General features: G+C 58.4%; 50 protein-coding genes (2 of these 50 running past the window's edge). 14 read left to right on the top strand and 36 right to left on the bottom strand.

Going from position 1 to position 57,671, the window contains the following annotated elements; all coding sequences use genetic code 11:
• The 3 genes in view from N2597_RS22770 to N2597_RS22760 are tightly spaced (at most 27 nt apart) and all read right to left on the bottom strand, a layout consistent with a single transcriptional unit that may run on beyond the window.
• On the bottom strand, nucleotides 1-23 hold the beginning of the coding sequence (locus N2597_RS22770) for an ABC transporter permease subunit (protein WP_183600174.1). 1,708 nt of this gene lie to the left of the window's left edge; the window shows 23 of its 1,731 coding nt (coding positions 1-23); its start codon is at nucleotides 21-23; its stop codon lies beyond the left edge, outside the window.
• Nucleotides 16-1,098 carry an ABC transporter ATP-binding protein gene (locus N2597_RS22765; protein WP_039621824.1) on the bottom strand — a complete coding sequence of 361 codons (1,083 nt, stop codon included), beginning with the start codon at nucleotides 1,096-1,098 and terminating at the stop codon, nucleotides 16-18. The genes N2597_RS22770 and N2597_RS22765 overlap by 8 nt, the downstream gene beginning before the upstream one ends.
• Nucleotides 1,099-1,125: 27 nt before the next feature.
• Entirely contained in the window at nucleotides 1,126-2,235 is a 1,110-nt protein-coding gene (locus N2597_RS22760) for an extracellular solute-binding protein (protein WP_183600176.1), read from the bottom strand.
• 591 nt (nucleotides 2,236-2,826) lie between these two features.
• On the opposite strand from N2597_RS22760, the gene N2597_RS22755 reads away from it, so the two are divergent.
• A complete protein-coding gene (locus N2597_RS22755; protein ID WP_183600178.1) occupies nucleotides 2,827-3,654 on the top strand; it encodes a putative hydro-lyase in 828 nt (275 codons plus the stop codon).
• Nucleotides 3,655-3,774: 120 nt separating this feature from the next.
• Complete coding sequence (locus N2597_RS22750; protein ID WP_183600180.1) at nucleotides 3,775-4,713, top strand: LysR family transcriptional regulator; 939 nt, start codon at nucleotides 3,775-3,777, stop codon at nucleotides 4,711-4,713.
• 57 nt (nucleotides 4,714-4,770) lie between these two features.
• On the opposite strand, the gene N2597_RS22745 is transcribed toward N2597_RS22750, so the two are convergent.
• The 12 genes from N2597_RS22745 to N2597_RS22690 form a co-directional block, all read right to left on the bottom strand.
• Complete coding sequence (locus tag N2597_RS22745; protein ID WP_183600182.1) at nucleotides 4,771-5,064, bottom strand: putative quinol monooxygenase; 294 nt, start codon at nucleotides 5,062-5,064, stop codon at nucleotides 4,771-4,773.
• Between the two features lie 57 nt (nucleotides 5,065-5,121).
• Nucleotides 5,122-5,682 carry an OsmC family protein gene (locus tag N2597_RS22740; protein WP_341356252.1) on the bottom strand — a complete coding sequence of 187 codons (561 nt, stop codon included), beginning with the start codon at nucleotides 5,680-5,682 and terminating at the stop codon, nucleotides 5,122-5,124.
• Between the two features lie 2 nt (nucleotides 5,683-5,684).
• On the bottom strand, nucleotides 5,685-6,101 hold the full coding sequence (locus N2597_RS22735) for a GlcG/HbpS family heme-binding protein (protein WP_183600184.1): 417 nt from the start codon (nucleotides 6,099-6,101) through the stop codon (nucleotides 5,685-5,687).
• Between the two features lie 37 nt (nucleotides 6,102-6,138).
• Nucleotides 6,139-6,894 carry an SDR family NAD(P)-dependent oxidoreductase gene (locus N2597_RS22730; RefSeq protein ID WP_183600186.1) on the bottom strand — a complete coding sequence of 252 codons (756 nt, stop codon included), beginning with the start codon at nucleotides 6,892-6,894 and terminating at the stop codon, nucleotides 6,139-6,141.
• A 49-nt stretch (nucleotides 6,895-6,943) separates the two neighbouring features.
• Entirely contained in the window at nucleotides 6,944-8,062 is a 1,119-nt protein-coding gene (locus N2597_RS22725) for an acetoin dehydrogenase dihydrolipoyllysine-residue acetyltransferase subunit (protein ID WP_183600188.1), read from the bottom strand.
• 5 nt (nucleotides 8,063-8,067) lie between these two features.
• Nucleotides 8,068-9,075, bottom strand: a complete 1,008-nt coding sequence (locus N2597_RS22720; protein ID WP_341356251.1) for an alpha-ketoacid dehydrogenase subunit beta — start codon at nucleotides 9,073-9,075, stop codon at nucleotides 8,068-8,070.
• A gap of 11 nt (nucleotides 9,076-9,086) precedes the next feature.
• Complete coding sequence (locus tag N2597_RS22715; protein ID WP_341356260.1) at nucleotides 9,087-10,013, bottom strand: thiamine pyrophosphate-dependent dehydrogenase E1 component subunit alpha; 927 nt, start codon at nucleotides 10,011-10,013, stop codon at nucleotides 9,087-9,089.
• A gap of 126 nt (nucleotides 10,014-10,139) precedes the next feature.
• Entirely contained in the window at nucleotides 10,140-11,186 is a 1,047-nt protein-coding gene (locus tag N2597_RS22710; protein WP_341356250.1) for an ABC transporter permease, read from the bottom strand.
• Between the two features lie 81 nt (nucleotides 11,187-11,267).
• The gene (locus N2597_RS22705; RefSeq protein WP_183600218.1) at nucleotides 11,268-12,206 is read right to left on the bottom strand and encodes a substrate-binding domain-containing protein; all 939 of its coding nucleotides are present in this window, start codon (nucleotides 12,204-12,206) and stop codon (nucleotides 11,268-11,270) included.
• 102 nt (nucleotides 12,207-12,308) lie between these two features.
• A complete protein-coding gene (locus N2597_RS22700; protein WP_341356249.1) occupies nucleotides 12,309-13,166 on the bottom strand; it encodes a sugar phosphate isomerase/epimerase family protein in 858 nt (285 codons plus the stop codon).
• A gap of 11 nt (nucleotides 13,167-13,177) precedes the next feature.
• Nucleotides 13,178-14,341: a Gfo/Idh/MocA family protein gene (locus N2597_RS22695; protein WP_341356248.1), complete on the bottom strand. Its 1,164-nt coding sequence runs from the start codon at nucleotides 14,339-14,341 to the stop codon at nucleotides 13,178-13,180.
• Nucleotides 14,342-14,835: 494 nt separating this feature from the next.
• Nucleotides 14,836-15,903: a glutamate cyclase domain-containing protein gene (locus N2597_RS22690; RefSeq protein WP_183596233.1), complete on the bottom strand. Its 1,068-nt coding sequence runs from the start codon at nucleotides 15,901-15,903 to the stop codon at nucleotides 14,836-14,838.
• A 553-nt stretch (nucleotides 15,904-16,456) separates the two neighbouring features.
• Between N2597_RS22690 and N2597_RS22685 the strand changes: the two genes are divergently transcribed.
• A complete protein-coding gene (locus N2597_RS22685; protein ID WP_183596231.1) occupies nucleotides 16,457-17,443 on the top strand; it encodes a LacI family DNA-binding transcriptional regulator in 987 nt (328 codons plus the stop codon).
• A 201-nt stretch (nucleotides 17,444-17,644) separates the two neighbouring features.
• Here N2597_RS22685 and N2597_RS22680 read toward each other — a convergent pair whose 3' ends face one another.
• The 9 genes from N2597_RS22680 to N2597_RS22640 all read right to left on the bottom strand — a co-directional run bounded on the left by N2597_RS22680 (nucleotide 17,645) and on the right by N2597_RS22640 (nucleotide 29,691).
• The gene (locus N2597_RS22680) at nucleotides 17,645-18,259 is read right to left on the bottom strand and encodes an HAD-IA family hydrolase (protein WP_183596256.1); all 615 of its coding nucleotides are present in this window, start codon (nucleotides 18,257-18,259) and stop codon (nucleotides 17,645-17,647) included.
• 110 nt (nucleotides 18,260-18,369) lie between these two features.
• The gene (locus N2597_RS22675) at nucleotides 18,370-20,883 is read right to left on the bottom strand and encodes a methyl-accepting chemotaxis protein (protein WP_183596229.1); all 2,514 of its coding nucleotides are present in this window, start codon (nucleotides 20,881-20,883) and stop codon (nucleotides 18,370-18,372) included.
• Nucleotides 20,884-21,093: 210 nt separating this feature from the next.
• Entirely contained in the window at nucleotides 21,094-22,158 is a 1,065-nt protein-coding gene (gene fba / locus N2597_RS22670) for a class II fructose-bisphosphate aldolase (protein ID WP_183596227.1), read from the bottom strand.
• Nucleotides 22,159-22,234: 76 nt separating this feature from the next.
• The gene (lpdA, locus tag N2597_RS22665; protein ID WP_183596225.1) at nucleotides 22,235-23,674 is read right to left on the bottom strand and encodes a dihydrolipoyl dehydrogenase; all 1,440 of its coding nucleotides are present in this window, start codon (nucleotides 23,672-23,674) and stop codon (nucleotides 22,235-22,237) included.
• Nucleotides 23,675-23,751: 77 nt separating this feature from the next.
• Nucleotides 23,752-25,038 (bottom strand): dihydrolipoamide acetyltransferase family protein, encoded by a 1,287-nt coding sequence (locus tag N2597_RS22660; RefSeq protein WP_183596223.1) that lies wholly within the window; start codon nucleotides 25,036-25,038, stop codon nucleotides 23,752-23,754.
• Nucleotide 25,039: 1 nt separating this feature from the next.
• A complete protein-coding gene (locus tag N2597_RS22655; RefSeq protein WP_183596221.1) occupies nucleotides 25,040-26,038 on the bottom strand; it encodes an alpha-ketoacid dehydrogenase subunit beta in 999 nt (332 codons plus the stop codon).
• On the bottom strand, nucleotides 26,038-27,069 hold the full coding sequence (locus N2597_RS22650) for a thiamine pyrophosphate-dependent dehydrogenase E1 component subunit alpha (RefSeq protein ID WP_183596219.1): 1,032 nt from the start codon (nucleotides 27,067-27,069) through the stop codon (nucleotides 26,038-26,040). Before N2597_RS22650 ends, N2597_RS22655 begins: the two co-directional genes overlap by 1 nt.
• On the bottom strand, nucleotides 27,070-28,395 hold the full coding sequence (locus tag N2597_RS22645; RefSeq protein ID WP_097608680.1) for an NAD(P)H-dependent oxidoreductase: 1,326 nt from the start codon (nucleotides 28,393-28,395) through the stop codon (nucleotides 27,070-27,072). It abuts the gene before it with no gap.
• Nucleotides 28,396-28,725: 330 nt separating this feature from the next.
• Complete coding sequence (locus N2597_RS22640; protein ID WP_020919814.1) at nucleotides 28,726-29,691, bottom strand: sugar-binding transcriptional regulator; 966 nt, start codon at nucleotides 29,689-29,691, stop codon at nucleotides 28,726-28,728.
• Between the two features lie 389 nt (nucleotides 29,692-30,080).
• Here N2597_RS22640 and N2597_RS22635 point away from each other — a divergent pair, with 389 nt between their 5' ends.
• Genes N2597_RS22635 through N2597_RS22605 form a run of 7 tightly spaced genes read left to right on the top strand, consistent with a single transcriptional unit; the run spans nucleotide 30,081 to nucleotide 36,797 of the window.
• A complete protein-coding gene (locus tag N2597_RS22635) occupies nucleotides 30,081-31,637 on the top strand; it encodes an ABC transporter substrate-binding protein (RefSeq protein WP_097608679.1) in 1,557 nt (518 codons plus the stop codon).
• 4 nt (nucleotides 31,638-31,641) lie between these two features.
• Nucleotides 31,642-32,589, top strand: a complete 948-nt coding sequence (locus N2597_RS22630) for a carbohydrate ABC transporter permease (protein WP_183596217.1) — start codon at nucleotides 31,642-31,644, stop codon at nucleotides 32,587-32,589.
• A 1-nt stretch (nucleotide 32,590) separates the two neighbouring features.
• Nucleotides 32,591-33,433, top strand: coding sequence for a carbohydrate ABC transporter permease (locus N2597_RS22625; protein ID WP_039621866.1), 843 nt, complete (start codon nucleotides 32,591-32,593; stop codon nucleotides 33,431-33,433).
• 4 nt (nucleotides 33,434-33,437) lie between these two features.
• Nucleotides 33,438-34,481, top strand: coding sequence for an ABC transporter ATP-binding protein (locus N2597_RS22620; protein ID WP_183596215.1), 1,044 nt, complete (start codon nucleotides 33,438-33,440; stop codon nucleotides 34,479-34,481).
• Nucleotides 34,481-35,455, top strand: coding sequence for a carbohydrate kinase family protein (locus N2597_RS22615; RefSeq protein WP_183596213.1), 975 nt, complete (start codon nucleotides 34,481-34,483; stop codon nucleotides 35,453-35,455). The genes N2597_RS22620 and N2597_RS22615 overlap by 1 nt, the downstream gene beginning before the upstream one ends.
• Nucleotides 35,456-35,488: 33 nt before the next feature.
• Entirely contained in the window at nucleotides 35,489-36,181 is a 693-nt protein-coding gene (locus tag N2597_RS22610) for a hypothetical protein (RefSeq protein ID WP_183596211.1), read from the top strand.
• Nucleotides 36,174-36,797 carry a hypothetical protein gene (locus N2597_RS22605; RefSeq protein WP_183596209.1) on the top strand — a complete coding sequence of 208 codons (624 nt, stop codon included), beginning with the start codon at nucleotides 36,174-36,176 and terminating at the stop codon, nucleotides 36,795-36,797. Before N2597_RS22610 ends, N2597_RS22605 begins: the two co-directional genes overlap by 8 nt.
• A gap of 932 nt (nucleotides 36,798-37,729) precedes the next feature.
• Here the strand turns inward: N2597_RS22605 and N2597_RS22600 are convergent.
• The 3 genes from N2597_RS22600 to N2597_RS22590 form a co-directional block, all read right to left on the bottom strand.
• Entirely contained in the window at nucleotides 37,730-38,926 is a 1,197-nt protein-coding gene (locus N2597_RS22600; protein WP_183596207.1) for a tetratricopeptide repeat protein, read from the bottom strand.
• Complete coding sequence (locus N2597_RS22595) at nucleotides 38,923-40,020, bottom strand: tetratricopeptide repeat protein (RefSeq protein ID WP_183596205.1); 1,098 nt, start codon at nucleotides 40,018-40,020, stop codon at nucleotides 38,923-38,925. Before N2597_RS22595 ends, N2597_RS22600 begins: the two co-directional genes overlap by 4 nt.
• Nucleotides 40,021-40,135: 115 nt before the next feature.
• On the bottom strand, nucleotides 40,136-40,441 hold the full coding sequence (locus N2597_RS22590) for a hypothetical protein (RefSeq protein WP_183596203.1): 306 nt from the start codon (nucleotides 40,439-40,441) through the stop codon (nucleotides 40,136-40,138).
• A 387-nt stretch (nucleotides 40,442-40,828) separates the two neighbouring features.
• On the opposite strand from N2597_RS22590, the gene N2597_RS22585 reads away from it, so the two are divergent.
• The 3 genes from N2597_RS22585 (at nucleotide 40,829) to N2597_RS22575 (ending at nucleotide 45,689) form a co-directional block, all read left to right on the top strand.
• Nucleotides 40,829-42,385 (top strand): peroxidase family protein, encoded by a 1,557-nt coding sequence (locus tag N2597_RS22585; RefSeq protein ID WP_183596201.1) that lies wholly within the window; start codon nucleotides 40,829-40,831, stop codon nucleotides 42,383-42,385.
• Nucleotides 42,386-42,598: 213 nt separating this feature from the next.
• Nucleotides 42,599-44,149, top strand: coding sequence for a DUF8225 domain-containing protein (locus N2597_RS22580; protein WP_183596199.1), 1,551 nt, complete (start codon nucleotides 42,599-42,601; stop codon nucleotides 44,147-44,149).
• Between the two features lies 1 nt (nucleotide 44,150).
• On the top strand, nucleotides 44,151-45,689 hold the full coding sequence (locus tag N2597_RS22575; RefSeq protein WP_183596197.1) for a Dyp-type peroxidase: 1,539 nt from the start codon (nucleotides 44,151-44,153) through the stop codon (nucleotides 45,687-45,689).
• A 35-nt stretch (nucleotides 45,690-45,724) separates the two neighbouring features.
• On the opposite strand, the gene N2597_RS22570 is transcribed toward N2597_RS22575, so the two are convergent.
• The 7 genes from N2597_RS22570 to N2597_RS22540 form a co-directional block, all read right to left on the bottom strand.
• On the bottom strand, nucleotides 45,725-45,970 hold the full coding sequence (locus tag N2597_RS22570) for a hypothetical protein (RefSeq protein WP_183596195.1): 246 nt from the start codon (nucleotides 45,968-45,970) through the stop codon (nucleotides 45,725-45,727).
• A 4-nt stretch (nucleotides 45,971-45,974) separates the two neighbouring features.
• Nucleotides 45,975-47,519 carry a C25 family cysteine peptidase gene (locus N2597_RS22565; protein ID WP_183596193.1) on the bottom strand — a complete coding sequence of 515 codons (1,545 nt, stop codon included), beginning with the start codon at nucleotides 47,517-47,519 and terminating at the stop codon, nucleotides 45,975-45,977.
• Between the two features lie 61 nt (nucleotides 47,520-47,580).
• Nucleotides 47,581-48,639 (bottom strand): FAD-dependent monooxygenase family protein, encoded by a 1,059-nt coding sequence (locus N2597_RS22560; protein ID WP_183596191.1) that lies wholly within the window; start codon nucleotides 48,637-48,639, stop codon nucleotides 47,581-47,583.
• A gap of 11 nt (nucleotides 48,640-48,650) precedes the next feature.
• A complete protein-coding gene (locus N2597_RS22555; RefSeq protein WP_183596189.1) occupies nucleotides 48,651-50,405 on the bottom strand; it encodes a ferritin-like domain-containing protein in 1,755 nt (584 codons plus the stop codon).
• A gap of 12 nt (nucleotides 50,406-50,417) precedes the next feature.
• Nucleotides 50,418-51,725: a radical SAM/SPASM domain-containing protein gene (locus tag N2597_RS22550; protein WP_183596187.1), complete on the bottom strand. Its 1,308-nt coding sequence runs from the start codon at nucleotides 51,723-51,725 to the stop codon at nucleotides 50,418-50,420.
• An 18-nt stretch (nucleotides 51,726-51,743) separates the two neighbouring features.
• A complete protein-coding gene (locus N2597_RS22545) occupies nucleotides 51,744-53,354 on the bottom strand; it encodes a hypothetical protein (protein ID WP_183596185.1) in 1,611 nt (536 codons plus the stop codon).
• Nucleotides 53,355-53,441: 87 nt separating this feature from the next.
• The gene (locus N2597_RS22540) at nucleotides 53,442-54,416 is read right to left on the bottom strand and encodes a trypsin-like serine peptidase (protein ID WP_183596183.1); all 975 of its coding nucleotides are present in this window, start codon (nucleotides 54,414-54,416) and stop codon (nucleotides 53,442-53,444) included.
• Nucleotides 54,417-55,061: 645 nt separating this feature from the next.
• On the opposite strand from N2597_RS22540, the gene N2597_RS22535 reads away from it, so the two are divergent.
• Complete coding sequence (locus tag N2597_RS22535; protein ID WP_183596181.1) at nucleotides 55,062-55,616, top strand: CHAD domain-containing protein; 555 nt, start codon at nucleotides 55,062-55,064, stop codon at nucleotides 55,614-55,616.
• Between the two features lie 791 nt (nucleotides 55,617-56,407).
• Here the strand turns inward: N2597_RS22535 and N2597_RS22530 are convergent.
• Both N2597_RS22530 and N2597_RS22525 read right to left on the bottom strand, forming a co-directional pair.
• Complete coding sequence (locus N2597_RS22530) at nucleotides 56,408-57,487, bottom strand: hypothetical protein (protein WP_183596179.1); 1,080 nt, start codon at nucleotides 57,485-57,487, stop codon at nucleotides 56,408-56,410.
• A gap of 19 nt (nucleotides 57,488-57,506) precedes the next feature.
• Nucleotides 57,507-57,671 carry the 3' portion of a DNA/RNA non-specific endonuclease gene (locus tag N2597_RS22525; RefSeq protein WP_183596177.1) on the bottom strand. Its footprint extends 1,806 nt past the window's final position, so only the last 165 of its 1,971 coding nucleotides appear in the window; the start codon falls outside the window, past its right edge; its stop codon occupies nucleotides 57,507-57,509.

Below are 57,671 nucleotides of genomic sequence, written 5' to 3'. Positions count from 1 at the left end.
GCTGGTGCAATGATCTCAGTCATGGAAGACCTGCGTGTTTGCTGCATCGAAGGCGACCCTGACCGGCTGGCCCACCGAGAATGTCGAGTGGCGCACCGCCGGCACCGTGCCGATGAGGTTGACGCCGCCGCAGCGGACGTTCACCTCGCAGTTGGTGCCGAGGAAAAGGACATCTTCCACGACGCCGGGAATGGTGTCGGGCGCCCCTTCCGCGTCATCGAGCGGTTTCACCTGTATCGCTTCGTACCTGATCGCCATCCTCGCCGTTCCGCCCTTTTTGGCAGTCAGTCCCGGAACCATGATCCCCTCCACGCGTCCCACGAATCCGGTATCGGACGGTTCGAAATTGACGGCGACGAGATTGGAGCGGCCGACGAAACGCGAAACGAACTCGTTTTGCGGGGCAAAATATATTTCGCGGGGGGTGGCGAGCTGGGCTATCTTGCCGTCCTGCAGGACGACGACGCGGTCAGACATCGACAGGGCTTCGCCCTGGTCGTGCGTCACATACATGAATGCGATGCCGAGCTCTTTCTGCAGCGCCACCAATGTGTGTTGCATTTGCTGGCGCAAGCGGAGATCGAGAGCGGCGAGCGGTTCGTCGAGAAGCAGAAGTCTCGGTCGCGATACGATGGACCGAGCCAGCGCAGCACGCTGACGCTGGCCGCCGGAAAGCTGGTGCGGGAACCGGTCGGCAAAGGTCGCCATTTCGGTAAGCGCCAGCGCTTCCTCGGCTTTTGCCCGCCGGGTCGGCTTCGCCTCGCCTTTCATCCGGAGCGGATATTCGACGTTTTCCCGCACCGTGAGGTGCGGGAAAAGGGCATAGCTCTGGAACACGGTTCGGACATCCCGCTTGTTCGGAGCGACCGAGTTGACCACCTCACCTGCCATGACGATTTGGCCGGTATCGGGCTTTTCGAAGCCGGCCACCGTCCTTAGGATTGTCGTCTTTCCAGAGCCGCTCGGCCCGAGGATCGAAAAGAATTCCCCGGGCTTGACCGAGAAAGACACCTGGTCCAGCGCCGGTTTTTGGGCGCCGTCATAGGTTTTCGAAACGCCGACGAGCGAAAGCACGGAGCCGGTTTCATGTGTTCCCATTGTCGTTCTCCAGCTGGACTGCGAGCGTCAGAGCGTGCCGGCCAGGAAGTCATTCCAGAGCTGAATACGACGTTCGACATCCTCGGGTTCTTTGAAGAAGACGAGATTGTCCTTGAAGCTCGGATCATCGGAGTCGAGAATATTGGTGTTCTTCAGCTCGTCTTCGGTCAGGCCCGCTTCGCGCGCCGCCACCGGCGTCAAAACGCCGTTGCTTCCTGAAAACTTCATGAACCGCGCCTGCCACTTCGCAGACATGGTGTCATTGAGGAATTTGTAGACGACGTCACGCTGTCCTTTCGGGGTGACAAAGGTCCCTTCGATCCAGGCGGGCGTGCCTTCCTTCGGCAGCGAATATTTCGCGTTGAGCCCCTTCTTCTTCAGGATGTTGACGACGGTCACATTGTGGCAGTAGCCGAGAATCGCTTCGCCCGAGGCATAGACGTTTGCGGCATCGTCGAAGCCTCGGGTGACCACGCGCACCTGGGCTCGCAGCTCGCGCAACGCATTGGTGACAAGGGTGAACTCGTCCTCGGTCAAATTGAACGGATTTTTCGCACCGACATATAGCGCGACCATGGGGATCGTGACGGTTGCGTCATCGAATATCGTGACTTTCCCCTGGTAGGTCTTGTCCCAAAGGGCGGCCCAACTCGTCGGCGCAGACTTGATCGCATCGGCGTTATACTGCAGGGGCTGCGTTCCCCAATGCAGGGGGATGCCCATTAGTGCGCCGTCGACGGTTAGCGGCTCGCGCCAGTTCAGCCCGGGCAGGATGTTGGAAATATTGGGGACCTTCGAGATATCGAACGGAGTGATCTGGCCCGCCTTCTTCAGCCGGCCCGCCGTCGAGGCCTCCGAATAGATGACATCGGGCTTCACGGCGCCGGACTGAAGCTGGGCGAATACCTCATCGAGCGAGGAGATGATCACCGGCTTGATTTCGGTCCCGTTGGCCGCCTGCCATTCCGCGATCCACTCCGGTTCGTCATAGGTCTCCCACGTCAGCAAAGTGATTGGCTCTTCCGCTGCCCATGCGCTCCTGATGACGGCTGGGGCAAAGAGAGACGCGGATAGAGCCGCGCCCCCGAACTTCAAAGTCTGGCGGCGGGTGATGGATAGAGACGTTTTGTTGGTCATCGCTGACTCCCTTCTGACAATGTTGAAACAGCTGCAGAAGGGGCGTTGCGCGCCACCACTGCTCCCCTGGGTTTATTGGTCAACCTAACGTTCGTTAGGTTGACCAGGTGAGTATTGCTCCCTATTTGACGCCTGTCAACCAAGTAAAAATAGGTATATATAATTGTTTTTACTTGGAAATTGGCCGCGTTAAAGAACAGCCCTCAGATCGTTTGAAATGAGAATTGCAGTGGAGTTGGATCGCGGTTTCGAGCACTCGGGGCTACGGACGAATTCGAAGATGACAATCCGTCTTAGCTTGCGGCAACCGCCGCCATTCCCAGGAGTGATGACACGAATGACCTCCCAATCATGGTGTTTCAGAGCGGATTTTCCTGCCAGGGCGGCCTGAGGTCAAATCGTCGTTGGCGATGGGGTCTGATAACGCAGTTCTATCAGCGGCCCGTCAAAATGGTTGGTCGAGTCCGAAGTTTGTTCTCGCGCATGTTGGTGATCAGCAGAATCTATCTGAGGTCATCGAATATGGAGATTTGACGAAAGAGCGTGGAACGGTGAGTTCTTGCACATGTGTGCGCTAACAGGGACTTGGTGATGGACAGGCTTGAAACGGTGTTGGATCGTCAGCCGGAGCAGATTCGCCTCGATGTCAGGAGTGGCGCGATCGCCGGACAGACTTCCGGGATGGCCCCAGGTTTTGCGCAAGGAAACCTGGTGATCCTGCCCAAGCAGTGGGCGAGAGATTTTCTGAGGTTCTGCCTGGAAAATCCCAAGCCATGCCCATTGCTCGCCGTCGGAAATCCCGGCGACCCGTCCCTCGCCAATGCCGGTCGGAACATCGACATCCGGTCCGATGTGCCGAGTTACCGGGTCTTCCGGGACGGGCGGCTGACGGAGGAGATCTCCGATATCCGCCACATCTGGCGGGATGATTTCGTTTCCTTCTTGATCGGCTGCTCGTTTTCCTTCGAGTGGGCTCTCTTGAACGCAGGCATTGGCGTTCGTCATATCGAACTCGGTTCGAACGTACCGATGTACAGGACGAATATCGACTGCGTCTCGGCAGGCCCGTTCTGCGGGCAGTTCGTGGTCTCGATGCGACCGATGAAGCCGGCCGAGGCCATAAGGGCGATCGAAATTACAGCGGCAATGCCGCAGGTCCATGGAGCACCGGTGCATTTCGGTGATCCCCGGGCGATTGGAATCACGGATCTGTCCCGTCCCGACTTCGGCGACAGCGTTCCGGTCAAGGAAGGTGAAGTGCCTGTCTTCTGGGCGTGTGGCGTCACGCCGCAGATGGCTTTGGCGCAAGCCAAACCGCCGATCGCAGTGACCCATAGTCCTGGATGCATGCTGATCACGGATATACGCGACGAGAATCTTCTGAACGGGACGTTCCGGTTCGAGGCGCCAGCCCTATAGTGCGAAGACTCGGTCTCGTGACACAGGCGAGGAGATTGCCTATCCTCTCGCCGAGGCAGCTTGCATCCGGTCTCATAGTCGTCAATGGTTACCCGTTGTTGTTGAGAACAGGTGGGCCTGATGATTGACCTGCGCACCTTGGAGACCTTCTGTATTGTGGCTCAGACGGGCGGCTTCCACCGTGCCGCCGAAAAGCTCCACACCACGCAGCCGGCGGTTTCCGCGCGCATTGCGCAGCTTGAACAGGAGCTCAAGGTGCGGCTGTTCGAGCGGGACAAGCGTGGCAGCCGTCTCACGGTCAAAGGGCGTGAAATTCTGAAATATGCAGAGCGCATGCTGGCGCTGCGGACCGAAATGGTGCTCGCCGTGGCCGGCGCGAATGCCTTGGAGGGGACCGTGCAGCTCGGTGTATCGGACACCATCGTCCACACATGGCTGCCGGAATTGCTAAAGCGACTGAACCATGAATACCCGTCCATCACACTAGAAATCAACGTCGACGGGTCCGCCAACCTCGCAGCCGCCCTTCAGGAAAACAGCATCGATGTCGCATTCCTCATGGGACCGGTGATTTCAGGAAACGTCGCCAATCTGCCGCTTTGCGAATATCCCCTGAACTGGGTGGTTCCGGCGGGCTTCCCCTTGGGGCCGGAGGCTGTGACGCTGGAGGAGCTCACGGCATTTCCGATCATCACCTTTGCACGACAGACCCAACCTTTTCGGGAACTCACGGAGCTTTTCAATAGGGCCCATCAGCAGCGCGTCCGGCTGTTTCCGAACTCCTCGCTGTCTTCGATCGTTCGCATGACCCTTGATGGTATTGGAATTGCTGCCATACCCGTCGAGGTCGTCTCGGATCACCTCGCAAGCGGCAAGCTGCGCGTGCTCGCGACTGTCGGCCAAACAATGCCGACTATGGCGTTCACGGCAAGCTTTATCAAACGTCCCGAAACGCACTTGAACGGCGTCGTGGCCGAGCTAGCGCAGAAGGTTGCGGGACAATACGGACTGCCTTCGGGTGGTCTTACAGCTGAAGACCACCCTATCGGTATAGATTGATCGGGTGTGGCTTTCCATGTGCAGCCCGCGGCAGTCCGCCGGGAGCCCGTGGGCTGGTCAGGAAACGCGCCTGTACTTGTCCAACTTGACCGACTGTATCCACTGACCGGCGCGCGCGCCGAACGCCTTCATTGACTCGGTATTGTTGTGTACTTCCAGCGATTGCTCGTCCTCCCAGATCTCATAGAAGACGAACTCGCCCGGGCGCTCCAGCGATTCATGGAGATCATACTGGACGAAGCCGGGCTCCTTTTGCGCGATGGGGATCAGCGTCAGAAGCGCCTCTCGAAGCTGTTCATGCTTTCCTTCGTTCGCCGTTACCGTGGCGACAACAACAAGCTTATCTTTCATTCCGCACCTTCCTTTCGACAGTGAGAAAACGTGTACGACCACCGCTGCCGTTGGATGTCAGCCCAATTCGATCGACACGTGGGTTTTGATAGAATTTGCGATGAAGCATCCTTTATGAGCTCGATGATGCAGTCGAGACAGCGTTTCGCGATCTGGCTGTTTCTGCGAACTAAAGGATGCTTTGGGATGGAGGACGATATCCGACACCCAGAAGGTCCCGTCCGGGTTCTTCGATACCTTGCCGACGGCATCATCCTCGTAGCTGCTGACGACATAGCCGTTGCCCTCGCAGATCGCGAGAAAGTAGAGCATGTGGCAGCTTGCCAGGGCATTGACGAGAAGCTGCTCGGGATCGGCAAGATCGCTGTTTCCGAGATAGGCAGACGCGGCAGACACCGCCACGGAGACCTGCGCGCTGTATGTCGCCTTATGATCCCGGCTGTAGGTCGCCGGCTGTTGCGCGTGCGGCGCTGCCTTCCATTCAAGGCGGATAGAGTGCTCAGACATGATTTCATCCTGATTGTTCGGCTTGGGACGTATCCCCGTTGTCAGCCATGGAAAGTTTGGGCGATGCCGCCTCAATGGTGGCAGCGCCTCTCCTTCGAGCGTGTCAAGCACGCTTAACCGCCTTGCAGCACCGCCGCCATCACCTCAGCAATGGCGATGTCGGCAGCCACCGGGCCCCCCGAGGCGCCGACTCCTCCGATCACGGTCTTTCCGTCGTGCACCGGCAGGCCACCACCGAAAACAACGAACGGCCGGCGTCCGCCGAGGGCATCCAGCCCGTAGAGCGCGCCGCCCGGCTGGACCAGGTCCAACCAGTTGCCGGAGGGCGAGCGCAGGGCAAGAGCGGTGTACGCCTTGCCTTGCGCGATTTCGACGGTAGACAGCGCAGCGTCGTCAGCGCGCAGGAAGGCAAGCAGATTGCCGCCGGCATCAACGATCGCCAGGGACGAAGGCTCGCCGAGCTCTCTTGCTTTGGCTGCGCCGGCTTCAAGGGCTTTGAGAGCCGCCTCATGTGTAATCAACTTGATCATGTTCTTGCCTTTCTGTGCTTTCGATCGTTGCCCGCAATCAGTTGTAGATGCCGCCGTCGACGTTGATCGCCTGGGCCGTCACGTAGGAAGCCTCGTCGGAGGCGAGATAGACGAAGAGCGGTGCGACCTCCTGAGGCGTGGCTTGCCGACCAAGCGGAATGACGATCGGGACCAGCGATTCCTGCTTTTCCCGCCCCCCGATGAAGTCGATGACCGGCTGGTTGAACGGGGTGTCGATCCATCCCGGGCACACGGCATTGACCCGGATACCGTCGCGCGCCAGTTCGATTGCGAGCGTGGTCGTGAGGCCGATGATCGCGGCTTTGGACGAGGAGTAACCGACCAGGCCCGGGGCGCCGCGCTTGCCGGCAAGCGAAGACATCATCACGATGGAAGACTTGCCGGCGGCCCGCAGATGTTTCACCGACTCCCTGGCGAAGATGAAATTGGCGCGGACATTGATGGTGAACACCCTATCCCAGTCACGCGTGGAAAAGTCTTCGACCTTGCCGGAAAGCTGGATACCCGCATTAAGGCAGAGCGTGTCCATTCCCTTCATCCAGGCGACCGACTGGTTGATTGCCGCCTTGATTTCGTCTTCCTGCGAAATATCCGCCTTGAAAAATCGGACCCGGTCGCCGAACCGCTTTTCGACTTCACTGCCCTTGGCAGCGTCGATATCGACCACAGAAACGGTTGCACCCTCGGCAACAAAAGCCTCCAGAATGGCAAGGCCGATATTTGCCACGCCTCCGGTAAGGAGGACGCGCTTTCCTGACAAACGTTGAGACATGGATGTACTCCCGATTGGATGGTTAAGTTCGTTTCACGGGGTTGCCCGATTAATTTGATGCTTTCCTGATATTTTCGAGGATTGCCTGGTTGACGCTGGCGGATGCCTCCATTTGCGGCATATGGCCGGTGTCGGGCAGGATGCGCAGGGTGACGTTTGCTGGGAGGGTGCCGGCGTCTGGGACGGGCACGATCTGGTCCTGTTCGCCCCAGATCAGCATGACGGGGCAGTTGAGACCGGCAAGCGTCTCACGGATCGACAGCAACTGGCCGTCTTCTCCGGCGATGGTGTCGGCGATTGCCGTCAATGCCTCCGGCACGCCTTCGAGACGTTTGAAGCGCAGGGTTCCCTCGACCATGTCGTTGGTGATCTTGGAGGGATCGGCAAACAGCCGCTCGAGCACGTTCAGAAGCGGCCGGCGCCGTTCGGCGGCGACGAAGTCGACCAGGAAGTCGCGGCTCATCTGCCGGCTCAAGCCGACCGGCGCGATCAATGTCAGCGAAGCCACGCGCGACGGCTGCGCGGCGGCGATCCGTGCGGCGACGGCGCCGCCGAAGGAATGGCCGACGAGATGGAGCCTGCCGGGCGCAAGATCCTGGACCGCGGCGCTGACGGCCGAGGTTATTTTGGCAAGCACATCACCGTCGACGGGCGACGAGGCGCCGTGACCCGGCAGATCGACCGCGACCGTGCGGATCGTCTCGGCCAGCGGCGGCTGGTTGAACAGCCAGGTCGACAGATCGCCGCCGAAGCCGTGCAGGAACAGGACGACATCATCGCCCTCACCGGCTTCGAGCAGGTTGACCGTGCCGCCCTCGACCTCGACGATGCGCGGTGCTGCGCTGCCGGCGTCACCGCCCGCGCCCGCCCCCAGCCGGTCGGCATAGGTTTCGATGAAGGCGTCGATCTCCTCGGCGGTCGCGGCATCGTCGGTGATGACGCCGGCCAGGGCGCCGACCGGCGCCGTCGTGCCCTGCTGCAGCACGATGCGCCGCAAGGTGCCGCTTGCCGCCGCCTCCAGGACATTGGTGACCTTGGTCGTCTCGATCTCGAGGATTTCCTGACCGCGGGCGATGGCGTCGCCCTCATTGACCATCCATTGGGTGATCGTGCCTTCGGTCATCGTCATTCCCCATTTGGGAACAGTGACAGCTTCGATAAGCGACATGGGCTTTACCTCTTTACGATGGATCTGGCGGCCTTGGCCACGGCGGCGGGCGTCGGCACATAGACGTCTTCGAGATTGGGGGCGTAGGGAACCGGCGTGTGCGGCGCCGTCACCAGCTTGATCGGCGCCTTCAGCGCGTCGAAGCATTTGTCGGCAAACAGCGCGGAGATGTCGGTGGCGACGCTGCAGCGCGGATTGGCCTCGTCGACGATGACGATGCGGCCGATCCCTTCGGCGACATCGAGCAGCGTCTCCTCGTCGAGCGGCGAGGTGGTGCGGGGATCGACGATGCAGGCGGAGATGCCGTCCGCCGCAAGCTGGCGGGCCGCTTCCTCGGCGACGCCGACCATCCGTCCGATCGCCACGATCAGCACATCCTTGCCGTCGCGCACCACCCGGGCTTCGCCGAACGGGATGGTATAGGAGGCGTCGGGCACCTCGCCGACGGTGTCGTAAAGCATCTTGTGTTCGAGGAAGATGACCGGGTCGTCGTCACGGATGGCCTGCAGCAGCAGCCCCTTGGCGTCATAGGGATTGGAGGGGATGACGACCTTGAGGCCGGGAATATGGGTGAAGATCGGATAGAGCGCCTGGGTGTGCTGGGAGCCGGAACGGCTGCCGGCGCCATAGGTGGCGCGGATGACGAGCGGCGTCTTGGCGCGGCCGCCGAACATATAGCGGAACTTGGCGGCCTGGTTCATGATCTGGTCGAGGCAGACGCCGGCAAAGTCGACGAACATGATCTCGGCGATCGGGCGCAGGCCGGTCAGGGCAGCGCCGGCGGCGGCGCCGATGAAGGCGGCTTCGCTGATCGGCGTATCGCGGATGCGCTCGGGCCCGAACGCATCGAGCAGTCCGCGGGTGACCCCGAACGGGCCGCCCCAGGCATCCTTGACGCCGTTGGCGCCGGCGCCGCCTGTCAGATCCTCACCCATCATGATCACGCGCGGATCACGGGCCATTTCCGAATGGAGCGCCTCGTTGAGGGCCTGGCGGAAGGATTTCTTGGGCATGATCGTCGTCCTTACAGATACTTGACGTAGACGTCGGTGGTCAGAGCCGACAAGGGCGGGAAGGGTGCGGCCCGCGCGGCAGCGACGGCGCGGTCGATTTCGGCGTCAACCGCCCGATCGACGGCGTCGAGTTCGGCCGCCTCGAGCAGCGACACCTCGGCGACCCGCTTGCGGAAGTTGGTCAGGCAGTCGCGCTCCCGGCGCATTGCCGCCTTTTCCTCCGGTGTGCGGTAGTTGTCGGGATCGCCGCTATAGTGGCCGTAATAGCGCGGCACATGGACATGCAGCATCGTCGGCCCGCCACCGTTGCGGGCGCGCCCAACGGCCTCGCCGGCCGCCTCATAGACGCTGAACACATCCGTCCCGTCCACCTCGATGGCGGGGATGTCGAAGCTTTCGGCGCGGCGGGTGAAGCTGCCGGCGGAGACGTGCTCGTTGGCGGTGGCTTCGCCGAAACCATTGTCCTCGATGACGAAGACGATCGGCAGCATCCAGATCTTGGCGAGGTTGAAGCTCTCGGACATGACGCCCTCGTTCATCGCGCCGTCGCCGGCAAAGGCGACGGCCACGTGCCTGGTGCCGAGAAGCTTGGCGCTCAGGGCCGCGCCGCAGGTGATCGGCGCACCTGCCGCGACGATGCCGTTGGCGCCGAGCATGCCCTTGCGCAGGTCGGCGATGTGCTGCGACCCGCCCTTGCCGCCGCAGGTGCCGCTCGCCTTGCCGAACAGTTCCGCCATCATGCTGTCGATGTCGACGCCCTTGGCGATCGAATGACCATGGCCGCGATGGGTCGAGGAGATGTAGTCGCCATCGTCCAGATGCAGGCAGACCCCGACGGCGCTTGCCTCCTCACCGGCATAAAGATGGGTGTTGCCGGGAATGTCGCCGGTCGCCATCTCGTCCATCACCCGCTCCTCGAAGCGGCGGATCATCCGCATGCTGCGATAGACCTCGATCAGTTTATCCTGTGGTAGCTGCAAACACCAGACATTGCTTCCCTCTTCAATTCGTTGAACGCCATCTTCTCTGGGCGGAATTTTTCTCGCCGAAGCGCAGTCGGCGCTTCACGCTCTTGCTTGTTTTGATCGCCTGTATTGGTCGATGACGACGGCAAGGACGATGATGGTTCCCTTGATGATCTCCTGGTAATAGGAGCCGATCTTGAGGAAGGTGAACCCTGAGGTGATGATGCCGAGGATGATGGTTCCGATCAGCGTTCCGGTGATGCGGCCGGAACCGCCGGCGAGCGATGTTCCGCCGATGACGGCGGCGGCAATGGCGTCGAGTTCGTAAGCGGTGCCCATGGTCGGCTGGGCCGATGCGGCCCGCGCCGCCGTGACCACTCCGGCCAGACCCGACAGCAGTCCGGCGACGGCATAGACCTTGATCAGATGGCCGCCGATATTGATGCCGGAGACGCGGGCGGCCTGGGGGTTGGAGCCGATCGCATAGGTATATTTGCCGTAGCGCGTGTAGCCGAGGGCGATATGGGAGAGCACGGCGACGGCGAGGAAGATGAGCACCGGCAGCGGCACGGGAAAGCCGAAGACAATGAAGCTCTTGCCGAGCCAGGTGAACTCCGGGGTTAGAAGCGCGATCGGCTGTCCCATCGTGTACCACTTGGCCACACCTCTGGCGCAGACCATCATGCCGAGTGTGGCGATGAAGGGGGGAATGCCGGTCTTGGCGATCAGCACCCCGCTGAACCAGCCGGCCAGCAGGCCGACGACGAGGCCGGCGAGGATCGGCCAGATCGGCGAAAGGTCGGTGAGGGCGGGATAAAGGGCGCGCACATCTGTCGAGCTTTGCGCCAGCGAGGCGGCGACCATGGCGGCCAGCCCAACCACCGAGCCGGAGGCCAGGTCGATGCCGCCAGTGATGATGACATGGGTGACGCCGACGGCAAGAATGCCGATCACCGAAACCTGCAGGATGATGATCGACAGGCGCTGCTCGTTGCCGAGGAACGAACTGCCGACGAAGACCCAGCCGAGGATCTCGAAGGCAAGAGCAATGCCGACCAGCACCATCAGCATCGACATCTCACTGTGAAACTTGCGCTTCACCACACGCTTTTCCGCCACAACCGTGGCCCCAGGGGTTATCGTCATTGCTGCAGACCTTCTGCGTTCTTTGCATAGAGGTTCCAGCTTCGGATGTGCCTTTGGGGCACATCCGAAGCCGAGCGGCGATCAGTTCTTGGCGAGGTATTTCTCGACATTGGCCGGATTGACCAGCTCATACGGAATCCACATCGGGGATTCGACTTTCTCGCCCTTGGCAAGTTTGACGGCAGCGTCCACCGAGCCGGCGCCCTGTCCGATCGCGTCCTGGAAGACGGTGACGTCGAGATCACCCTTTTGCATGTAATGCATCGCTTCCTTGGTGGCGTCGACACCGGCAACGACGACATCCTTCATGTCCCAGCCGGCCGCCTTCAGCGAGTTGACGGCGCCGATGGCCATTTCGTCGTTGTTGGCCAGCACCGCCGCCGGCTTGTAGCCGGCGGTGATCCAGTTGGTCATCAGGTCCTGTGCCTTGACCGGATCCCAGTTGGCCGACTGCTCGTCGATAATCTTCATGAAGTTGCATTCCGGCTTGGCCGCAACGTCATGAACCGCCTTGCTGCGCAACACGGCCGTCTCGTTCGCCAGAACACCCTGGATGATCAGAATGCCGGCCTCATCCGTCTTCTTGGCTTCCCTCAGGACGCGGCAGACTTCCTCTGCCTGCAACAAGCCGGCAACATGCTCGTCGGAACCGACGAACGCCGCCTTCGGCCCGAGCGTCTTGACGTCGCTCGGCGTGTTGTTGACGTAGACCAGCGGAATGCCGGCATCCGCCGCCATCTTGGTCATCGTCGGCGTGGCCGAAGTTTCCACCGTGTTGACGATGATCGCATCGACCTTGGCGGCAATGAAGTTTTGAACCTGCGACAGCTGCCGGTTGACGTCGCCTTCGGCAAATTCGATCTGCAGCGGTTGCTTCAGTTTGGCGGCCTCGTCCTTGATGCCCTGCACCAGAACCGCCAGGTTCGAGTCGGAGTGGGAAATGGTCACGCCGATGTCACCGGCATGGGCGGCAGACGCCGCAAGGGCCAGCATCGCAGTTCCAAGAATCATTCGTTTCATGTCGTTATTCCCCTGTTTCTTGATCGAGCGTCCGGAAGCACCCAGAATTATCCGGACCGTCCTCCTCCTGTTTTAAGGACGGCTAATGTTAACGATTACATCCTACTGCCGACTTTTAGCATTGGCGGCATCGACGATCGGTTTGAGATACTCGAGGCAGACGCGCGCGACCCAGTCGGGTTCGATGCCGCGCTGGTGGAAGCCGCACTCCATCGAGAGGTATCCGTCGAAGCCGGTTTCGGCGAGGGCGTCGATGAGGGCCGGAAAGTCTCCCCTTCCCATGCCCGGCGGCAGGCGGTTGTTGTCGGAGGCGTGGATATGGACGAGGTCCTTGCCCATGGCATAGACGTAGTCGCTCATCACTTCCTTTTGAGTGATGACGTGATGGCTGTCGAACATCAGCCGCACGTTCGGCTCGCCGACATCCTTCATCATGTCGATGGTGTTGTCGCAGGTATTGACGATGTTGCTGTCTTCCGGGGTGGGCTCGATGACGATCTCGACGCCGAAGTCCTGGGCGAAGCGGGCGATTTCGCCGATCGCCTGAGCCGCCCAATCCCATGCCTGGCGGTAGGTGGTGCCGAAGATATACCAGCCCGGCAGGCAGATCAGCCGCTTGCCGCCCCAGTCGGCGGTGAGCTGGACCATGTCCTTGTAATGGTCGATCGCCCAGCGGCGCTCTTCCGCGATCGGCGAGGCGACGTTGTTGCCGGGGCCGCCGCCATGGGCCGGCAGCATGGCGGCCAGTTCGAGCTCGTAGTCCTTCAGCATCCGGCCGAGATCCTTGCGCCGCTGCGGGCTCAGCGTCGGCGGAAAGACATGCGGGCTGGCGGCGCCGATCTCGATGGCGTCATAGCCGATCTTCTTGACGCGGCGGATGGTTTCCTCAAGCGTATAGGCCGGCAGCCATGTCGGGTTGCTGGCATAGGGCCAGGTGTGCATTGCGAGCTTGATCGTCATCGAAGGCTCCCTCAGGCGGCGGATTGCTTGATGGTTTCCCAGGCGCCGTTCTGCCCGGAGACGAGAATGGCTTCGGCGATTCGTTCGATCTGCACGCCGTCGCGGAAGTCGGGTGATGCCGGCTTGTTCTCGGCGATGGCCTGCAGGAAGTTGTACCATTCGATCGACTTGATATCGATGTAGCCCTGTCCCATGCCGGCCACCGGCCACAGCTTGTCGCCGAAGGGCTGGTTCGGGCCGGAATAGATGGTGCGGAAGCCGAAGGCGTCGGCCGGATCGTCGGCAAAGGCGACCCGAAGCTCGTTGAGGCGCTGGTAATCGAAGGCGATCGAGCCGCGGGTACCGTGGATCTCGAAGCCGAGCTGGTTATGATGACCCCAGGAATTGCGGGTCACTTCGATCGTGCCGTGCGCCCCGCCTGCAAACTTGATCATCGTCAGCGCGGTATCGTCGACGTCGACCTTGCCCCTTTCCGAGGAAGCCGCCCCGCTCGGACCGAAGAAGCGTCCGGCCGGCAGCGGGCGCTCCGGGATGAAGGTCTTGACGATGGCGTTCACTTGCTCGAATTCACCGACGAGCAGGCGTGCGGCATCGATCACATGGGTGCCTATATCGCCAAGCGTGCCGGAACCGGCCAGCGCCTTGTTGAAGCGCCAGGAGAGCGGCTTTTCCGGGTCGGCGCCCCAGTCCTGAAGATAGTAGCCGCGGAAGGTCAGGATGTCGCCGATGCGGCCCTCGTCGATCAGGCGCTTGGCCATCTGCAGGGCGGGCGTGTGGCGGTAGTTGTAGGATACCATCGTCACCACGCCGCTCTCGTTGGCGGCCGCCAGCATCGCTTCGGCCTCGGCCACCGTCATCGACATCGGCTTTTCGCACATGATGTGCTTGCCCGCCTTGGCGGCGGCAATGGCAATCTCGGCATGGGTGCTGTTGGGGGTGCAGATGTCGACGATATCGATGTCGGGGCGCGAGACGACCTGGCGCCAGTCGGTTGCGTATTCGGCAAAGCCGTACTGCTTGGCCGCGTTCTGCGCCAGTTCCTCGTCGATATCGACGACCACCTTGCGCTCGATGTCGACGGGGGACCCGAACAGGATCGGCACGACTGCGGTGGCGATCGAATGGGCCTTGCCCATAAAGCCGGTGCCGATGAGCGCAACGTTCAACTTCTTCACTGATAAGCCTCCAATGGCGGGCCGCGCATGCGCCGGTGCCCTGTTCCAGATCCCTGCGAGCCGCGAGGGCTCGATCGCCAATATTGCGATGTTAACGTATACAACATCACAAAAAACCCAATGTCAACGATTACATTTTCGTTGACGGCGGAATTAAGCGGCGTCGTTACCGATCAAAGGAGGGATGATATGGCGGTTGAGAAGTGAGACGCCATGCGTGGCAGACGCATCGACCGCTGCCCGGCCGCCCTTGGCCAAAACGCTCTCAAACCGGCAGTTTCGACAGAGCCTTGCTGCAGGAACGGCTTTGACAAGCAAGGCTCAGATCTTGGCTGGCTGCCAAATGTCGCGGCGTTCAAAAGATTTGTCGCGGTCGGCAATCCGACCGCAACGAGGTCACCGCAAATCAGCAACTCTCAGGCGCCGATGGAGATCTTCGAGACTCTTAGGGCTTCCGCGTCTGCGTGCCATCAGTCGGCGAGCCCTCGCTTCCGTCACTTCAACTGGCGCCAGTCGCCGCTGTCGCCTTTCCATCCGATGACCCGACCGGCCAATCGGTCAAGCGTGTTGCGCAGCGTATCAACAAGCCCTTCCCATTCCCGGGCGGAGATGCCGTCAACAGCCGGCTCCGGCCCCATGAACATCCCGTCAACGCCGCCGAACGAGACGCACTGTTCTATGCATCGGCGTTCCAACGCGCCGTCGTGAAAGACTGACGGTTTCTCCAAAAGTGCGGACAGCGCGGCGATCAACCCGGTTGCTCCCCAGTTTGAGACATTCGATACGATGAGGTGATCCGCCGAGGTTGCCGCAGCAACGCCGCCCCGGCCAGGATGTCCGCTATCCCTGGCCTTGGGCGAAAAAGCCTTGAGATCTTCACCGATCAGCCCCATGCCGAGTTCGTTGCCGCCATCCCCGATGGCAATGAAGGGGATCTTGCGCTTCTTGGCGCTCAGGAAAAACTGGTCGAGATCTGCGACAAGATTGTCGAGCGGACGCCCGCCAAGTCCATGGTAAAGGCCTTTGTCGTTCTGGCCTGGCCGCTCGATCGAGATCACCAGCGAAGGCTTTGTTACCTCGAGAAGCTGATCCGTGATGACCTTGCACCCCGCCGTATCCTTCGGGACGCTGCGAATATAGACTGGCCGGACGAAGTCGACCGATCTGATCCGGCCATCCTCAGGGAACGAAAGCGGCGCAAGGCCGGCACCTCGACATGTCCCCTCCATCATGCCGACCCAATCGTCATCGGTCAGAATAACGGTCTCGACACCAAGCCCGAGGAAGAGTGCGCGCGCGAGGAGCGCTGCGCCGACCGGGCCGTCTGTTTCCGGGACGCCGCCGCCTTCAGGAAATCCCGTCGCAATCACGATCGGGCCGCCATGTTCGCGAACCACATCGACGATCAAATTGGCGGCATCCATGCAGGCGGGGCCAGGCTGATGCGATTGCAGCGCGTTGTAGATCTTGCCTATAAGGCCGACACCCGTCAGATCAAGCGTCATGAAATTTTCGATCGTCTGGGCAATATTCTGGCCCTTGGCGTTTTGCAGATCAAGCATAAGTGGCTCCGGGTTCTAGCGTAAGTGGTCATAGGCGGTGAATTTTTCTGTATGGGTGTTGACGCCGCTCGGTTGCAAATTTTCCCAACGTCGACATTGCAGGTGAAGAAGAGGCTGGCGACGACATCGGCCGTCTGCGGTTCGGTATTCATCGGTAAAAGCCCAGCCTCCTCGGCTCTTTCAGGAATAGTCGATCTCCATCCGCCGGCGACCGCCAGAAGCTTGCCTTGCGGATTTGCCCATCCTGCCACGTGCTCCAATGTTAACGTATACAATGACGGATTTCCGCCAATGTCAACGATTACATTACTGGTTGTTTGTTTTAATGGCCGACGTAGTTTCGACCGCTGGAACTTGGCCAACTGCAATTCTCACGCAGCCGACGTCCCGGCGCTTTGATCAGCCGCCGCTGTTAGGTGAATAAGCGTTAAAATTGCTTGACGACGTGTTGTTGACCATGAAGGGTGCCTTTCGTCGCCGGTCTGGCGACGCCATCTGAGGCCTTCCGCTTCGACGAAGCTGATGCTAGAAATAGACATATGAGTTTTCCGCGATGACCAAGCCGCCTACAGTTAGAGATGTCGCGCGCCTGTCGGGTGTGTCGACGGCAACCGTGTCCCGATACTTTGGCGGAAAAGCCGACGCGGTCGCGCCTCACACGATCGAAAGCGTAAAGAAGGCAGCGGAGATTCTCGGCTATACTCCTTCGGAGATCGGGAGGTCGCTCCGTCTTGCTCGCAGCAGCGTAGTGGTGATGCTCGTGCCGGATGCATCGAACCACTTTACCGCCGACGTTGCCGCATCTTTGGAAAATGCTTTGAAGTCGTCGGGTCTTTCCATGGTCCTGGCGAATGCGGCCGAAAATGCAGAGCAGCAGGATCGTCTGCTCGCTGATGCGCAGGGACTGCGCGCGCAAGCCATCGTTTTACAAGGCGCGATTGATACACCGCGGTTGCGCGAACTGTGCTCCCGGCAAAAGAACATAATCTTCGTAAATCGGCGGCCGGCCGAGGGAATCGTCGCGCCATATGTGGGCGTCGACAATTTTGCTGCAGGTATGGCAGTCGGCCAATATTTTGCGGAGCGCGGTTATATGAACTGCGTAGCGATCCACGGTCCGAAAAGCTACTCGGGAAGCAGCGAGCGGCTTGATGGTTTCATAGCCGGTCTGGGCGATCACGGTCCGGTCAAGAAGGTCGAGGCTGCCTATACCATGGAGGCCGGCTACGAGCAGGGGCTTAAATTGCTTTCGAAAAGCAAAAGGCGCCTCTCCATCTTTTGCGGCAACGACATGATCGCCTATGGTGTCCATCGCGCAGCGATTGAACTGGGGCTTAAAATTCCCGAAGATGTCATCATGATGGGTTTCGATGACAACCGCCTAAACGACTGGCTGGCTCCCTGGCTGTCAACGGTGACAGTTCCCGCATTTGATTACGGGCCTGCGATAGCCCGGTTGATTGAGGCTTCTCGGGAGGAGTCCGAGGATGCTGCGAAAATCATATTGCCGTTTAAGATCAAGATCAGGCAGTCCGCATAGGATCCGCGGATCCGAGACGGTCATCTGTCAGCTTCTAGATAACACCCTGCCTTTTGCCTCTGTGGAAAATTCGAGGCGGGCGATCAAGAACACTTTGACGAGCCGCTCCAGAGCCTGACGAGTACACCGCACCCATTGGCGCGCTTTTCGGTAATCCCGCCATGAAGACCGGCGCGCTGCCGCCAGCGCCCCGAAACATGGCTAGACCGCTTTGATTGACAGCAGCCCGTCTGCAGACACCACCGGCACGAGATCTGTATAATCATTTATTGATGGGTAGATAGGACGATCGAATTTGTGCCCGGCCGCTGTGACGACCACTACGTCTGCGCCTGCCGCTTGCCCGGCTTTCACGCCCGCCTCAACATCTTCAAAAACAAGACAATTCGCAGCCGGAACTCCGAGCCGATTTGCCGCGAGAAGGAAACATTGAGGGTCCGGCTTACCCACCGCGACATCTTCCCCGGTCACGATAACGCGTGGTGTGCTTAGCCCTGCGGCTTCAAGTCGCCTCTGAGCGAGCTTCTTTGACGCAGATGTGACGATCGCCCACCGATCAGTGGGAAGAGCAGCTAAGAACTCCGCGGCTCCAGCAATCGCGACAACCCCATAAACGTCGTTGATCTCCGCATTTGTGATCTTTTCCGCTTCGATCTCCGGGTCCACGCCGGGAAGCTCCAGCCGCCGAATTGTGTCGATCGCCCTTTGCCCGTGAATTGTTGGCAGAAACGCGATGGGATCCAGCCCATGGCGTTGCGCCCACGTCCCCCAAACTCGCTCGGCAGCGGCTATGGAAGTCAGAAGAGTCCCGTCCATATCGAAAAGAAAGGCCGAGAACTGCTTGTTTGGATCGAGCTTCAACGGGAATATCCTTATTGGCTGCGCTGAGAGGTGGGCTGAATCGCCATGGGTAGCTGACCCCAAGGCTAGGCTGCCCTCTCGGCGTGGACTAATGGCGGTTCATTAAGTGCAAATGATCCGACCAGTTGAACGAGGTCGTCTACTTGCTCGGCAAGCCGGCGAGTGGCCGCACCAGCCTCCTCGGCCATTGCGGCGTTCAGCTGGGTCACTCTTTCCATGGTGCCTACGGCCTGGTTTACCTCATTGAGGCTCTTTGCTTGGCTTTGGCTCGAGAGTGCTAGCTGCCCAACATCCCGGGAAACCTCGCCAATCTTTAGCGCAATATCATCGAGGGCATGGCCGGCTTGTTCGACAAAGTCCACACCTGCGTCGACTTCGGTCGTCGAATGATGGATAAGGGCTCCGATTTCTTTCGCCGCCGAAGCGGCGCGTTGGGCAAGTTCTCTGACTTCATGCGCGACGACAGCAAATCCTTTCCCTGCTTCTCCAGCTCGGGCGGCCTCAACGCCAGCGTTTAGCGCGAGAAGATTTGTCTGGAATGCTATTCCGTCGATCACCGTGACGATACTTGTTATGCGATCCGATGCTTCCTTGATCCGAGACATCGCAGCGATAGCGCTTTCGACGATGACAAGTGAGCCATCGGCTTCGAGCTTGACGCGCTGTACGATGTCAGCCGCGCTCGTTGCACGTTTAGAGGCCTCCGCTACGGTGATGGTGATCGCTTCGATCGCCGCCGCGGTCTGTTCAATCGAGGCTGCCTGCTGTTCATTTCTGCGAGAAAGCTCTTCCGACGCATCCGCGAGGAGCCGGCCATTGGTGTGAATTTCGGCTGACGTTGCACGGACGTCCAGCATGGTCGAGCTTAGGTCGCTGATGGTGCTGTTAAAGTCTCGCCTGAGGATATCCAGATCCCCAGCAAATGGGACCTCGATGGTGTTCCGCAGATCTCTAGTCGCCAGATTTCTAAGTCCGTCCGCAAGTGACGTTACTGCCAGTTCGATGTTTTTCTGCGTAGAAGCTCGTTCACGATCGTTCATCTCCCGCTCCGATTCCGCCAGTCGATGGAGTTCTTCCGTGCGCGCCTGGATGGCAATCTTCTGAACGGCGTTTTCCTTAAAGACCGCAAGTGCACGCGCCATCTCGCCGATCTCATCCTTTCGTCGGTCGCCATCGATCGCAATGTCCAACGAACCGCCTGCCAAACGTCGCATGATTTCGGTGATTGAGCCGATTGGCCGCTTGAGCGTGACGACCAAGGCAGCGCCCGATGCTATGGCGACGAGAAATCCAATCGCCATCGATGTCAGAGACACCGAGTTCGTCAACGACCGCTCGGTCGAAGCCATCTTCCGCTGAGCGTCCGCAAATGCGTCCATCAGTCCCCAGATCTCGTTGATCTTGTCAGTTGCGCGGCGGTATTGCTCCTCGGCATGCCCCCGATTGGCCTCCAGTCCGGTTGCGCTTTCGCGCAATTTGTCGGCGATTTCCTCTACCGTTGCCGGGACGTCGCCGAAGTAAGAATCGATCGGCGCCAATTCCCTCAGCAAGCGTATCTCGCCCGCATAGACAAAAAGGGTTCGCTCGACTGCCTTGACGTTATCCGCCGTCGGTTCACCCAAAAGGCTGGCGAAGGCGATTTTTACGTCGCTGCCGTTGCTCACAATCGATCGAAGCTTTTTCGTCACCTTGTCGGCGTCGACAGAGCCACCGCTCGAACCATTCAGATCGGCAGCGGCTTGCTCAACGGCCGCCGCGCTCTGCACCCGCAACCTTTCCGACAAACCAGCGAGGTCGTTGGCCAATTCCGCGGGCTGGCCCTCCGGTTCCTGGCTTCCACTTTGGTTCAGAAATGCCAAAATCCTGTTTGCGATGCGGGACCCGTCTCGCACACCCAATGAAGTGAGGAGACGGTCAGATTTCGAAAGTTTGTGTGCGAGGCCTTCCAACGATGCTCGCATCGCTGTTCCTTCGCGTCGCAGGGACTGGCCATCAACCGACCGTAGTTGAGCTCCGAGATTTTCGCAGCCGCTGAGTATGGATTGAAGTGCCAACGTCTCGGAAAGCCTCGATTTCCGCTTGTTATCAAGCTGAGCAGCCTGGGCGACGATCTTGAATGCGTGCTTGCCAAGTTCCATTTGCACGGAGTTCAGCGCGTCGAGCTGCGCGGCAATGTTGTTCGTCAGCTGCGAACGGTCCTGTCGAAGTTTCCATATCTCGTTAATGTGGCTCAGGATCGTGCCGGTTGCGTGCTGCGCTTTGCGTAATTCAGCAGCAGCCTGGGCGTCCGGAATCACTTCGATCATGCGGTCGAGTGCGCTGATCTGTGTTGCAGTTATGTCGGAGGCTTGCTTGAATGTCGCCTCATCGGGCTCGCGAAGGAACGTCGTAATGCCGGCATAAACCGCCTTGAATCCTGAAAGTAGCCGGACCACGCCATTCGATGTGCTGAGGCGCGCTTCTAGGACACCTGTTGCGTAGAGTCCTGTGGCGCCGACAGCGACGATCGTCAGCAATAGCGGCAGAACCAGTACAATAACCTTGGTCTGAATCCTGAACCGCGCAAGAATCCTGTCCATTTTGCCCCTCCCAAAAGCACTCGCTGCTCCGAATTGAGACAGGATGACACGGACTGATTAAGTTTACGTTTCGGTATTACAAACGGCGCTGACGGCGTCAAAATGTTCATCTCATCGAGCGCAGAATGTGAGCCGTGGGATCTCCGGTAGACAGTTGGTACCTGGTCGGAACATAAGTTCCGACGGTTTCGGTGCTCGATGTGCTGATTATCACGAGAAACACGGATCGAGCTCGCCGGACGCATAGCGCTTTGCCATCACAGAAGCAGGAAGGGGCATAATCCGCTCCGCCATGCCGCCAGTGCCGAACTGTTCGAAGCGCTCCTTGCAAAGCTTTGTGAGCGCGGCCATTGCCGGCTTCAAATATTTGCGCGGATCGAATTCGCTCGGATCTTCCTGCAAGACCCGGCGGATCTGCCCTGTCATCGCCATACGGCCGTCTGTGTCGATGTTGATCTTGCGCACGCCGTTCTTGATACCGCGCTGGATCTCTTCGACCGGCACGCCCCAGGTGGGCTTCATCCGGCCGCCGTATTTGTTGATGATCTCCTGCAACTCGACGGGCACCGACGACGACCCGTGCATGACGAGATGCGTGTTCGGCAGCTTGCGGTGGATTTCCTCGATGACATTCATCGCCAGCACCGATCCGTCGGGCTTACGTGTGAACTTGTAGGCGCCGTGCGAGGTTCCCATTGCGATCGCCAGTGCATCGACGCCAGTTTCACGCACGAATCTCACCGCCTCGTCCGGGTTGGTCAGCAGCTGGTCATGCGACAGTTTGCCTTCCGCGCCGTGCCCATCCTCGGCCTCTCCCATGCCGGTTTCGAGCGAACCGAGCACACCGAGCTCACCTTCGACCGAGATGCCGCCGAGATGGGCCATTTCGGTCACTCTCTTGGTCACGCCGACATTATAATCCCAGTCGGCAGGTGTCTTCGCGTCCGCTTTCAGCGAGCCGTCCATCATGACCGAGGTGAAGCCAGCCTGTATGGCCGTCATACAGCTGGCCGGATCGTTGCCGTGGTCCAGATGCACGCAAACGGGAATGTGCGGGTAAATTTCGACGACGGCGTCCATCATATGCTTCAGCATGATGTCGTTGGCGTAAGCGCGCGCGCCGCGTGATGCCTGTATGATGACGGGCGCGCGGGTCGCATCTGCGGCTTCCATGATGGCCAGCGCCTGTTCCATATTGTTGATGTTGAAGGCGGGAACGCCGTAGCCCTCCTCCGCTGCATGATCCAGCAACTGCCTGAGCGTAATGCGTGCCATCTGAAATTCCTCCTCTAGCTGAAAAGCGCCGGCTGCGTGTCTGACGCATCATCATGCGGCGTTTTATGGTCGCGCCTCAAGCGTTCAGCACGCGGCCATAGGCATCCAGCACCGCTTCCTTCATCGTTTCGGAGACGGTCGGATGCGGGAAGATCGTGTGCATCAGCTCTTCCTCTGTCGTCTCGAGGTTCATCGCGACGACGAAGCCCTGGATGAGTTCGGTGACTTCGGCGCCGACCATGTGGGCGCCGAGCAGTTCGCCGGTCTTCTTGTCGAAGATCACCTTCACCATGCCCTGGTCTTCGCCGAGCGCGATCGCCTTGCCGTTGGCGGCAAAGGAGAAGCGGCCGACGCGGATGTCGCGGCCGAGCTCCTTGGCCTTGGCTTCGGTGAGGCCGACAGAGGCGACCTGCGGATTGCAATAGGTGCAGCCGGGGACCTTGCCCTTGTCTGTGGGATGAACGTTCGGCAGGCCGGCGATCTTTTCGACGCAGACGACGCCCTCATGTTCGGCCTTGTGCGCCAGCATCGGCGGGCCGGCGACGTCGCCGATGGCATAGATGCCGGCGATATTGGTCTTGCCGTAACCGTCGGCGACGACGCAGCCGCGATCGGTCTTGATGCCGAGCGTTTCCAGGCCGAGGTTTTCGATGTTGCCCTGAACGCCGACAGCCGAGATCATCCGGTCGGCGGTGATCTGCTGCACCTTACCATCTGAAGTCTCGACATGGGCAGTGATGCTGCCCGCCCCCTTCTCGACCTTGGTGACCTTGGCGCTGGCGAAGATCTTCAGGCCGCGCTTTTCCAGCTGCTTGCGGGCGATGGCGGTGATTTCGGCATCCTCGACCGGCATGATCGTCGGCATGACTTCAACAACCGTCACATCGACGCCCATCGAGCGGTAGAAGCTGGCGAATTCGATGCCGATCGCGCCCGAGCCCATGACGATCAGCGACTTCGGCAGTGCATCCGGCTTCAGCGCCTCGAAATAGGTCCAGATCAGCTTGCCGTCCGGCTCGATGCCGGGCAGTGCCCGCGGGCGGGCGCCGGTGGCGATGATGATGTGCTTGGCGGTATAGGTGCCCTCGCCCTTGACGTTCTTCGGCAGCGGGTGCTGCGGCTCGACCACGGGCTTTGACGACTTGCCGACGACGATCTCGCCGGGCTTCGTCAGCTTTGCCTCACCCCAGATGATGTCGATCTTGTTCTTCTTCATCAGGAATCCGACACCGGCATTGAGGCGGGCGGAAACGGCGCGCGAGCGGCCGACGACGGCCTTGGCGTCCGGCTTGACCGAGCCTTCGAGAATGAGACCGAAATCCTTGAAGTGGTTGGCGTGATCCAGCACCTCGGCCGAACGCAGCAGCGCCTTTGTGGGTATGCAGCCCCAGTTCAGGCAGATGCCGCCCATATGCTCACGCTCGACGATTGCGGTCTTCAGACCGAGCTGGGCCGCGCGGATGGCGGCGACATAGCCTCCGGGACCGGAGCCGATGATGATGACGTCGTAGGACATCTGTTTTCCTTGAAAAGGTGGGGGATCCGTCACGAGGCCTTCGCCTCGTGACAAGATCCCCCGAGGCTGGGAGGAAGCTAGATCAGCATGCTCATCGGATTTTCGATGAACGCCTGGAACTTTCCGAGGAGCTGTGCGCCGAGTGCACCGTCTACCGCACGATGATCGGTCGACAACGTTACAGTCATGACTGTCGCGCTCGACAAATCGCCTTGAGCGTTGACGACAGGCCTTCTCTCCCCAGAACCAACGGCCAGGATTGTTGAATGGGGAGGATTGATGATCGCGGCGAATTCCCTCACCCCGAACATACCGAGGTTCGATATTGCTCCGGTGCCGCCCTGGTACTCGGCCGGCTTCAATTTTCCCGATCGGGCGCGTGTAGCCAAATCCTTCATCTCATTCGAGATCGTGGATAGCGTCTTCGATTCCGCATGCCGGATGATTGGCGTGATCAGACCACCCGCCACGGAAACGGCAACCCCTACATCGACGAAATGATGACGCAAGAGGCTCTCTTCCGTCCAGGACACGTTCGCGTCGGGTGTTGATCCAAGGGCCAGCGCGTAGGCCTTGATGACCATGTCATTGACCGACAACTTGAATTGCGGCGCGCCATCTGCCATCGGCGCCGACGCGTTGAGCTCGGCTCGCAGCTTGAGCAGACCATCAAGGCGGCAATCGACCGACAGGTAGAAATGAGGAATGGTGGTCTTCGCTTCGAGCAGTCGCCGGGCGATCGTTCTCCTCATGGGCGTATGAGGCTGCAAATCGAATGTGCCTTCGGCAAACAGCGCCAAGGACCCATCGGATGAAGCTTTCTGCCCAATATTCTGCGTACTAGTGGGCGAGGGCGGGGCAGGCGGCGCTTCGGCCACCCGAGCCTTCGAAACATCAGCGCTCAGGATCCTTCCGTGCGGACCGGTCCCGGCCACCGATCCCAGATCGATGTCGTTTTCCCGCGCCAAGCGCCTTGCCAAGGGCGTAGCCCGAAGCGAGCTTCCGGCACCCGTCGATGTATTATGATTTGGTGCGCTGACTGAGCCGAGACCGGTCGCATTCGAAGCCCCCGTCTCTGCGGGAAGGGCCGACGCAGACGGCGTAAGCGCGGCCTGATATTCCTCGCCTTCTTCGTAGATCCAAGCTACTGCCGAGCCGACGGCGATATCGACGCCTTCTTCGCCGTTGACGTTGCGAAGAATGCCCGCAGCGGGGGAGTCTATTTCCATTGCCGCTTTATCGGTTTCGATTTCGAACAGCACGTCGCCCTTCCCGACGCGGTCACCTTCCTTGAAGAACCACTTCGAGATCTTGCCGGTCGCCATATCCATGTCGACCTTGGGGAGGATGATTTCCGTCGCCATGCTATCGCACTCCCCTCACAAGATCCCGCGCTGCATTGAAAATGTCGGGGACTTGCGGAACGGCAGCCTTCTCAAGCTCCGGATTGTACGGAATTGGCGTTTCGGAGCCGCCAAGGCGGACAATCGGTGCATCGAGATAATCGAATGCGTCGCTTTCAGCGATCATCGCACTTATTTCTGCACCGACTCCCAGCGTTTTGACGCCCTCATATACGCAGAGCAGCCTTGTCGTCTTTTTCACACTTGCGATCACGGTTGCTCTATCGATCGGACGCACCGAACGGAGATCGACCACTTCGACGTCGATCCCCTCCGCAGCCAGCTGTTCGGCCGCATCGAGCGCCTTATGAACCATGATCGACGTTGCGACGATGCTAAGATCTTTACCCTGTCGGCGGATCTCTGCCTTATCGAGAGGAACCGTGTAGTGGCCTTCCGGAACCGGTCCCTTCATCTTGTAGAGGAGCTTGTGTTCAAAGATCATCACCGGGTCGGGATCGGCGACCGCGGCGAGCAGCATGCCCTTAACATCATGTGGAGTTGCCGGCTGAATAACCTTCAAACCCGGGACATGTCCCAGCCATGCCTCCAGGCTCTGGCTATGCTGAGCGGCCGCCCCGGTCCCGGAGCCGGCTGGAAAGCGCATGACAACCGGCACGGAGACTTCGCCGCCGAGCATGTAGCGCATTTTGGCGGCCTGATTGACGATCTGCTCCATCGCCAAAGCGGCGAAGTCTGAGAACTGAAATTCGAATATCGGTCTCAATCCGGTCATTGCGGCACCGACCGCGACGCCTGCGCCGCCAAGTTCGGAAATCGGTGTGTCCATCACGCGATCCGGTCCGAACCTGTCGATGAGATCGCCGGTGACCTGAAAAGCGCCGCCGTAGACACCGATGTCTTCACCCATCAGGATGACGCGTTCGTCCGCTTCCATCGCGATCGCCATGGCTTCCTGGATTGCTTGGGAGTAGCTGAGCTCTCGAACCGTGGTATCCATTATGCTTGCTCCGTGTAGACGTTATCGGCCAAACCGGAAATCTCGGGCATCGGGCTTTGTTTTGCGAATTCAATCCCGGCGGCGATTTCGTCCTCGACGGACTTGCGGATTGCCGCGATTTCAGTGTCGTTCGCGACACCGAACTCCCGGAGCTCTGCTTCGAACCGAGCAATTGGATCGCGGTTGCTCATCCAGTCCTCGATCTCGTCTTTCGTGCGGTAGCGATTTCGGTCGCTTTTCGAATGACCTCGGTAACGATAGGTTTTGCACTCGATGAGGGATGGTCCCTCCCCGCGCTTCGCACGCTCGACGGCGTTGTGAGTGGCTTCTGCCACTTCGGAGAGCACGTTGCCGTCGACGATGACGCCGGGCATGCTGTAAGCGCTGGCGCGGTCTGCGATATTGGCAACCGCCGTCGATCGCGCGGTCGATGTCGACATGCCGTAGCCATTGTTTTCGCAGACGAAGATAACGGGCAATTTCCAAACGGCAGCCATGTTCAGCGCCTCGTGGAACGCTCCTTCGTTGTTTGCGCCGTCACCAAAGAAGCAGACGACCACTTTTCCGGTCTTCAGGCGCTTCGATGTCAGCGCGGCACCAACGGCGATTGGCAGGCCGCCCCCGACGATACCATTCGCGCCGAGGTTGCCGGTCGTAACGTCCGCAATATGCATGGAACCGCCGCGGCCGGCACAATAGCCGGTCGTCTTGCCAAAGAACTCAGCGAACATGCGTTTGACATCCGCGCCCTTGGCGATGCAGTGACCGTGGCCTCGATGGGTCGAGGTGATCTGATCCTCTTGCGTCAGCGGGAGGCAAACGCCCATAGCGCTGGCTTCCTGACCAATCGACAGATGCATCGTCCCATGGATGAGACCACGTGTGTAACTTTCCTCAGCGCCTTCTTCGAACCGGCGGATGAGGTGCATCTTCCGAAGAGCATCCAGCAGCTGGTCACGTGTATATTGTCGGTAGATGAAGGGCAGATTGCTGGTCTCGGCACTCTTCATCGCTCTTGCTGAGTTCGCCATTTACGCCTCCCTGCCGTAAACGAGAGCGTCTTGCCGGGCACGCAAGACGGCTAGACGAGAGCCTTCCGCGACCGATGCGTTGCTGTAGGTAATCAGTTCACCCTTCTTGATCGGCGCGGTCACCTTGCCTCCCTGCAGCATTCCGCATGGAATGGCAGAGGCGCTGCGCGCTTCCGGCGCGGTCATGATCCAGGCGCGGTAGCAGTACTCGCCGATTGCATCGAGCTTGTCGCCAGGCTGGAGATCCTTCTTGGCCACGGCACATACCTCAGCCACAGGCGTAGACAGAGGGACCATGTCCGGCTTTCCGTATAGAACGACACGGGCACAGGTGAGCGGCACTTCCAATGAGGTCAGATGATACGGCCGATGAAAGGTGAAATACGGCCCCTTCCCCATCTTCAGATCTTCCATGCGCTCCGAGATCCGCGGATGCGACATGTCGGCAACGACGAAGACACCAGGGGCGACACCCTTTCCGATCGAATAGTCGACAACACCTGCCTTCGTCAGTACTCCGCCGTCTTTTTCGGGCACGAGAACCTTTGATAGTTCGTCAAGCGTGGCCGCCGGGCCGTGCATGCCGGGTTTATCCGGCACCAGACCTGTTGCGTTTGCGATGGCGGCCATTTCCACCATCGTTTTCGAGCCGTCGACGAATTCGACAAGCATGCGAACGTTCATGTTCCGGCGCGCCGCTTCTTCAGCGTATTGGTCCGGCACCGCATCAATGTTCAATGGGTTGTTCTTGCCCTTGCCTGCCGCTACGATCGGATGACCCATCGCCGAAACAAACTCGATCAATTCGATGCAAGACGATGGCTCGTCTCCCGCTCCGAGCGAATAGGTAACGCCAAGCCGCTCAGCCTCACTTTTGAGATAGGCGCCGATGGTAACGTCGGCTTCGACGTTCATCATCACGAGGTGCTTGCCGTGCTCCATGGCTGCAAGGCCGATTTCCGCACCGACGGCAGGCACGCCGGTGGCATCGACGACGACGTCGATCAAGCCGCTGTTCAGAATATTGGCGGAGTCGGCTGTGATGGCGATCTTGCCCGACTCGATCGCATTGTTGAGTTGGTCAGTACTGGCGGCTTCGCGATGATGACCGTCTTCCCGGTAAGCAATATCAACGGCTTCGCGGGCACGAGTGACGTTGAGATCGCAGATTGCCCCGATCTCGATACCCTGCATATGGGCGACACGGGTCACGATATCGGTGCCCATCTCCCCGCTTCCAATCAGTCCAATGCGAATAGGCTTTCCCTCGGTCTCTCGACGCATGAGATCGCGTGCAAGCCCGGTTGGCGCAACGTTAATGGGCATTCCATTCCTCCCGAATTCATCCGAGCCAGATTGGTAATGTACATTTGTTATTCAGTCAATCAATATGTTCTCAACTTGGCATCCAAAATGCCGCTGGCGCTCATCCTGTGCGGAAAACGAGAACTTTTGTAACTCAATGGAACGCAGTGATTACCCTCGCGGGCAAGCGAAAGCCAGCACCCGAAGAGCGTGCCGCGGCCGTGATTGATTTTGTTGCTGGTATGGATTGCGCGATTTGCCGCGCGGGATAGTGCGCAGGCTACACTGCGCACACTATCGCAAAAATGGGAGAGAGCCACTTCCGGTCCGTTGGCGCTCCGGGCGATCGATTTACACTGACGCCAGCAGGGCGCCCGCAGTCTGCTCGTCGGTCACCAAGGTTGTTGGCTTTATTGTAACAAGGCAGGCACGAAGCGCTGCCAGCTTTTCGGGTCCACCCGAGATTAGGATGCGTTCCGGTGTGCGCCGTAACCGCTCGAGGTTCACTGATATCACCCGAGCATTGACCTCGTGGTCGATAACGTTGCCGTCCTTGTCGATGAAATTATAAAGCACGTCTCCGACGGCTCCGGCGTCAATCAAAGAGCGACGGTCAGCCTCGCTCAAATACCCGGTGCGATAGCTCGTCGTCAGTGCAGAGATCCCGCCGACCGAGAGAAGTGCGACGTCGAGCTTATCCGCCATTTCGAAAATCGCGGCAAGTCCACATCTTTCCAGCAGCGCATGCTTCGTCTCGGGGCTATCCACCACTGCCGGTGCGGTCACCAGAAAACCCTCGCCTTTGAAAAGCTCTGCGAACTGCCAGGCAAACTCGGCAGGATTGAAGCGACGCGCGGCCGAAATGCCTCCGAGCAGTGAGACGACGCGAAAGTCGTCGAGGGCGGCCCCGGCAATAAATGGCAAGGTATTATAAAGGGTGCGCCCCCAACCCACGCCAACAATCATACCGGAATGCATCAAACCGGTAATCAGCGTTCCGGCTGCTGCTGCAATGACCTTCGTTGGGTCGCCTTCAGTATCGGCGAAGGGCGCAACAATGACCTGTTTGATCCCAAACGTCGTCTCCAGCTCTCTTTCAAGGGCGATCATATCGGAAAGCGGCGAGGAGATGGTCACGCGCACCTCGTTGCGCCGACGCGCTTCCGCCAAGAGTCGGACGACCATTACCCGATTGATGCCCAATTGGGCGGCGATGTCCTGCTGCGTGTAATTCTCGATGTGGTAGAGCCATGCGACTCGCGCTCGCAGCCTCTCAGAATCGCTCTGAACCATGGCAACTGGAGGCGTGATCTGCATCTAGCTTCCTTTCGGGTGCATTAAGGTCGGCAGGTGACATTGGCACGAAATCAGCGCTTTTCCCGTGATCTCGGCGCCCGTCCCAACTTCCTGAGTTTCGTTACAGGATTTATCTCGCAGTGCATAGATCGGCAAGAAATAGGCGCACTCCGCGCCGCCGCAGTGCACAAAGTTATCCAAATAAATCGTGATGTTCAATCTTGACCCTGCAATCTCGGTGGAAAAACCGGTTGACAGCCGAGCGTTATGAACACATTGTATTCTCTGTTAGCAAATGTTCTCGCCTTTAGAGGATGATGCTAGGGATGGAAGCGGAGTGGAGGCCGCACCGAAACAGTCTTGCCTCCATTGGCATTCAACTGATTTATTCAGATTGGGAGGAGTACAACATGACAGTCTTAAGTTCGGGCGTATCGCGCCGCGGATTCCTGAGGCATTCCGCAGCTTTCGGGCTTGCTGCCGGCGCGGCCTCGGCCCTCAGGCTGCCCGCGTTCGCGCAATCGGGTCTGCCGGATATCCAATCGGTTTTGGACAAGATTTCGGTCAAGGATTATGTCCGCGAGGACTACCGCAAGCTTTACAAGATGTCGGACGATCCACTGTGGGACCCAGCGAAGGACTGGATCCGTACGGTGGATTGGGAAAAAATTCGCTCTGAACAGAGCGGGAAAACCGTCAGGTTTGCCGTAGGCGCTGCTGACCAAGAGTCGGCAGCTGAGGGGCTGAAGCCCTTTGAACAATTGTCAGGCATCAAGGTCGAGCTGGTTCCGATCCCCGATGACAGCTTCTATGACAAGGCGGTTTCCGAATTCATTTCCGGCAACGCATCCTTCGACGCCCTGCAGTTCTTCTCGCCGTGGCTCGGTGATTTCGCCGGCCCAGGCTTCCTCGCCGACCTCAGCGAATATGCGGACAAGTGGAAACTGCCGCTGGACGACTTCTATGATACCTATCGTCTGAACTACGGCTACGTCGGCGGCAAGCTGGTCGGCATCCCGTTCGACTGCGACGTTCAGATGGTGCATCTGCGCAAGTCGATCATGGAGAAGATTCTCGGCGGCCCCATTGATCGAGCCCAATCCGTGCCAAGCTACGACGAGCTCATTCGCGTCACGGCCGAAGCAAACAAGCTCGGCGGCGGCGTAGCGGGTGTTGGCTTGATGGCGGCCCGTGGTTTCTGGGCCACCTACACCTGGGAGCATATCGCGGCGCAAGCTGGCCTTACCTTGTTCGACAGTCAATGGAATCCGCAGCTCACAAGTGATGCCGGGATGAAGGCCATGGATATCATCATGGCTCTGCAGAAAAACGCCATCGAAGGCGTATCCGGCGCCGGCTGGGGTGAAAACCGTGCCGCCTGGCTTGGCGGACAGGTTGCAGCGAATATCAGCTGGCAGGACAGCGGCACACAGGCCATGCGGCCTGATCAGTCGAAGATCGTCGATGATTTTGTTACCATCTACGAGCCTCGCATTTCAGGCGGCGTCTTCGCTCCGCCGAATATTGCCGGGTCGACCTCCTGCGTTGCAGCCACATCGCAAAACCCCGAGGGCGCGTTCCTTATGCTCGCATTCCTCACGACTTCGTCTATCATGGCGATGAACGAAGCGAATGCGAATGGTGTTGCTCCGGGCTACCGGTCCGTTCTTGCCAACGAACGTCTCCGTGCTGTCAGCCAGCCCATGAAGGTGTGGGCGGACAGTCTGGAACATGCGTGGTGCGCGCCGCGCATTCCCGGGATGTTCGAGATGGAGCAGGCGCTCGGGAATGAAATCAACCGGGCGGTCACCGGTCAGATTTCAGCGAAAGAAGCCCTCGAGAACGGGCAAAAAGCCTGGAAGAGTATTCTGGAGAAGAATGGCTTCTCCGGTGGAAGCGCCCCGATTGCTTACTCGGACGCAGAGCCAGGCCTCTATGTAGGCAAGGGCAAGGCACTGCCTTTCTAAGATCATGACACATTCAACTCAAAGACTTGAAACGGAGGCGGCGTTCGCCGCCTCCAACGTAAAGTTACCCGCAAGACCTCGTCCCCGTTCGGCTACGGCGAGGAAGGTCTTCCCGTATCTCTTGGTTGGACCTGCTGTAGCCTACCTACTCGCGATCACCCTGTATCCAGGTCTGTTCGCGATCTATCAAAGCCTCTTTGTCGTCAAGTTCGTCACTTGGTCTTGGGTCGGGCTCGGCAACTACACACGGATCATCCAAGATCGTGAATTCTGGGCTGCATTGGGAAATACCGCTGTCATCGGCGGCATATCCCTTGTCCTGCAGTCGGTGATCGCGATGGCTGTGGCCTTCTTCTGTTACCGGGATCCGTTTGTCCGCGGGTGGCGCATCATTTTCCTGATGCCGATGCTGTTCATGCCGTCGGCGGTAGCGTTCATCTGGAAGCTTGCTTTCAATGACGGCCGGGTGATTTCCGATATTCTGATGTCGATCGGAATAGTCTCCAACAATGTCGACTGGCTTGCGTCGATCTGGCTAGCCAGACTTACGCTGATCGTAGCGGACGTGTGGCAGTGGACACCGTTTCTTTTCATCATCTTCGTCGGAGCTCTTCAAGGGCAGGATGAGGAAATCGAGGAAGCGGCTCGATTGGACGGGGCAAGCTGGAGCAGCATTTTCTGGAACATCTCACTGCCGATGATGAGGCCCATCATCGTGGTCGCTGTAACGCTGCGAGGAATCGATATCACGACGATGTTCACAAACGTCTACATCATGACCCAGGGCACACCGGGCGGTGCAACGGAGACGATGAGCTACTTCATCTACCGTCAGGGCTTCAGGATGTTCAATTTCGGATACGCGTCGGCGGCATCGGTGCTGATGCTGATCTTCACGATCGTCATCGCCCAGACTGTCGTAAAGCGCGCATTCAAATCCGGGAAATCATGATATGGCCAGCATTCGAAAAAACGGTGGTGAAAGCCTCCTTCTTCGCTACATCATCCTTGTCGCCTGGGCGCTTGTTTGTCTTGTCCCGATCATCTGGTTCCTCACAATAGGGTTCAGACCGAGAACTGAGATCATCGTGCCACGGCCGATCTACTGGCCGACGTGGAGTCTAGACGCCTGGCGCCTGCTCGTCAGCGACTGGCCCATAGCGTCATATCTGCGAAACTCGGTCGTGGCAGTGGCGGGCTCGGTCGTCATTGATCTGCTGCTGGCAATTCCCGCAGCCTTCGCGTTGGCTCGTTATGAGTTCCGCGGCCGAGAGGACATCGGTTTTTACATCCTGTCGACGCGTATGATGGCGCCAGCCATCGTTGCGGTGCCGATCTTCTTTCTATTCAAGAATATGGGTTTGCTGGATTCCGTCTGGGCTTTGATGCTCATTTACGCAGCCATCAATCTCAGTCTCGTCACTTGGATCATTCGCAGCTACATGCTGGATATCCCGAAGGAACTGGAAGATGCGGCACGAACAGACGGCGCCGGAGACTTGACCATCCTTTGGGAAATCATGATCCCGGCTTGCCTGCCCGGTATCATCACTGCGGCGGTAATAGCAGCGATCTTCGCAATCAACGAATTCTTGTTCACCCTTCTCATCGCATCGACCTCCAAGGCTTACACGATGTCCGTTGCGCTCGCCAACTTCACAGGCGGCTCCGACGGGGTGATCTACAACGCAATCGCACTCGTCTCGTTCCTCGCATTCGCTCCGATCTTGATCCTCGTCATCCTGATCCAGAAGCATCTCTCGCGCGGCCTGACCATGGGCGCTGTGAAAGGATAATTCCATGGCTTCTATTGAACTTAAGAACATCGTGAAGAGCTTCGGCTCCTTCTTTGGGGTCCAGGATGTCACTCTCGATATCGCCGATGAGGAGTTTCTGGTCCTTTTGGGGCCGTCGGGCTGCGGGAAGACCACGACCATGCGCATGATTGCTGGTCTGGAGCACCCGACGGGCGGAGAGATACGTATCGGCGGCAATGTTGTGAACGAGATCGATGCCCGAGATCGAGACGTTGCGATGGTCTTCCAAGGCTACGCCTTGTACCCGAATATGTCGATCTACGAGAACATTCGGTTTCCCCTCAGGATGAGGCGCATCCCCAAGGACAAGCATGACAGCCTCGTTCGTCGTGCCGCGGATATGGTTGAACTTGGGCCGTTTCTGGAGCGCAAGCCCGGCGCGCTTTCGGGCGGCCAGAGACAGCGCGCTGCGCTGGCGCGCGCTATCGTCCGCCAGCCGCAAGTCTTTCTCATGGACGAGCCGCTTTCGAACCTCGATGCGAAGCTGCGTGCCAGCATGCGTGTCCAGATCAAGCACATGCAGCGCGACCTGAAGGTGACCACGGTTTACGTGACCCACGACCAGATCGAAGCGATGACGCTCGCCGATCGCATCGTCATCATGAACAAAGGCATAATTCAGCAGATCGGCACCCCCGATGAGATCTATTCGAATCCGGCGAATACCTTTGTCGCGGGGTTCATCGGCTCGCCGCCGATGAACTTGGTGTCGGGCTCTGCAGACAATGGGGTTTTCTCTGCTGGCGGCGTGAACGTGGCCTGCCCTGCAAAGCTTTCCGGTCAGGTTACCCTCGGCTTCCGGCCGGAGGATTGCATGATCGGCGGCGAAAACCTCAACGGCACCGTTTTTGGCGTCGAGCCGACCGGTGATATCACCTACCTGTCCGTCCGCACTCCAGAGAAGATCTTTGAGATCAAGGCTGGCCGCGAATTCCGTGCAAAAATCGATTCCACAATATCGATCGGGTTTGATCCCAGCCGGCTTTACTTTTTCGACAGTAATGGCAACAGGATCGGAGTCCAGTGATGTCGGCGACCTTTGATTTCAGCTGCGTCGGCTTTTACACCTTCGATGCCCTTTGCCGACCGGTCGCGGAAATCCCGGCCGGAGGGCAAACCCTTTTCGTCGAAGACTTCACTTTGGCCGTATCCGGCGCGGCCGGTTCGGCGGCGATCGTGGCTGCCAAGTACGGCCTTGAGGTGCAGGCGGTCGGCGGAGTGGGCTATGACGATATGGGCGACTGGGTCCGCATGAAGCTCCAGTCTTTCGGCGTAGACACCACGATGATGCGGCGCTACGAGGGCTACACGACATCCTCCTCAATCGTCACGACACGGCCGAACGGTCAGCGACCGGCACTGCACAAGCGCGGTGCGACCGATGCGTTTTTCGTATCGGATTCGGAAATTGACCGAGTTCTAGACACCAAGATCCTGCATATCGGTGGGGTCGGTCTGATGAATCGGATGGATGATTCCGGTCGTACCGCGGAACTCATGGCGGAAGCGCGCCGTCGAGGTGTGATCACCACGCTTGACGTCTTCGCTTCAACGCCGGCCGACCTTCCCAAAATCGAAGCTCTCTTACCTTATACGGATTATTTCCTGCCTTCTGAAGAGGAGGCGCAGGCACTTTCCGGATTGACCCACAACAAGGACCTGGCGACTTTCCTTCTCAGCAGAGGCGCGAAGTGTGTCATTCTGACTCTGGGAGCCGAGGGCGCCTACTATCACGACGAGACGGGCTTAGAATTCCACTCGCCGGCGTTCCAGGTCGATGTAAAGTGCACATGCGGCTGCGGTGACTGCTTCAATGGCGGTTTTGCGAGTGGATTGGTAAAGGGACTGTCGCCTCGTGACGCGGTCGAACTTGGTCAGGCGTCCTCCGCATTGAACGCCACGGGCCTGGGAAGTCAGGCTGGTGTGGCGAGCTATGATGCGACCCGCGCATTTATTAACGCGACACCTAGACGCGAATTGCGATATGATATTGTGGCCTAACAGAGGCGCAATGAGGCAAGAGGGTAGGTTGGCATGTCGCCAGAATTTGCTCCACAAGCGACGCAGCTGAAAGACATATTGAGGTCGCTCCGCTATACTCTCAAAAAGGGGCGCGACACGGTGAAGGAGACTGCGCCGCGCCGGCTCCCGGCACCGGCATCGGGGATCGCCCTTTCCGCACTGAGCGAGCTCGAAGTCCTTGCCCGCAATGTCGATCATTTCGTCTGCGATTTTGCACATTCCGTCTTGAGCGATCCCTCGACGAATTCCGAAGGTATGCGCGAAATCGTTTCCTCTGCGCGGCCCGACCAAAAGTTCTCGGCCGCCTATTATCAGACAATGAAACTTGTCTTGACTCGTCTTGGCGCTAAGAGAGCGTTGGTTAGCCAAACTGCCGGCCGCCGTGCCTTCGAACGACTGGGTCATTCACAGGATGTTTTCGAGCTTGCGGCCCAATTGACGTTGCAGCTGGCAAATGACGGCTCAATAACAATCGACCAGTTGGACGAGCAATCACCCGTCACGCACTCCAGAATCATCGTCGTCGCGATTTTTGCAGCAATGCTCTCATTGCTCGCGGAGACGGATGACGCTGACAGAGAAGCGATCATCTCCGCCGCAACCGATCTTGCAGCCGCTGTTCAAGTGACAATCCAGGATCTCTATCAGAAGAAAGACATCTCGGCTCTGGCGTCTCTTCTTAAACGGTGCGCTAGCCATGTTTGATTTGTCCCGATCCGTGCACAATCTGCCTCGAACCAACAAACCGCTAAGGGTGGCGGTCAGGCAGCTGCACTGGTTCAAGGCAGCCTTTCATAAACACGTCGCACTCTGCGGCGAAGCAATGGCGTGCGAATTCGCCATTGACGACGTCAAGCTAGCCAGCGCCTTTGTTCGCTGGCTGGATAGTGTCGATCGCCAGAGGCCGAAAGAGAAGGCGGAACGGCGCCAGTTTTTTCAGTTTGCACCCTCTCTGGTATTGCGCGAACTCGTAGCCGACATGCCAATCAAGGCTGTTTGCGCCCCTACCCGCGTCGACCCGAACTCGCCGGCAGCTTTCTGGCCGGAGGGATATGTGGCAACGACATTTTGCCTGACTGTCTATGCTGCCACGATGGACCAGGAATTCCACATTGACGTTCCCATCAATCAGATGGTGGATGATCTTCGCAGCTGGTGGTCCTTTCGGGAAAATGCGAACCAGGACATGGACTACGCGGCGGGCTTTTTCCAGATGTTGCTCGGCAACCAACCCAATTGGTGGATGCCGAGTAATTTCAGCGCTCGCACCCGCTCTGTAGATGAGCTCGACGATATTGAGCCGGTACCCCAATCAAACTGAAGTTCAGCGGCCTTGAGCCTGTGCAAAGGTGCAATATGCGACACGACGGCGCTGCGACCTCTTCCGACACTACAACTGCGCGGTCGATCTGGTCGCGCCTTGAAGAGCATCATATTTAGGTTCCGCAGTTCGCTCAACTTGAACGGTTAGAACTGCAAACTGCCCATGAACAGTGCCTGATTACGCTATGTTCTTTACCTGACGGCAAGTTCCCTTCGATCCATTATGCGATCTTCCTGGCCCAAAACGTGAACATCCTAGCAACAGCCGGGCATTAGACTCGTAACCTCACGCCGTGTTGGCGATACTTTGAATTTCCAATTGGCCGACGCGGACATCCACCAACCGCTCGAACCAATACCGTTCAGCCGTGTAAATATCGTCGAGACGAGATGTTACGGTGCGAGACCTTATCGCGGCGCGATGGTTGGCTTCGATATTGCCGAATTGCCGTCTTTCGTGAGGCCGAAGTTAATTCGACAAGTTGATAAAGTCAGTCGCCCGCTGGGCGGCAACTATCCATCGACCCAGGAAACACCACAGGCTCGGTGCCTACATCAGTTACCCGGAATGACAATCACTCCTGTAGCGAGCTCCAATTCTTGTAGGGGCAGGATATAGCCCTCTTGGTCGGCCTGCCGCCTCTGATATCCGGTTCCCTTGTGGCAAGCCTGCCCCGCGAGTATGTATGTTGTTGAGGGGCATCGAGCATCGGATCGCGCGGCCGACCGATACCCGTCAGTGCTTCACCGAAAAGATATGCTACACGCCCAAGAGTTGGAAGAAGGCCTACCGAAGATCTTCGACAACCGGCCTTCCAAACTTGGTGACTTCGCAGATGGGAGCAGCCGAAGCTTTACCCAAAGGGCAAGCGCCCGATGTAGCGGGCAAAGTCTACGTCGGTATGCATTGGAAAGAAAGAAAAGGCGGCGTCATCGTTGTTGCTCCAAGTCCCTGATCCTTTCGCGCAGTTCCGTGTCGGCTTGATTCTCGAGAAGCAAACTGTTAAGCAGCAAAATGGCCACATCCGTCTGGTTCCACCTAATCAAGTTCTCCGCAACTTGCCGTCGTATTGCCGTCCAGTCGTCAATATCGACCCCCCAAGTCTTGATAGATTTCGAAGACTTGAAATGATCAATCGCCTTTTCTCGATTTTGTGCAATCGTGTGAAGCTTTCCTAGACAAAAATGGGCGAGATCGGGGGCCTCCAGGCCTAGGGATACTTCCTCAAAGAGCTGGATCGCTTTCTCATAATTCCCTCGGATTTCGAAGTAGAGGCGAGCGAGGTTGGCCCGCGACGATCCAAAGTTTGGATCAGACTTATGTGCTAGGTCGAAGCATCGTTCCGCGTTGTCGGCTTTCGCATCAACGCCAGTATCGTTGCTTCGACGCGCGACGGCTGCCAAAGCGGCATAAACAATACCGACATTGTTCCAGTGCCAAGCCCAAATCTCGCAACGCTGTCCCCCGAGAAACTTTTCGTGTCTTTTCAAAGCTGCCTCACGGACCTTGAGGGCCTTGAGCATCTGCTCTCCCTGTCTGCGAACTTCCGCGGCTGCATGTCGTTTCCATCGAGGCTTCCAGATGTCCAGGTGGATCAACAAAAAGTCGCGTGTCACCTCGGCCAAATAGTAAAGCGGCTCCACCCGGGCACGTTGATCGCCACAACGCTCCCACAGAGCGCGCACGAACTTGGCTTGGCCCAGCGGAATTCCTTCCCTTTTCAATTCCTGCAAAAGCTTATCGAGTTCGCCGATAGCTGGGGGAAATCGGTTAAGATTGTAGGTCTCCACGTACGCGGCCGCGAGATTATACTTTGCCGCGGTCCTCAGGGAGAAGATGTCGCTTTTGCTGAAATCCCTAAAAATACGAATGGCATCTTTCTGATCCAGCTCGCCAAGCACCGATTTCGTAATTCCAAGGTAGAACTTGGGAAGCAGCTCCCTCGGACTGAACCTCAGGCTCTTTTCAAGCGCTGCTTGGGCGTCCTCAAGAAAATGCTTCGATGACGTCTCCTCATAGCGGCGAAGGAGGTGCAGCGCTTCGACGAACAGGCCGGCAGCCCGACCGTCGCCGAATTTCAGCTCCGGCACGACTGATAGCTGTGAGGAAAAAGCAACGGTACTCATGTTCGAACCAGACTATCTCCATAGACGGTGAAAGCCAGTCTCTGACCGATGTCGCGGTAGTCAAGGCTCGCCTCTTCTGTGAGCGATGGAAGCTGCCAGACCTTCTCGGTGTGACCGGCCCATCTCAAACTGGCGTTCACATATGGCTTGCCGTCGATCGTTTCGACGCGAATTTCGAAGTGGTATGTGTAATAGTCACGCATGGCCTGCAGCATTGCCGCAATGCGGCTGACGTCCAGCCCCTGGACCTTGAGGTTGGGGCCGACGATGTCACCGAGAGACAAGGGTTGGAAAAAGCGAAGTTGTCCTATGCTCGGAGGCGAAATCCCGCTTTGCTCTTGTGATCGCCGGAGGTCGCGTATCGTGATCACGAACTCATCAAATGCAGCGTTGCGTTGCTCCGGCTGCGCACTTCCGGCTATCGTGACCTTCCAGTCGAACGAACGCTTGACGCACGCTGCCAGGATCCATCCGGTGAAGGGGCCAAACCACTGTACCCAAGCGAACAGCGAGATCATGAACATCATGCCGATGGCTCCGGCGTAGACGAAATAATCGATAAGCCGCCACCGGTTGAACGGCGCATTGAGGTGAGCTCGGATCCCGAGTGGACCTGCCGCCTTGCGACGGATCGCCACTTCGATACCTTGAAGGGCATCGCCCGCAAGCGAGGCATTTTGCGATTCTGCCACCTCGGTCAAAGCGCCAATCGCCTTGTCCCAATCGCCTGTCTCCAGGAAAGCTTGGCCGAGTCGAAACTTCCTGGTGGCTGCTTGCGCAACGTCGTCATCATTCGATTTCCTCCTCATTGCGAGGGCATGTAACAGGCCAGCGCGACCGGCAGCAGCTACGTCATCGTTCGATGCGGTCGCGACCTTCGTGAAGGCATCGATGGCCGTGTCCCATTGCTTGGCTTGCATCAGACTGCGCGCCAGAAACAATTGCCGAAGCTCGCTTGAGCGTCTTTCGATCACGCTTGGCGACTTAGGTATCTCGCTGTTGCTTTCGCCCTGTCCCAATGCAGCGGCAGGAGACAGAGCGATTATCGCCAAGGCGAAAAATGCGCCGCCTGATTTTCTTAAGGTTCTTGGCATGCTCGCGCTCATCCCTTCGACGAAAGACTTCCTGTCGTTCTTGCCAGATCAGTTCGGACCTCTAACAGTCGCGGTAGCCTCCAGGCATTCGGCACAAACAATTTTTCGTCGTCCTTCAACTGGTCGTTATCGCCCCGCTGGCAACACCTGCGATTGCCATAAAGATAACCGCCGATGCTAGCGCCATCAGCGATGGATTGGCTTTCGAAAGGGCATCCACCAACCCTTTGACGGAATTGATCAGCAGAGAAACATCCGCGGCGGGATTGGCAACCGATTTTGCGACCGCCTCGTCAACCACGGGCTTGCTCAAACCGGGTGCCCGCCAAAGCGCCACGGCTTGCGCCAGCATCGTCACCGTGAACAGGCCAAAAGATCCTACCGAAAATGTCAGAGACCACCAAATAACCCAATCTTTCATACGGCCCCTCCCAGGACAGCGTCAAAATCAGACGACAGATGTCCAGTTCCCCCTGACACAAATTCGATTTTGCATCTCGACGTATTGACCAGAAGTCGATTGTATGGAAGTATATTTAAACAATCTTAAGTTTGTCAACATCAGGCAATACTGCAGAATAAGATTCTCTCTTGTTTCGTATTTTCTGATTCGGAGATTAATTCATTATGCGTTCGACGACAATCGAACGATACTTTCGTTCGCGCAATATGATTAGAATACGAATTTCAGTAACTGACTGAATTGCTTGGGTCCGAAGCGCTGATGACTTTCGCGAAGGATGAAGCATCGCGTGTGCTTCGGCCTGACGTGCCCTCACAAATGAACTCCAAGAGAAAGGTTTAGACAATGCGCGCACGCTATCATGGTGAACCTCTTGCGCAGGCGGAGCTGAAATCCCTTCCCAAAGCGATTGCCGGGGCAAAACCCACATTCAATTTCATGTTCGGTACCCTTACCGATAACCCCACCAACCGAGTGCCGGAAGGGCGAGCCACCATCGACGCACTCCGGGCATTGGGAATTGCCATGGCAAACGATCCTAGCAATACCGAGAGCAAGATTCCTGCGGCTTACACTTACTTCGGGCAATTCATCGACCACGACATCACCAAGACTCTTTTCGACGAAAGCCTTCAGCCTCCGACGGGCTCAGACCCCATCGACCACGACACATTTCTGCCGATCTCCCGCGGCGATGTGACGGCCCTGATTAGGAATGCACGCACAGCGTCGCTTGATCTCGATAGTGTTTTTCGAGGATTGGCCGAATCGACCGTTCAACCAGACGGTACCATGGCGCTCGGGAAGGTTTCAGCGGCGCCTTTTGGCACGATTGCGACCGCCGATAAGGACCATGATCTGCCGCGTCGGCCGATGATTCAGAACCCGACGACGCTCGAGGAACAGGAGGCCGACCGCCAGGCATTAATAGGAGATCCGCGCAACGATGAGAACCTTATCGTGGCCCAGACCCACGTTGGATTCATCCGGGCGTTCAATGCCAAGGTCAGGAGCGGCTTAAGCGCCGCTGATGCCGAGACGGCAATACGCCGACGCTACCAATGGGCCGTGCTGCACGACTTTCTGCCGCGCATCGGGCATAAGCCAACGGTCGATGATGTGCTTATGAACGGCCCCCAAGCCTGGATAGTGAATACTGCAGATGAACTTTTCATCCCTATCGAGTTTGCTGCTGCCGCATATCGCTTCGGCCACTCGATGATCCGCGGCGCGTACACCCACAATTCGACTTTTGATCCGGCACCATTCAACTTTTTCTTCACGTTCACTGCTCTGTCAGGGGACCTTTCGCCTAGTAACGGTCCAGACTTCGAGTTCGCCACGCTGCCGGATAACTGGATCATCGAATGGCACCGCTTCTTTAGCTCGACGGCCCAGCCGGAGTCGATGAACCCAGCTCGCCGAATCGATGCCAATCTAACACCAGAATTGGGCCTGCTGCGCGACTTCCAGGGTATGCCAATCGCCAACATCATGGCTCATTTGGCTGCGCGGAACCTATTGCGTGGATATCTTCTAGGCCTTCCCACTGGCCAGGCCGTCGCCAAACGGCTAGGACTCCCGGTTTTGCCCCTCGAGGTCTTGCGGTCCGCGACCCCAACGGGGATCGGTCAGTCTATCGAGAACGCTGGGCTCCTCGAGCAGACTCCGCTGTGGTTCTACATCCTCACCGAAGCAGGCGATCCCGCAGGAGCGGATGGACAGTGTCTGGGGCCTGTCGGTACGCGCATAGTTGCCGAAACGCTCTGGAATCTCGCCAGACACGCCACCGACAGCGTAATCCAATCCCCCCCCTCGCAAGCCGAACTTGAGAGCGGCGAGTTTACTCTGAAGGGGATCATCAAGCTTGGGCTGGATTCAAAGCTTTCGCCCATCGAATAGGGTAGGAGCGGATTCTGGCAACGCCACCGCCGACACGTTTAGGGAGGAGCCAGCAAATGCCTAGGAGCCAGCAAATGCCTAGCAGTCACTGGTTGAGCGCACCGCACGTACGCATACTTTTTGGCGACGTCGCAGTACGCAGCTTCCGGACATCTCACGGCATTTCGAAGCGTTTAGTAAGCCCGTGTTACCTAGGAAGAGGAGTACAATCGCATGTTTCACCCGCCCGCAAATCAGGATGACCTTGCAGAAAGTCCCGACCTCAAGAATGTGTTCCTGGAACTCTGGAACCGACAGTCGCCCGATCTCGAAATCGAGGTCAACTACATGGGCGATTTCGTGACGATCGCCGCGGGAAATCCCAATTTCGTCGACCCTCGCCAAAGCCCCACGATCGGAGATCCCGCAAGCGTGCCTTGGAACGGGTTCCCCCGTCTTCTGTCGCGTTACTATCAGGATACGACGTCGGAAGCCGCGCGCGCACGGGCGGAGGAAGTTGCCGAAATTCTCACCCCTGTGGTTTACTGGTTTGTGCAGCGAAATGGCAGGACGTCCTTACGATCGGCGCTTGCCTATCAGTTACCGCTGCATGCCACCAATGACCTTGGTCTAGACGAACTCATCCAGATCGCGCGTCCTCTGAGAGAACTTCTGCCAAGTGGCGATGTGGGAGATGAAATTTTGCAATCTCGTCGCCAGCAGGACGAGTATCTCGAGTGGCATGTTGATCGGAACTCAGACGGTACAATAAGGCGCATCATATTCACCGCGGAGCCGCCGGATTACTGGAGGGCGCTTGCCAAAATCGCGCCAGACCGTGTCGTCGAACTCTATCGCGAACATGTCGATCAACACATACAGAAGTCGGACCTCTTCTATCCCGAGCACGTCGCGGTGTTCGGTCGATTTGCGGACAGCTCCCACGGCTGGCTTGAAGTTCCCACTTTTGGCGGCCAGTACAATCCGCTCAATCCGTGGACCACCACAAAGGGGGTCATGCATCTTACCCATGCCGCCAACACTTTGGGCGCCGAGGTGAACCTCGCTGGAGAGGCGAGCGTCCTACGGTCGGTCGACAGTTTGCCGGTTAAGCCAGGCCAGGACCCGGCACCGGAAATCGTTCGCATTGCCTGCGGCGCTTACGGCGGAATAAACCGCTCAAGCGACCCGAACATCGGTCTGGCGGTTGGGAATCAGGTGCGGAAAGGCGACCGCATTACTCTGACCGATCCTGTCGGGCTTTACATTGCCAAGATCGATCTGAATGGCCTCAGCGGACCCGATGGAGAAGCGTTGGGATCGATTTCCGGCTCGGTGACGCGCGGACACAACGATCCTTTCGAGCCTCGTATTCTCCGCTACGTCGTGCAACTTCCTGAAGGCTCGAGATTCACTTTGTCGGATTGCAGGTACGACAATCGACCGCTCGTGCGTGGAGCGCAGATTGCCCGCGAAACCACGGTACAGCTGTATGTGAACGTCTATCCGGGCTCGGCGGTCGGAGGTGCTAAGGAATGTGTTGGCCGCCCCTGCCGCCATCCAGACAACGGGCAGATCTTCGACATAGGCGACAACCGAGGTAACTGTGCCCCCGTCGGCGACCCGAGCTGGCTCACCGCGACTCCCTACGAAGGCGCAAACAAAGACGTTCTTGCCAAGAAAGTATCATCAGGTTGGAAGGAACCTCAACAACGCGTCCTGACGACCGAAAAGGTCAGCGTCCCACCGGAGCGCGGTTATAACTGGAACAAGCGGGGATACTGAAATGGCAGATGAACCGGTCTTGGATATCGACGACATCCAAGGCCACATCCTGGTCGGGTTTCGTGGCAAATATCAACGTATCTTGGGTTTGAAGTTCGCCGCCCACCACGTCGAAGACGTGCGTCAAGCCCTGCTGCCATGGGTGGATCGTGTCACCTCGACCGCCCGCGCGCTTGATTACCGCACGATGGCAAAGGTCCAGAAGGCTGTCGGCGCGGCTGCGGCCGAAAGCCAGACAGTGCTATTGGCTATTGCTGTCACGGCTCCTGGGCTGACTGTATTCGGTGCGGGTGACACCTTGGAGGACCCTGATTTCTTGGCGGGCGCTGGAAAATCGGCCGTCACATTGGGCGACTTGGTCGATCAAGACTCGGGCATACCGGTCGGCTGGCGGTTTGGTGACGTGACGGAGAGAACGCCGGAGCTTATTATTGTCTTTGGCGGTGACCTCGAAAGCGCCGTCAGCGCCGAAAGCGAGCGTTTTCTTCGTGATCTGGATGGCCGTGCAGTAACGGTGGTCGATGAGTGGGGTCGTCGAATTCCCGGAGAAAAAGAGCATTTCGGTTTCGTGGACGGCCTGTCCCAGCCTGCACCGAGGGGCCTTCTGCCGGACGGCACGCCATTTGTTCACCGCACGCTGCACGAGGCAGACCCGGCGACCGCGGCTTATGCACGTCCCGGAAGGCCATTGGTCTGGCCCGGCCAGTATGTTTTTGGATATTCGTCCGAGTTGGCCGACAACCTTGAGCCCGGCCCGATCAGCGGCGGTGGCCGGTCGTTTCTCAAGAATGGATCTCTGCTCGTCCTCCGTCGGCTGCGCCAGGATGTTGCCGGCTTCCTTAATGGCATGGTGCGCCTTGCAGAAGACATGCGGGCCAAAGGCGTTCAGGTTTCCGCCGAGACGGTGGCAGCGTGGTGCGTAGGAAGATGGCCCGACGGAAGCCCGCTCACACTGGCGCCGTCAAAGCCCGACGCTACGATCGCTGCGGATGAATACCTCGCAAATGGGTTTTTGTTTGCGCTGGACATTCCGGCAACAACGCTCGGCATGCCGGATGGCACGACCCAGCATTTCCCCGGTGCTCCGGGCGATCAAGAAGGCTATTCATGCCCCTACTTCGCGCATATCCGCAAGGTCAATCCGCGAGACGATCCGGTGGATTTCGGTGGCAGCGGCATCACCCGCCAGGCCCAGATGATCAGACGCGGCATCCCCTATGGCTCTGAATGGACCGGCGAAAATGACGATACCGACAGGGGCTTGCTTTTTATGTCCTATCAGACTTCGATTGCAAACCAGTTCCATCGGCTGGTCAAGCGTTGGGCAAACGACGCTTTCGCCCCTTTGCGTACTTCCGGCATCGACCCCGTAATTGGCGTCTCGATTTCACCCGGCCGTCCTTTGGTGAGGACGTTTCCGAATCGAGGCCAAGTGCGGACTTTGCTCGACGGCAACTGGGTAAGAGCCACAGGCGCCGTCTACGCGTTTGCGCCTGGTATTGCTGAACTGCGCAAACTCATCGCAGGGCCAACCTCGTGATCCGCTTGGTCGACCGAATAGACCTCCCGAAAAGGTTAGCGCGAGACCTTCCAGTCCTCCATGATGAGTGTGCCACCACTTGCAAATCCGTTCGTGGTGATCTTCTCGCCCACGAGCTGGTCGAGGGCAACGTCGCCGTACGACGGACCAGTTTGTCTCTGGAGCACGAACTTTTGCCCCTCCTCGGTCTCTAGAACAACCGCTTTGCGCTCGCTCTTCGAACCGACGTCCGTGCGCTCCGAAGTCACCTTACCGGTAATCGTGACCCGTTCGAAATCCATGCCGCTACCTGCTTTCGCATTCCTCGACGTTGAACAGCCCGTCGTCAATTATATGCCCGATCAGCACGCGATAGGTAACGAAATTTCGATCAAGACTGTCTTTGACGCCGCGAACCGTCTCCTTCGTTGCCACCGCGACCTTACGATCACCGTTCATTGCCGCTTTCGCTGCCTGGAAGGCTGGTCCTCCTGTGACGCTGAACACCTCGACACTCGACATGCCTTGTGCCCGCGCGATCTCCGCGAAGCGATCCACGGCCGCCGACGGTCTGCTCAACCGTCGTCCAGGCCGCGTCGCGGCAGACGCGATCGACTCACCCTGGCTGGCAAGCGCAATCCGGCGCGATTTCCGCTCGCTCGCCCCGTCGGCTGCGACTGGTGTCGCTTTCGCAAGCGCGAGAGCCCCGTCCACAACCGTTTCGACGACTGCTGGGCAAAGCGAAGGATCTCCGAGAAGCACGAACTGCGCGATCGTCTTCAAATTGGTCGCCGTCGACATTACCTGCGTCAAAATAAATTCCTGACGGGCCTGAAGGAACGCCCGTCCCGCAGATGCGCCCAGGAGGATCTTTTGAAGAAACAGCTGGCAAATCAGATCGGCCTGACCGTTCGATGAGGCCGGGCCGTAGGAAATCGTGGTTGATCCTATGAATGCGGCGGTGCCTTGCATCAAATAATCCATACAGATCGGCTTCGCTCTCCCAAGGAGCAGGTAGTTGTAGAGCTGAGCGCCGAAGCAGCATTCTGCGGCCGCGACCGTGCCAGACCTGATGGCACCTATGGGAATCTTGCTCGAATCCATCGCGTAAGTGATTGCACCTGTGGCGTCCTCGCCGTAAAATCTGAAATCGCCGGTATTGCCATGGCAATTGATGAAGTGCGCCTGGCTGGCAAGCGACGCATCGATGAGACTGTGTCCGCTCGGCCCGGAAAGGTAAAGGCCCGCAGCACTGCCGAAGACGGCGTTCAAGCTAAGCCGTGTCGATATCTGCCAGATATCTGCGCTTATGGCGAAGAAGGAACTGAACGCATCAGCAGGCAAAGGCGTATGGGTGATGCATGCGTCGATTAAACCGACAAGGACCGAGGGGTCCTTTTCTCCGACGCACGCGGGAAGTCGCCCCACCACCCTCGTCGCGTTCAGGAAGTTGGCAGTGACTTTGCTGAACGGACTGGGCGAGGCATAGGGCAGATCGCTGGGAATGGTCCTGTCCCGGTCGCTGATGCCGGCGATCGGATTCAGCTCGATATGCGGAATGATGTCGGGTCCGTCGAGAAGCAAAATGTAATCGCAGGCCAGTGATCCGTGTATCGCGTCGACCGCCTCCTTCGCTCCCCTCTCGTCCCTGGCGCTGACGACCGGCTTGCCATGGACCGCTGTCATCTGTGCAAGGTCGTCTATGTCGAACACTTGTCCCGTCAGTCCTCGTGTGGCGTCGTGCGTGACCATCCGAGCCAGGGCAGCATAGATTGCGGTGACGCCCGCCGGACCGTATTTTGCCAAGAGAGCCTGTTGGTTGGAGATGATCGCCTTGTGTACCGGTCCCACTTCTTTCTCCTTAATATCAATGGCGGCAGGCGCGCGCCGCGCGCTTGGGCTCTCGTCCCTATCATCCCGAGACGCGAGCGGAGTTACACACATCCGCGTCGATTTCTGCTGGTGGCTCGATCCCTTTCACGCTGTCACTGCGAAGAAATCCAAGATACTCGGCCCATAACGCGTCGCCCGCGAACGGCGACGTCGCCACGATGCCCGCGACGGCCAAGCGGGCGTGGGATATCATGAGGGTACTGTCGACGGGCGACGGGGTCGCTGGCCGTCCTAAGTGAGCACGAACACACTGGACCGCTCTAACGAGCCCGGCCGCCAGCCCTTGGGACGACAATGCGTCCTGCGCGAAACAAGCGTCACCGATCTGCCACGGTCCGAGACTGCCTTGCGACCATTGCATGCTTGCGGCTCCTGAGCGCCCGACTTCAGCGTCATTCAAAGGCAAATCTTCGACGAACCAATCGCAACTTTTGATCAGTTCCTCGCGAATCTCCGACCAATTGCCGCGCATCAATCCGCTACTGCCGACAACACCAAGGCAGATGCGAACCGCGTTTCCCATTCGATACGCGTATCCACTTGATAGCGCTGCGATGGCGAAGGGGGCCATTCTTCCTGCGTTTGCCTCAAACAGCCACTGCCGGGCGACGACCGGTCTTTTCGGCCTCATGACAGCTGTCGCACTCGAAGCATTGCGCCCCGATGCATCAAAGACCAGAAGACCGTTTTGTTGCGTGTCCGGCACGGCCTTACGGTCGATACGTTGCGTCACGAATGCTGTTCCAAGACGCTCTGCAATCGCGAGAAGCGCGAGATCAAGGCCAGGGCGGCTGACATGGACACGGCCGGTCGTGATCTTGCGAGTGATCGGGCCATCGCCCCACTGGTGAACCTGTTCTGAAAAAACTTCTTGCACACCGACCGCGCGCGGGAGCACTCCCGTTTCGACAAGCAAAGCCATCGTTTGCCCGGGTAGACTTTCAATCGTTGCGGCATCGGTCGCCGACGGCCAGGTCGGACTGCGAACCTCTGCGTCCAACCCATTGAGGCGGGCATAAATTGCCGCCATTAGGCCGGTCGGGCCACCTCCCAGTACAAGCAGCTTGCGAGCTTTCACCGCTTGACCTCTTATGGAGGCGAAACGGGTTCGAAACGGGGATCTGCGACAGCGTCGAACACCACGATGAAGCCAGCCGCAGCCACGGCGGAAGCCAGCGCACTTAGGCCAGCACCGACCATGTCACGACGGGCTTCGTTGATTTCCGCAGCACCCTGGAATCGCCCCTTCGCGTAGCCCGTGTGAAGGTCCTCGAGGATACCGAGATACGCGGTCTGCAGGGCGACATGGTCGGGTTGCGCGACATCCGGCCGTTCGGCCGCCGGGTTTCTGAGATACTGGTTTTCCTGGAAGGCGCCAAGCCATTCTCTAATATCCAAGAACGTCTGAAAGTGATCTTCGCCTTCAGCGATGATGGAGCTTACGGCTTCCGCCCATTCTTCGGCGACACCTTCCGGCATGTCCGGCGGCGGGGTTTGAAGTGTTGCCAGAATATCGATATACAAACCATCGACCCCGGCCGAGGGTGCCTCGATATCGATGAAGTCGTCGATCGCTGCGCGCGAGGCTACTCTTGCTTCGACTGGGCGATAGCCACCCCCAGGTTTCGGCAGCGCATCCGCGACCCTGAGCGCAGGATCGAACGTCCCCGGCGGACTGATGGCGCGAATCACGTCGTTGACGGCTCTTGTGTGCCGCATCTCGCCAATCGCGATGCGCATGATCTCCGCTCGGGCCGCCCGAATGCTGTCGGCAAGTTCTTCGGCACCGGCAAGCGAGGGATCGTCGTCCGGCCTGAACGAAAAGGCAGCCGCCAGATATTCATGCGCGACTGCCAATTCGACGCCCGCGGCGTAACGTAGGTGCCGGAGCAGCGTCGCCCGGTCGGGAAGCGGCGCTCCCTCCGCGACGCCCGGCTCGAACGGCATCGTCGTTTCCCTTGCGTTGATAACGATGTGCAGCTCTTCCCAGCGATGATTGATCTCGTGATGGTCGAGTTGTTCTTCCGCCGGCGGCCGGAATGGGCCTGCCGATGGGGGTGGCTTTGGGCTGATAACGCGATCGGACCGCTGCCAGGGCACAAAAACGGTCCATTTCTGGTTCTCGACGCCGGGACCTCCAGCAGGATAGATAGGTTGAACAATATCGGGGTGGTTGCTCGCCCAGTAATGGCAGCCGCAGTCCCTGAAATCGTGGGTCCACGGACTACAAAGGGATTGGCTCATTTCTCCCGGCAGGAATATCGAAGAGAGCGCGCCTTCATCGTCGAGATAACGTTCCCGCTTCGTATTGAGCGTAACCGTCGATCCATCCTCTCTCGCAAACGATACCTTGAGTGGCGCACCTTCGGTGAGCATCCTGACTGCTGTCCAGCTGTCGGGGGGTTTTCTGTTTGCACCGAAGCTTTTATCGTTCAGTTCAGACAGGTCGAACGCTAAATCGCCCAGCACGCCGAATGTCCCCTCCAACCTGCTGACGCTCAGCGACAAGCCCTCGCCCAGATCGCTCGATAGCGTCTCGTAAACATCGAAATCAGCGCTCGTTATATCGCCTGCGCGAGCAGCCTGGAGGGCCGCGTTCAGATCGACGGCGACGACATTGATCTCGCTGACAATGGCGACAACGTCCATCTCGATGAACGGGACAAACCGCCGTTCCAGGTTTCGCACATCGCATTCAAGCCCCGGATAGCAGTTGCCAACCCCGGATTCCAGCCGGGACGAAGCAGGATTGCCTGCCACATTCTGCTTTCCGGTTATGGCGCTAGAGAGCCGCCGATGTGCCGTCACGTTCCTCGGGAGCAGTTTGCCTTCATTGGATGACATTCAGATCTCCTCCTAAGTCAAATCGGTACGAACGGAGTGAGCCGCGGTAAGTTCACAGTATTTCTGTAGGCAGAAGGTCAGCCATCCGCGGACGAAATCGCAGCTCGCCGGCGTGCGCACACTGGCTTCCTGATGGCAACCGCCGGAACAGAGATACCGCGCCCAGCAGCTTTGACAGTCGGTCTGATTGTGAACATGTCTCTCGGTGAGAAACGCTGTCCTGCGGGCGGAATCGATACCTGACGAATCTCCCAGTTCGAAATCGCTCTCTCCAATGGCGCGGTGACACGCATACCATTTGCCATCTGATGCGACAGAAAAGTAGCCACCGCCTGCGCCGCAGGCGAATGGCGCTGCCCAGCCGCGATGGATCTGCCTCAAGGCGATCATCAGATTGGTCAACCTGATCGGCTTTCCTTCTTCTGCCCTGGCCACTTCGCCGGCAGCAATGCCAATGAGTTCGGAGAGATAGGAGGCATAGTCTCCTTCCCCAAAACCGCTGTCGTCAGCAGCCTTTCTCAGTGGCGATATCCCGGCCTCCTTGAAACCGATCTTCATCACGGAGTCGAACTGGCTTTGAAGGTCCGATCCGTTGTTACGAACCGACATTCGCGCAGCAACCTGGGCCAGGCCCGGCTCGTTGAGAAGTGGCGCTAGTCTTTTCACCAGGATCTCACGTGACCCCCGTCCGCGCCTGTCCGGACGTTGCGCGTCGTGGCGCTCCCGATCGCCATCGACACTGATAGTGACGGCGAATCTGTTGGACCTGAACATTGCAATGTCCTCGTCGGTTACCAGCGTACCGTTCGTCGTAATCGAAAAACGCACGTCCAGGCCCTTGGCAGCCCCGGTCGAGGAGGCATAGCGTACAGCGTCGTGCACGAGCTTCCGGTTCATCAGCGGCTCTCCGCCGAGAAACCCAACCGTCACGGGGGCATTAGGCGTGGCCTTGGCAAAAAGCCCGTCGATCGCTCGATACGCCGTTTCCGTTTCCATTCTGGAGGCCTGCTTCCCCGAAAAGCCGCCCCGGTCAGCGTAGCAGTAGCCACATGATAGATTGCACGACGACGAGACATTCAGGGATATGCTTTGAGGATCAGGCAAAGGGATTTGCGATAGTTCCGCCTCGATGGGCACCATCTCGGCGAGTTCGGATACGACCTTGTCGATCTCGGTCTCGCCGCGATCCCATGATGTGGCAAGATCGGGAGGAACGTCGAAAAGGCGCGAGTAGGGAACAACCAGAATGTGGTCTCCCGCGGCAGAGCGGAACCTCTTGTAATCAGGGCCGCCGGCATGAGGGAGTGCGTGGATTGCCATCTCCGTTCCTTTGCTCTTTTAGCCCAGATCGAGTGAAGCCAGGACGGCTTTTCTGCGACGCGAAGCCTTTTCGGAGATTCCGGTTCCAAGCATCCGCGCGCCCTTAGGCTTGGCCTGCGTATGAGCGATCCACTTTTTCAAAAGCTCATGCTGCCAGCCAACGACAGTAAGGGGCTCAGCGTTCGACTGCCGCATGAACGGGGGCATCTGCATCGATGAGGCGCCGCGCGTTTCTTGCGGTCCGACGAAGAAGGGAGGTCTCACGAGCTCTAGAATTCGATCTGGGGTCGCCGCTACAAGCTTTTCCAACCCTTGCAGGTCAGCCAGATCGCGATGCCTCATCTTGGCGTGTGTCGACATCGGCAGGGGCTGCTGGGCGGTGGAACCGGGAAGCGGAAAAAGCGGATTGCGAAGCGGATCTCTTCCTCCAAGGGCAAATTGGGGACGAGGCCGACTGCCGCCATCAAGATCCTTTGGCCTCAAGTCGTCTGGCAGGATTTCGATGGCGCGTCTGAGGACATAGTCATCGAGATTGAAGAGGGAAACGGTTTCGTAGACGCGCTCGAAGAAATCCTCAATCCAGTCTTCCAGCTCCTCGCCGCTCATCTGATCATTTCGTTGTTGCCAATCTCCCGCGCGATCGTTGAACTCGTCGGCGACCGACAGAAACGGTCTGCGGTCAGGCGCAAAATCGGGAGGAGCAACAAAGGCGGCTGCACGTCCCGGGCGAACCTCATCTCCGATCTGCCCCGTGAGCCGTACCGTGAAGTGGACTTCGCAGGTGTCGTCGACAACTCCTAGCGATGGTCCGGTGGATCCTGTGTTTGAGTCGATCGAGTCATAGGTATCAGGAGGAGCAACGATCGACAGTGTGGAGGCACCGTACCACCCAGCCTGATCATCCAGAAAGGCATTTTCCTTTCGAACCGCAGGCTGGTTGCGGCCAAGCTCTGGCCTGGCTTCCGCCGCCTGCGGCGGCCCGTAGAACTCCCCTGCAGCGGGCCAGAGCCGAAATCGGATGGTTTCGAGATCGACGTCGCCAAACCAGGGATGGCCTTCGACATTGTTGGTAGCACGGACAAACTGCACATGGCCGAGGGGGATGCTCTTGTTCTCCGGAATCATCGGCCGCGTCGATGCGGGCGAACGACCTTCTATAGAATGCTTGCCGTAATTGGCGCCCGTCAGCTCGATCGGAGCCTTTGTTCCAAAGACGAGGGCGGCATTTCCCGCGCGTCTGGCGGCCTTTCGATTGGCAGCCTCGACCCTCAGGACAACGTCCTCAAGGCGGAATCCATTGTCGTCGAGCAGTTGTTCTGATAGTGGACAGTCCACCCAGGTATCGGGGGCTGACCCGTCAGTCCCCGTGCTTGCCCAGATCTCAAAGAAAGGCGCGACCGGACGGATGCGGTCTCCGTCGCGGAAACTGATTTCTGTTGGTTTATATGGTCTGAGACTGCCGTCCACTTCGACCGCGAGCGTCCAGTCCGGAACGATCGTCGTCTTGCCGTCGTATCGCGGCACCTCGACGTCCGCCCAATTGTAGGCTTCAACGGCAGTGGTACTGCTGCCAAGACGCGCAACCGCCATTGGCGGAATGATAAAGAGGCGCCTGATATCGTTCGCCATTACACTCCTCCGTCTGCGCGATCCTTGATCGCGACCGATAATCATTTCTGCGGCAGGGTCGGATCTTGAGATCGTGGTATCGAGGTTTTATGCCGACAGCGCCTCGGCGACCTCGGTAATCCTCGTGCAATCTTCGCCACGGCAACCGGTCGTCGGGCAGACGAGCGATATGAAGCAGTTTCCGTTGCTCACGTAGTCGGTCCCGCCTCGCACCAGGATGCCTTCCACGACTCCATCGGCACCGAACACAGGGGATCCGGAATTTCCACCGTATGTGTCCAGGTTTGCTACGAAGTACGTGAGAGCGGTGTTGTCACGAACATTCGAACCGTCTGCGAACTTCAAAGGCAGGCCGGATGGATGCCCCATCACAAACACAGGCGCGTTGTCGGCAATGCGGCCCGATGTGCGCAGTGCTAGCACCGTACGATCGACAACGGGTCGGTCCAGACGGACCAGCGACCAGTCCTCACCGGAACCCTCATTGAGCATCCAGCCAATCATTTCCTTGCCAGAGTAGATATCCTTGTCGGGTATCGTAAGCGACGTCTTGCCGGCTGCTGTCATCCTGAACCCGAAAACGAACCTGACCGTGCCGACATTCGTCTCGTTGATGCAATGCCCGGCAGTCGCAATCACGTCCGGCGCGACAAGAAAGCCGGTACAGAAGGCACCCGTCGGCTGTTCCGCGAAGCGTTCTCCTCCACACACGCCCTGCGACCTCGACAGCGGGACAGTGAAGAGATTCGATGTCCCATCGCCGTTCGACGTCACGCCTTCGTCTCTAAAAAGGGCCGCCACGCTTTCAGCGAGCGTGCGCTCAAGGTCATTGCCGAACTCGTAGTAGTCCCTCCGGTCATCGACCCCGTATATGCCCTTTTGCTTTGCAGTCAGCGTTTTGGCAACGGCCTTGGAGTCTGCCAAGGTGAGCGATGAGTTGCCACCCCCGCCTTTCGCTGCTGGCTGAAGACCAGGTGCAAGCTTGGCTAGGTTTTGCCGCGAGCGGAGTTCTTCTCGCAGCTCGGAAATGGAATAGGATTCGAGTTCTGAATCACCAGACATGCCACCCTCCCCTTGTGGCGCAGCCGCGCCGCCCAAACGTACTTTCATCCTTATTTTTAGAATTTGACGTCACAACTGGCTACGCGGCTAAGTTCACGCTTCTCTCGGCGATCAACCCAGCCTCCACTAATTTAAATTAAACACACTTAAAACATGAGGTCAATCGACGTTTGCAACTTGAGCCTCTACATCTACGGCGGGCAAGTCTTCATTTTCACGGCAGATCGCACCATGTACGCAAACTAGACGGTGACGAAGACCAACAGAGCTTGCGGGAGAGCGAAAATACGGCAGGCGATTCTTCTTAATCTTGGCGGTCCTTTGTGGCTACTAGATGATCCGCAGGAGATCTTGGCACTGCAACGAAGCTGCTAGGGGGTGAGCCAAGGCAACCCGCGCCTATTCTTCCGAGGTGGGCGCCTGGAGTGGAGTATGGTAAAGTCTCGCGCGATTATGCAACGATGGGCCGCGCCAGCCTCGCCGTTCGCTTGCCTATCTACCGTTGCGTTCTGGCTACGATCACGCCTCCACCGTTCAGACCTAGATCGTCGAGAACGCCGCGAGAGTAGCGAGATGGATACCGCAGAACGGCAATAATATCACGACAACGGCGATGTCCTGCTGGCGAAGGCGAAGGACAAGGACATGCGCGAGCGCCTGGAAAACGCTCGCCGGGCAGCCTACGACGACGCCCTCACCTCCCTTGCCTCAAGCCGCGCACGCACATTGATGTTGGACCTTAATGAATGGCCGCGTTGCGGGGAATACTTGAGTGATCCTCGGACTACCGAGATTCGCGAAGGACCGGCTGCTGATTTCGCCGGCTTCGCGCTTGATCGCATGCGCAAGAAGCTGAGGAAGCATGGCATGGCGCTGTCTAAGGTGGACGACGAGCATCGGCACGAAGCCCGCAAGGACGCGAAGAAGTTGCGCTATGCGACTGAGTTCTTCGCGCCGTTATTCGACGACAAGCGCGGAGCTCGGAGGTACAAGCGCTTCATGGCGGCGATGGAAGAACTCCAGGATCAGCTCGGCGCGCTCAACGATCTCGTGACGGGACCTGACGTCCTCGAAAAGCATGGGCTGGCCGACCCTCTCGCCCGCGACGACGTCGTCTCCCATGCCGACAAAGCCGGCCTGATCGATGCTGCCCAAGCTGCCCTGGACGACGTTATCGATGCCAAACGCTTCTGGAGATGATGAACGAGCTCGAGGCTTCCGCGGCAAAGCATTTGATGGTGGCCGTCTGTCTGCATTGTCGAGTTTCGATCCAGAACTCACTCTAGTCGTGGTCGATGCCAACGGGAACTTTTGTTGCTACAGCCGATGGCCGCGCTCATCAGCTTTCTGACGAGCCAGAACGACAATTCGCAAGCGCAAGCACGGTTCCGGGAGGCAATTGACCTTGTCGACGCAAGTAAACTCCTACAGTTGCCAGGCTTCTCGAACGCTGCGATTGGGACCGACGCGACAAATGCGGATGCATTGAGGACAATGGACGCGATGGCGCGAAGAACGTTGGTCGTACTAGACTCCGAAAGCAAGCCCAAAGGCGTTTCCAAACGCGAGGCACTTGTAGTGCACCTTTTAGTGCAATTGACCTCTGGTAGTATTGTGGGACGTTGAAGCGTTTGGTGGGCAATGAGTTTTCGGACCGTGCGCGAAGTGTAATCGAACAAGGCGTGCCTGTGCTTGGTCGATTGCGGTCACTGTGATTGTCATATTACTTCATGCTGCGAGCCGCGGTCGACAGTGAATATGTTGGCGATGGCGTTGGCCTGTAACAATACTAGCGGGTAGAAGATGCGGTACAAATCGGCAAAGGTCGGTGGGTTTTAGGCTTTCGCTGTGGCAGGTACGAATACGGTCTCGTTCAGCATCGATTTCCATAGACCAAGATCGGCGACCTGATGGGGTCTGCCATCGAACGCAAGGATCTCAACCCCCTCTAGCTCGCGCTTGATGCTCGTATTGCAAAGGCTGCTTGTCGCTTAGGGCGGCGATGGAAACTCAGTTTTTCGACACCTGTCCAGCGACGTTTGTTCCAGCGGCCTTCTTGGATCGCATATCCAAACCGTCAAAGCTGGCCGGAACTCGCCGAGAGACGCCTTCATCTCCTCTAACAATCCCGTGCACCCCTCCTCTCCCGATTCGCAGGCGAGAATGACACCGGGGGCACGTTGGTTTTGAACTCCGGCAATTTTCGCAAAGCTCGCCGAGAACTGCAGGGAGCGGGCGACACCTCGTTTCCAGAGATAGGCCGGCTCGATTGCTATGGCGTGGGTATTGCTGACACAGTCAGCAACGGTCTTATCGTCGAGGATCATATTGGTCAGCATGCTCTTGCAGAAAAGCCCTTGTCGACCCTCTAATTCGTCGGGCACAACGAGCTGCCTAATCTGAGACACCAGATTATCAGCTAAATGGAGAACGTGTGGCGCGTGGGTGCCATACTTGTCCGCGTACGTGAACTCACAGGTGTCAACCCTTGCGGTGGGCGCCCATCCATTGACCTCGGTGCCAGCGTCAAGCAGTCTGGAATAAAACGGTATCGATGCCCCGGTTCCGATTTGTAAATAAGCTCGCTTCTGCGAATTCGGATCGAAATAGCCGAACCTGTAGGTGAGCGGCGGTTCGTTTGCTTCTTGGTCCTTGTTGAGCGTACAACGAAATCCATCGACTACGGAGGCGGTGCTAAGACCGTCATTGCTCAAGACACCGGGGATGAACGGGATGTGCATCGTGATCTTGTCAACTTGCTCCGCGGTTGGCTTGTCATCGTATCCCACATTGATGAAATTCGAGTCGTAGAGAACGGCTGTGAGATCAGCACCGTCCCAGCCAACCCACCCGTAGATCGTGGCTACCGCAGGATTGAAGAACGCCGTGAACACCGCAAGCATGGCGGCAGGCAAGCCTATCCAATCTCGAATGTTCTTTGCCCAAGTTTCAACTTGCGCCCAGTGGATCTGACGGTCCGTCTTCCGCTCAATATCACTCTGGCAGTGCGGACATTTCACTGCGCCATTCGCGACTGGTTCCCTACAAGAGGGACAGACTTGAGGAGTCATCGGGCGCGCTCCGGAAGAGTCAGATGATGACGTCATGGATATCGCTGATCCAACGGGTTTGCCGGGTCGATTCTAGCGTGCCCTGCGCGTCGAAGGGGCGGACTGCGGAAAAATCGAGCCCGGTCTCGGATTCAATGGCAGCAATCGTCGTCTGGATCCGGCGCTTGCGCATCTGATCGACGGT

Origin of the sequence: Rhizobium sophoriradicis (genome assembly GCF_025200795.1) — a bacterium.
In the GTDB taxonomy this organism is placed as follows: Bacteria; Pseudomonadota; Alphaproteobacteria; order Rhizobiales; family Rhizobiaceae; genus Rhizobium; species Rhizobium sophoriradicis.
Note: the sequence above shows the minus strand (reverse complement) of the source record. Positions and strands in the feature narration are given on the sequence as shown.

What these genes read in the sequence shown, in the direction of transcription:
- N2597_RS22615 (WP_183596213.1), top strand. Translation starts at nt 34,481, where the DNA reads ATGTCGGCGACCTTTGATTTCAGCTGCGTCGGCTTTTACACCTTCGAT.
- N2597_RS22630 (WP_183596217.1), top strand. Translation starts at nt 31,642, where the DNA reads ATGACACATTCAACTCAAAGACTTGAAACGGAGGCGGCGTTCGCCGCC.
- N2597_RS22585 (WP_183596201.1), top strand. Translation starts at nt 40,829, where the DNA reads ATGCGCGCACGCTATCATGGTGAACCTCTTGCGCAGGCGGAGCTGAAA.
- N2597_RS22760 (WP_183600176.1), bottom strand. Translation starts at nt 2,235, where the DNA reads ATGACCAACAAAACGTCTCTATCCATCACCCGCCGCCAGACTTTGAAG.
- N2597_RS22610 (WP_183596211.1), top strand. Translation starts at nt 35,489, where the DNA reads ATGTCGCCAGAATTTGCTCCACAAGCGACGCAGCTGAAAGACATATTG.
- fba (WP_183596227.1), bottom strand. Translation starts at nt 22,158, where the DNA reads ATGGCACGCATTACGCTCAGGCAGTTGCTGGATCATGCAGCGGAGGAG.
- N2597_RS22605 (WP_183596209.1), top strand. Translation starts at nt 36,174, where the DNA reads ATGTTTGATTTGTCCCGATCCGTGCACAATCTGCCTCGAACCAACAAA.
- N2597_RS22675 (WP_183596229.1), bottom strand. Translation starts at nt 20,883, where the DNA reads ATGGACAGGATTCTTGCGCGGTTCAGGATTCAGACCAAGGTTATTGTA.
- N2597_RS22580 (WP_183596199.1), top strand. Translation starts at nt 42,599, where the DNA reads ATGTTTCACCCGCCCGCAAATCAGGATGACCTTGCAGAAAGTCCCGAC.
- N2597_RS22705 (WP_183600218.1), bottom strand. Translation starts at nt 12,206, where the DNA reads ATGAAACGAATGATTCTTGGAACTGCGATGCTGGCCCTTGCGGCGTCT.
- N2597_RS22535 (WP_183596181.1), top strand. Translation starts at nt 55,062, where the DNA reads ATGCGCGAGCGCCTGGAAAACGCTCGCCGGGCAGCCTACGACGACGCC.
- N2597_RS22655 (WP_183596221.1), bottom strand. Translation starts at nt 26,038, where the DNA reads ATGGATACCACGGTTCGAGAGCTCAGCTACTCCCAAGCAATCCAGGAA.
- N2597_RS22600 (WP_183596207.1), bottom strand. Translation starts at nt 38,926, where the DNA reads ATGAGTACCGTTGCTTTTTCCTCACAGCTATCAGTCGTGCCGGAGCTG.
- N2597_RS22710 (WP_341356250.1), bottom strand. Translation starts at nt 11,186, where the DNA reads ATGACGATAACCCCTGGGGCCACGGTTGTGGCGGAAAAGCGTGTGGTG.
- N2597_RS22545 (WP_183596185.1), bottom strand. Translation starts at nt 53,354, where the DNA reads ATGGCGAACGATATCAGGCGCCTCTTTATCATTCCGCCAATGGCGGTT.
- N2597_RS22765 (WP_039621824.1), bottom strand. Translation starts at nt 1,098, where the DNA reads ATGGGAACACATGAAACCGGCTCCGTGCTTTCGCTCGTCGGCGTTTCG.
- N2597_RS22755 (WP_183600178.1), top strand. Translation starts at nt 2,827, where the DNA reads ATGGACAGGCTTGAAACGGTGTTGGATCGTCAGCCGGAGCAGATTCGC.
- N2597_RS22530 (WP_183596179.1), bottom strand. Translation starts at nt 57,487, where the DNA reads ATGACTCCTCAAGTCTGTCCCTCTTGTAGGGAACCAGTCGCGAATGGC.
- N2597_RS22730 (WP_183600186.1), bottom strand. Translation starts at nt 6,894, where the DNA reads ATGTCTCAACGTTTGTCAGGAAAGCGCGTCCTCCTTACCGGAGGCGTG.
- N2597_RS22645 (WP_097608680.1), bottom strand. Translation starts at nt 28,395, where the DNA reads ATGCCCATTAACGTTGCGCCAACCGGGCTTGCACGCGATCTCATGCGT.
- N2597_RS22540 (WP_183596183.1), bottom strand. Translation starts at nt 54,416, where the DNA reads ATGTCTGGTGATTCAGAACTCGAATCCTATTCCATTTCCGAGCTGCGA.
- N2597_RS22745 (WP_183600182.1), bottom strand. Translation starts at nt 5,064, where the DNA reads ATGAAAGATAAGCTTGTTGTTGTCGCCACGGTAACGGCGAACGAAGGA.
- N2597_RS22620 (WP_183596215.1), top strand. Translation starts at nt 33,438, where the DNA reads ATGGCTTCTATTGAACTTAAGAACATCGTGAAGAGCTTCGGCTCCTTC.
- N2597_RS22725 (WP_183600188.1), bottom strand. Translation starts at nt 8,062, where the DNA reads ATGTCGCTTATCGAAGCTGTCACTGTTCCCAAATGGGGAATGACGATG.
- N2597_RS22700 (WP_341356249.1), bottom strand. Translation starts at nt 13,166, where the DNA reads ATGACGATCAAGCTCGCAATGCACACCTGGCCCTATGCCAGCAACCCG.
- N2597_RS22715 (WP_341356260.1), bottom strand. Translation starts at nt 10,013, where the DNA reads ATGCGGATGATCCGCCGCTTCGAGGAGCGGGTGATGGACGAGATGGCG.
- N2597_RS22550 (WP_183596187.1), bottom strand. Translation starts at nt 51,725, where the DNA reads ATGGCAATCCACGCACTCCCTCATGCCGGCGGCCCTGATTACAAGAGG.
- N2597_RS22750 (WP_183600180.1), top strand. Translation starts at nt 3,775, where the DNA reads ATGATTGACCTGCGCACCTTGGAGACCTTCTGTATTGTGGCTCAGACG.
- N2597_RS22680 (WP_183596256.1), bottom strand. Translation starts at nt 18,259, where the DNA reads ATGGACGGGACTCTTCTGACTTCCATAGCCGCTGCCGAGCGAGTTTGG.
- N2597_RS22595 (WP_183596205.1), bottom strand. Translation starts at nt 40,020, where the DNA reads ATGCCAAGAACCTTAAGAAAATCAGGCGGCGCATTTTTCGCCTTGGCG.
- N2597_RS22625 (WP_039621866.1), top strand. Translation starts at nt 32,591, where the DNA reads ATGGCCAGCATTCGAAAAAACGGTGGTGAAAGCCTCCTTCTTCGCTAC.
- N2597_RS22685 (WP_183596231.1), top strand. Translation starts at nt 16,457, where the DNA reads ATGACCAAGCCGCCTACAGTTAGAGATGTCGCGCGCCTGTCGGGTGTG.
- N2597_RS22660 (WP_183596223.1), bottom strand. Translation starts at nt 25,038, where the DNA reads ATGGCGACGGAAATCATCCTCCCCAAGGTCGACATGGATATGGCGACC.
- N2597_RS22640 (WP_020919814.1), bottom strand. Translation starts at nt 29,691, where the DNA reads ATGCAGATCACGCCTCCAGTTGCCATGGTTCAGAGCGATTCTGAGAGG.
- N2597_RS22555 (WP_183596189.1), bottom strand. Translation starts at nt 50,405, where the DNA reads ATGTCATCCAATGAAGGCAAACTGCTCCCGAGGAACGTGACGGCACAT.
- N2597_RS22575 (WP_183596197.1), top strand. Translation starts at nt 44,151, where the DNA reads ATGGCAGATGAACCGGTCTTGGATATCGACGACATCCAAGGCCACATC.
- N2597_RS22650 (WP_183596219.1), bottom strand. Translation starts at nt 27,069, where the DNA reads ATGGCGAACTCAGCAAGAGCGATGAAGAGTGCCGAGACCAGCAATCTG.
- N2597_RS22690 (WP_183596233.1), bottom strand. Translation starts at nt 15,903, where the DNA reads ATGCTTGATCTGCAAAACGCCAAGGGCCAGAATATTGCCCAGACGATC.
- N2597_RS22590 (WP_183596203.1), bottom strand. Translation starts at nt 40,441, where the DNA reads ATGAAAGATTGGGTTATTTGGTGGTCTCTGACATTTTCGGTAGGATCT.
- N2597_RS22735 (WP_183600184.1), bottom strand. Translation starts at nt 6,101, where the DNA reads ATGATCAAGTTGATTACACATGAGGCGGCTCTCAAAGCCCTTGAAGCC.
- lpdA (WP_183596225.1), bottom strand. Translation starts at nt 23,674, where the DNA reads ATGTCCTACGACGTCATCATCATCGGCTCCGGTCCCGGAGGCTATGTC.
- N2597_RS22570 (WP_183596195.1), bottom strand. Translation starts at nt 45,970, where the DNA reads ATGGATTTCGAACGGGTCACGATTACCGGTAAGGTGACTTCGGAGCGC.
- N2597_RS22720 (WP_341356251.1), bottom strand. Translation starts at nt 9,075, where the DNA reads ATGCCCAAGAAATCCTTCCGCCAGGCCCTCAACGAGGCGCTCCATTCG.
- N2597_RS22635 (WP_097608679.1), top strand. Translation starts at nt 30,081, where the DNA reads ATGACAGTCTTAAGTTCGGGCGTATCGCGCCGCGGATTCCTGAGGCAT.